This is a genomic window from bacterium (assembly GCA_035454885.1).
GTDB lineage: Bacteria > UBA10199 > UBA10199 > JACPAL01.
The window spans coordinates 1-57671 of the sequence record DATIGE010000041.1 but is presented as its reverse complement, the minus strand read 5'-3'; the positions used below and the strand labels follow the sequence as shown (position 1 = coordinate 57671).

The following is a 57671-nucleotide window of genomic DNA, read 5'->3' as shown; positions in this document are numbered from 1 at the left end:
CTGAGGCCGCCCTCCGTGGGTGCGGACGGCGGAGTCGCGACGGAGGCCGGTTTCTCGACAGGGGCCGTTTCGGCCCCTGTCGAAGCCGCCGGTGCGTACATCTCTGGATCAAGCAAAATGCCCATCATTCCCCCTACGGGGAAGAGAGCAAGAGCCCTGCCAATGCGCCCGGGCGGAGCCGGGAGCTAATCCTTTGATATCTTTTATGTTTTTACGGCCTCCCGCCGACGAGCCAGGAGGATTATGCATTTATTAACAGAATAATACGGGTCCTATGGCCCGTATAATGTATGTAATTTCAAATGCTTATACATTGTTCGCCCACTTCGAACAGATCCATACGGACAGCCCCGTTCATGACTCAGACGAATTCATGAATGATATCCATCAACAAAAAAATCCTTGCCAAGACGCCCCCCCCAGTGGAGAAATGCACTGCGTCAAAACGGAGCAAACCCATGGCAAAACGAGCGAAGATCGGATTGATCGGCGCGGGCCAAATCGGCGGGGTCCTGGCCCAACTGGCCGCCCAGAGGGAGTTGGGCGACGTCGCCCTCTTCGACGTCGTCGAAGGCGTGCCCCAGGGGAAGGCCCTCGACATCCTGGAGAGCGGCCCCGTCGACGGATTCGATTCCCGCCTCAAAGGCACGAATTCCTACGAAGACCTGAAGGGTTCCGACGTCGTCATCGTCACCGCCGGCGTGCCGCGCAAGCCCGGGATGTCGCGCGACGACCTGCTCAACACCAACGTCAACATCATGAAGGACGTGGCCGCCAACGTGAAGAAGTACTGCGAAGGCGCCTTCGTCATCGTCATCTCCAACCCGCTCGACGCGATGGTCTACACAATGCAGAAGATCACCGGCTTTCCGACCCACAAGGTCATCGGCATGGCGGGCGTCCTGGATTCCTCACGATTCCGGACCTTCGTGGCGATGGAGCTGGGCGTGTCCGTCGAGGACGTGACGGCCTTGGTCCTCGGAGGCCACGGCGATGACATGGTGCCGGTACCGCGTTATTGCACGGTGAACGGGATCCCCATCACCGACCTCCTGTCCCAGGAGATGATCGACGCCATCATCAAGCGCACGCAGATGGCCGGGGGCGAGATCGTCAATCTGCTCAAGACCGGCAGCGCCTTTTTCTCCCCCGCCGCGTCCGCCCTCGCGATGGCGGAATCCTTCTTGAGAGACAAGAAGCGGGTCCTCCCCTGCGCGGCGTACCTGAACGGCGAATACGGCGTGAAGGGGTATTATATGGGCGTGCCGACGGTGATCGGAGCGAACGGGGCGGAGAAAATCCTGGAGCTAAAGTTCAACGAGGTCGAGAAGAAGCTCTTTTTGGAAAGCCTCGATCACGTGAAAAAACTTGTCGAACAGATTAAGCTCTAATGGATTCCACTTCGTTTTACCTCAAGCGACTGATGTCCTTCACCGGCATGTTGCCGGTCGGCGGCTTCCTTCTCCAGCATCTTTACGGGAACTCCTACATCTTCCAGTCCGATGCGGCGTTCAACGAGCATTCCCATTTTCTGACCCATCTGCCGATGGTCTACCTGATCGAATTCGGGATCATCTACCTGCCGATCCTTCTGCACGCCGCCTTGGGCGTCGCCATCATTTATCGGGGGCAGAACAACTTCACCAGCTATGGGCAGTACCGGAATTGGATGTATTTTTTCCAGAGGCTGACGGGTTTTCTGGCCCTGGTGTTCATCGTCACGCATTCGTACACGACGCGCATCCAATCGGTGCTCGGAGGCTATGATTTCACGGCCGCCCTCATGCGGCAAAAGCTCGCGGTCCCCTACTGGTTCTGGTTTTACGTCGTGGGCGTTCTCGCGGCCGTCTTTCACTTTTCGAACGGGCTTTGGAGTTTTCTTGTGACCTGGGGGCTGACGGTCGGACGCAAGGCGCAGCAGGCCACGTCCGCCCTCACGATGGGGATCTTCGTGGTCATAGCCCTTTGGAGCGTCTCGATCCTGTTGAAATTCGTCTAATTTATGGCGTCACCGAAAATCATCGTTGTGGGAGGCGGGCTGGCGGGATTGGCGGCGGCGATGAAGATCGCCGAGATGGGAGTCTCCGTCGATCTCTTCTCCGTCGTCCCGGTCCGGCGTTCGCATTCCGTCTGCGCCCAGGGCGGCATCAACGCCGCCGTCAACACCAAGGGCGAGGGAGACTCCCCCGCCCAGCATTTCGACGACTCGATCTACGGAGGCGACTTCCTGGCCAATCAGACGCCGGTCAAGAACATGTGCGACGCGGCGCCGGGCATCATCTACATGCTCGACCGCATGGGCGTCATGTTCAACCGGACACCCGAGGGACTCCTCGATTTCCGCCGCTTCGGCGGCACCCTCTACAACCGGACCGCCTTCGCGGGAGCGACCACCGGACAGCAGCTCCTGTACGCCCTTGACGAGCAGGTGCGGCGGTTCGAGACGGAAGGGAAGGTCAACAAATTCGAGAGTTGGGAGTTCCTGTCGCTCGTCTTGGACAATCAGATGGTCTGCCGCGGCATCACGGCCATCAACCTCGACACGATGGAGGTCCGCGCCTTCCGGGCGGACGCGGTCATACTGGCGACCGGAGGCCCGGGACTCATCTACGGCAAGAGCACAAACTCCACCATCTGCACGGGCAGCGCCGTTTCCGCCGCCTACCAGCAGGGGGCCTTTTACGGGAACGGGGAATTCGTCCAGGTCCATCCGACCGCCGTTCCCGGCGAGGACAAGCTACGGCTCATTTCCGAGTCGGTGCGGGGCGAAGGCGGGCGGGTGTGGGTCCCGAAGGACGGAAAGCCCTGGTACTTCCTGGAGGAGTGGTATCCCAAATACGGGAATCTCGTTCCCCGCGACGTCGCCACGCGCGCCATCTTCAAGGTCGTCTACGAGCTCAAACTGGGCGTCGACGGCCGCCCGCAGGTCTACCTCGACGTCTCGCACATCGACCCCCAAAAACTTCAGGAAAAGCTGGGCGGCGTTCTGGAGATCTATGAAAAGTTCGTCGGCCAAGACCCGAAGAAGGTCCCCATGCGCGTTTTCCCCGCCGTCCATTATTCCATGGGCGGGCTCTGGATCGACTTCGATCACATGTCGAACATCGCGGGACTCTTCGCCGCAGGCGAATGCGATTACCAATATCATGGCGCGAACCGCCTGGGCGCGAACTCCCTCGTTTCCTGCATCTACGGCGGCCTGGTGGCGGGGCCGGCGGTCATCCGTTACGCCAAGAATCTTTCGAAGGGAGCCGACGCGGTCGAGTCAAGCCTGTATGACGAAGCCGTGCGCCGCGAACGGGAGATCAATGACCGTCTGCTGAAGTCGACCGGCAAGACGAATCCCCACCACATCCACGACGAGCTCGGGGACTGGATGACGGAGAACGTGACGGTCATCCGTTACAACGCCAAGCTCAAGAAGACGGACGAAAAGATCGAGGAGCTCTTGGAGCGTTACAAGGACGTCTCGCTTTCGGACACGGGGGGCTGGTCCAACCGCGAGCTCGTCTTCGCGCGGGAGCTTCAGAACATGCTCGAGCTCGCGAGGGTCATCACCCTGGGCGCTTGGCGCCGGAACGAGAGCCGCGGCGCCCACTACAAGCCCGAGTTCCCGGAGCGCGATGACGCCAATTGGCTCAAAACCACGAAGGCCAGGTTCCGGGGACCCGCGGACGAACCGGAGTTCAGCTATGAGGACGTGGACATCCAGTACATCAAGCCGCGGCCAAGAAAATATGATATGAAATGACGGTGTAGAGGCGAACCTTGTGTTCGCCCGCCATGCGAACCAATATGTCCCAAACCATTTATCTAAAAATCAGACGCAGGGATGCCCCCAACGGCGAACCGTATTGGGAGGAGTTCGAGCTCCCTTACCGGGCCTCGATGAACGTGATCTCCTGCCTCATGGAGATCCAAAAGAAACCGGTCAACGCCAAGGGCAAGGCGACGACGCCGGTCGCTTGGGACGCCGCCTGCCTGGAAGAAGTCTGCGGCTCCTGCACGATGGTCATCAACGGCCGGGTCCGGCAGGCCTGTTCAACCCTCGTGGACAACCTCTCCCAGCCGATCACGATCGAGCCGATGAGCAAGTTTTCCTGCATCCGCGACCTGCGTGTCGACCGCACGAGGATGTTCGAGGCCCTGAAGCGCGTGAAGGCGTGGGTTCCCATCGACGGGACGCACAATCTGGGTCCGGGCCCCCGCATGAGCCCCAAGGAGCAGCAGGTCGGCTACGAGCTCTCCCGCTGCATGACCTGCGGCTGTTGTCTGGAGGCTTGTCCGCAGGTCAATTCGCACTCCGACTTCATCGGCCCGGCCTCCATCTCGCAGGCCCGCCTCTTCAACAAACATCCCACGGGCGCGATGTACGCCGACGAACGCATCGACGCCTTGATGGGCAAAGGGGGGATCGGGGACTGCGGCAACGCCCAAATGTGCGTGGAGGTCTGCCCGAAGGAAATTCCCCTCACCACGTCAATCGCTGAGATGGAGTGGGAGGCGACGAAGCGGATGTTCAACAGGCTGCTTTGGAAATAATCATTCTTCGGCCGACAGACGCGCCCTTTTTCGATAAAGGTAGGGACTGACGTACTTCGAACCCAACGACCACATCCCTCTTCCCTCCGACTTGGCACGGTCCTGCAAATACCGAAGCCTGGACGTGTCGTACTTCGACGGCCCTTCGTAGACCTCCGCCAGGCCCGCGGCGACGAGACGTTCGTTGGCCATGTCCCCGTCTTCCAAACGGATCGTCACCAGAGGTCGATTGTAGCCGTCCAAGCCGTGCTGAGCGATTTCGAGCCGCTTGCCGGCGACCATCCGGTTCAAGGCGTCCTTCGCCTCTCGGGCGAAGGGCTGGCCCTCCCCTTTGCGGCGTCCCATCTCCGGGGCGTCCACGCCGATCAGCCTCACCTTGAAGGCGAATCCGGCGACCTGAACGGCGCAGGTGTCGCCGTCGCTGCACGATTGGATCGTCGCCTCCCCGGCCGCGGCGGAGGCGGCCCAGAGGGCGAAAAAAGCGAGGAAGAAGGTCTTGCGTCCCATTTTGATTCTCTGCTAGAGAGCGCTCTTCCATGAAGATTCACGAATATCAAGGCAAAGAGATTTTGAGGAAATTCGGCGTCCCGACGCCGGAGGGCCGCGTGGCATTCACCGTCGCAGAGGCGGTTCAGGCCGCGAAGGACCTAGGGGTTCCGGTCGTCGTCAAGGCGCAGATCCACGCCGGAGGGCGCGGCAAGGGGGGGGGCGTCAAGCTCGCGAAGACGATCGAGGAGGCCGAGGCGCACGCGAAGGCGATCCTGGGCATGAACCTGGTCACCCATCAAACCGGTCCCGAAGGGAAGACCGTCAAGAAGCTCCTGATCGAGAAGGGCTGTTCGATCGCCCGCGAGCTCTACCTGGGCGCGGTCCTCGACCGCGCGAACTCGCGCGTGACGATCATGGCCTCCGCCGAGGGTGGGATGGAGATCGAGGAGGTCGCCGCCAAGCATCCGGAGAAGATCCTCAAGATCTCCGTCGATCCCGCCACGGGCGTGGACGAAAAGGCCGTCTCGGCCGTCGCGGCCCAATTGAAATTCGACGCCAGTCTCTCCGCGAAATTCGTTTCGTTCGTGAAGGCATTGTACGAGGCCTACGTGAAGGGCGACTTTTCGTTGGCTGAAATCAATCCCCTCGTCGTGACGGCGGGCGGCGACCTGCTCGCCTTGGACGCCAAGATCAACTTCGACGACAACGCCCTCTTCCGCCACCCCGACTACGAGGCCCTGCGCGATCTGGACGAGGAGGACGCGGCCGAGATCGAGGCGAAGAAGCACGACCTCTCCTACATCAGCCTCGCCGGCAATATCGGCTGCATGGTGAACGGCGCCGGGCTCGCGATGGCGACGATGGACATCATCAAGCTCCACGGAGGCGAACCGGCCAATTTTCTCGACGTCGGCGGAGGGGCCACGGCGGAAAAGGTCACGGCCGCGTTCAAGTTGATCCTCGCCGACCCCAAGGTGAAGGGCATCCTGGTCAATATCTTCGGCGGGATCATGAAGTGCGACACGATCGCGATGGGCGTCGTTCAGGCCGCGAAAGAAGTGCACATCCAGGTGCCCGTGGTCGTCAGGCTCCAGGGAACCAACGTCGATCTCGGCAAGAAAATCCTGCAGGAATCGGGTCTGAACCTGATTTCGGAGGACGACTTGTCAAAGGCCGCTGATCGCATCGTCAAGGAAGCGCGATAATCTTATGTCCATCCTCGTCAATAAGAACACGAAGGTGATGACCCAAGGAATCACCGGCAACACCGGTCAGTTCCATACGCGCCAGTGCGTCGCGTACGGTACCCAGATGGTCGCCGGCGTCACGCCCGGCAAGGGCGGCCAGGAATTCGAGGGCATTCCGATCTTCAATTCCGTGAAGGAAGCGAAGGCCGGAACGGGCGCGACGGTCTCCGTCATCTATGTTCCGCCCAAGTTCGCCGCGGCGGCGATCAAGGAGGCCGTCGACGCGGACCTGGACCTGGTCGTCTGCATCACGGAGGGCATCCCCGTCGTCGACATGATCCAGGTCAAAAGGTACATGGACGGCAAAAGGACCCGGCTCGTCGGTCCCAACTGTCCTGGCGTCATCACGCCCGGCGAATGCAAGATCGGCATCATGCCGGGCCACATCCACCGCCCGGGAAAGGTGGGGGTCGTCAGCCGCTCGGGCACCCTGACATACGAGGCGGTCGATCAGGTGACGCGGATCGGGCTCGGACAATCCACCTGCGTGGGGATCGGCGGCGATCCGGTGAACGGCACGAACTTCATCGACGTCCTCAAACTCTTCAACGAGGACCCGGGCACCGAGGCGATCGTGATGATCGGCGAGATCGGCGGATCCGCGGAGGAAGAGGCGGCGGATTACATCAAGAAGAACGTGAAGAAGCCGGTCGTCGGCTTTATCGCGGGGATCTCCGCCCCTCCGGGGAAGCGTATGGGGCATGCGGGGGCCATCATCTCGGGCGGCAAGGGAACCGCGGCGGAGAAGATCAAGGCGATGGAGGCCGCGGGAATCAGGGTTTCGCGCACGATCGCCGAGATCGGAAAACATTTGAAGGAGGTCTATCGTGGCTAGGGAAAGAACGCTCTCCATCATCAAGCCGGACGGCGTCGCCAAGAACGTCATCGGCGAGTGCTTCGCCCGCTTCGAAAAGGGCGGCCTCAAGATCGTCGCGACTCGGATGATCAAGCTCTCCAAGGAACAGGCTCAGGAATTTTACGCCGTTCACAAGGCCCGGCCCTTTTACGAATCCCTCGTCCACTACATGATCTCCGGCCCGGTCGTCGTCTCGGTTCTGGAAGGCGACAACGCGATCGCCAAGAATCGCGAAATCATGGGCGCGACCGATCCGAAAAAGGCCGATCCGGGAACGATCCGCCGTGATTTTGCCGACTCGATCGACGCCAACGTCGTCCACGGCTCGGACGCGCCGGAGACCGCGAAGACCGAGATCGCTTTCTTCTTCAAGCCGAACGAAATCTTTTCCTGATCAGTTTTCCTGTCGACGTTCTGGGAAGGGATGTCTCAAAGACGATCTCGCGAGGCGCCTTGTAAGGGGCCAGATTCCGCCGCGCGAAATCCAGCACGGACTTCTTAAGGGTCCCCGTGCCCTTCCTTCCTTTTTTCAAGATGACATGGCCGCGCACGACGGTCTTTCCGGGGGCGATCTCAACCCCCACGGCGGCCGATCCCCTCACGGCCGGATGGCGGTTCAGGACGTTCTCGACCTCCATCGGTGAGATCCGGTAACCGCCGGCGGTGATCACGTCGTCCCGGCGGCCGATGAAGAAGTAGTTCCCCTGCTCATCCCGGTAAGCCAAGTCGCCCGAAAGAAACCAACCCTTTCTGAAAGCCGCTTTCCCCTCCTTTAGGCCACGGTGATACCCGGACATGAGCCCCGGGCACGAACGGTGCGAGGCGAGGATGCCGACCTCCCCAGGCCGGGTGGGGCTTAAGTCCTCCCGAAGGATCGCGACTCGATGCCCGGGGAGAGGCCGCCCGCACGAGCCCTCGACGACGCGCCGGCCCTTGGGCTGGACGAGATAGACGCTGTGCTCCGTCATCCCCAGTCCCTCCCGGATCGTGAGCCCCGTCGCGCTCCGAAATCGCGTCCGGATCTCGGCCGGGAGCTTCTCGCCGGCGGAGAGGCAGACTCGGACGGAACGGAAGAGACGCCGCGACGCGGGGCGCTTTTCGAAATATTCCGTCAGACGGCGGAACAAGCCGGGCACGCTCAGGAAGATCGTCACCCGCCTCTTGCGAACGACCTCCAGGAGCCGCTCCGGCTCGGGCCGTCCCGAGAAGACGACGGAGGTCACCCCGCGCCTTAAGACATCCGCGAGCCCGCATGTCAGCGCGTAGCTCCAGTTCAAGGCGCTCGTATTGAAGACGACGTCGTGCTTTTTCAGGTCGAGCCACAGCCGGTTGCGCGCGTCATGGGCCGGAATGCTCCGGTGCGCGTGGATGACGGCCTTGGGCCGGCCTTCCGTCCCGCTGGTGTAGAGCCAAAAGGCCGGATCGTCCCCCCGCGTTCGGGGGACGCGAACGGCCGGGCCGGGAGCGCTCATGAATTTTCGCGCCCGGGCCGGCTCGCTCAAGACGAGCCGGGCCCCGCTGTCCTTCTTGAGGAAGGCGATCTCGCCGGGCTTGAGCGTCGCCGAAACGGGAATAGGAATCGCCCCCGCCTTGATCGCCCCGAAGAAAACCGCCGGGAATTCCGGCCCGTTCGGGAGGGCGAGGACCAGACGATCGCCGCGTTTGAGACCCTTTTTCCGCAACCCCGCGGCGACGCCGTCCGACGCGCGCGCCAGGTCGCGATGGGTCCACGCGTGGGATAACCCCTCCCCTTCGAAAAAAAGGGCGGGTCGGTCTTGATACAGGCCGGCGCAATCCCGGGCCATGTTGTAGAACCGGGGCCTCAAAACGACACCCCCAGGGCGAGGCCGCCGCTCACAACGGTTGGATCGGGGGACGCGCGGCGGAGATCCGGGTCGAGGAGGACGCTCACCTGCATGTGGGGCCGCAAGTAGAGGAACGACCACGGCTCGTAGACGAACCCCAGGTCCCAATAGAGCGAGTTCAGGGCGGCCTTGTCGACGCCCCCGTTGGCTTCGTTGTATTTTGCGGTCGCCCAGGCAAGCGTGAGGGCCGCGGTCATCTTGAGCCGGCTGACAAGGCCTCTTTCAAAATCCACGCCGACGTCGCCGAAATAGGCCCCCGGGTACCGGACGACGTCGGCGACCTGGTCGGTGAAGATCCGGACCGGACCGACCGGATAGGCGAACCACACGGAGAACTCGCCTGTCGAAGGCGCATCCGTCTGATTGGGATAGAAAAAGTATTCGAACGACGGCTGGATTTCCAGGCGTCCCCACCGGATATAATAATCGAGAGAAGGGTCGACCTCGGTGAACTTGCCCTGACGGCCGTCCTCTTCCAAAACGAGATTGCTCCAAAGATTGAGAGTGAAGTCGTAAACGGACAAACTGGCCAGCGGCTGAAGGACGGGACCGTTGTTGACGACAAAACCGCGCCACAGGTAGTGGGAGGCGAAATCGGCCTCAAAGGCGAAACTGACCGGCCGGTCTTCCTTGACCTGAGCGGCCTCCTCCTCTTCCGCCGCGCAAAGAGGGACGGCAAAGAGGATCGCCGGGACGAAAATCCGAAGGAAGATCTTAGTTTCTGGAAAAAGCCGGGAGGGCCGCATTCAATTTGGCCCAAGTCTGCCCCAAGAGGGATTCACCCGCAAAGGAATTGTGCATGTAGCGGATCGTCCGGCTGATGTTCGCCACGGTCTGGACGTCCTCGATCGAGCTGAAGGCGATGAGGGAGCTGTCCAGGTGCGAGGAAACGACGCGGTTCAGCCGGTTGACGAGCCTTTCGAACTCCTGCTGCTCCTCCCGCTCGCGTTTCTGAAGGCGGCGGCGCAGAAAATCACCGCCCTCGGGACCCTCGCTCCGCGCCGTCGAGAGGGAAAACTTGATGGTCCACAACCGGTTCGCCGTCGTCTTGAGACGGGATTGAAGGTCCTTGAGCTCGTTCAGGATCGAGTCGAACTTGGTCATGGTTACTTGTTTTCCGCGGCCCGCTTTTCCTGGTATTTTTTCACGAGCTCTTCCTGGACGTTGCGGGGCACGGGGGCGTACTTGAGGAACTCCATCTGGAACTCCCCCTTGCCCTGGGTCGCGCTTCGCAGGTCCGTCGAATAACCGAACATCTCGGAGAGCGGCACCTCGGCGTCGACCTGAACGTACTTGTTCACCGTCCCCGTGCTGAGAATGGCGCCGCGGCGCTGGTTGATCTGGCCGACCACGGGTCCCTGGAACTCCTCGGGCGCCTGCGTCTGAAGCCGCATGATGGGCTCCAAGATGATCGGCTTGCACTGATTGTAGAACTCGCGAACCGCCGTCTGGGCGCAGATGCGGAACGCCATATCGGAGGAATCGACGTCATGGTAGGCGCCGTCGTTGATGATGGCGCGGAATCCCACGACCGGCGCACCGATCAACAGGCCCTTCTTCAGCTGCTCCTGAAAGCCCTTGTCGCAGGACGGAATGAACTCGCGCGGGATGCGCCCGCCCACGATCTCGTCCACGAACTCGTAGGTCTGCACCGCGTCGGCCGGCAGCGGTTCAAAGATGCCGCCGATCTTGGCGTACTGGCCGGAACCGCCGGTCTGCTTCTTGTGCTGGTACATGAAATCCGTCTTGGCGGTGATCGTCTCGCGGTAGGCGACCTGCGGCTTGCCGGAAATGACCTCGCAGCCGTACTCGCGTTTCATGCGCTCCATGTAGATCTCAAGGTGAAGCTCGCCCATGCCGGAGATGATCGTCTGCGCCGACTCTTCGTCGCGATGGACCCGGAACGTGGGGTCCTCCTTGGTGAACCGGTTCAACGCCTTCGAGAAATTCGCCGTGGCGGTCTTGTCCTTGGGCGCGATGGCCAGCGAGATGACGGCGTTTGGCACGTGCATGGAGGTCATCGTGTAGCGGATGCTGCCGTCGGTGAACGTGTCGCCGGAAGAGCATTCGACGCCGAACATGGCGACGATGTCGCCGGCCTGGGCCGATTCGATATCGTTCATCTCGTCGGCGTGCATGCGAACCAGGCGGGGAATCTTGACCTTCTTTTGGTTGACGCAGTTCATGATCCATTCGCCCTTGGCGATCCTGCCCTGGTAGATCCGCATATAGGTGAGCTGGCCGAAGCGTCCGTCCTCGAGCTTGAACGCGAGCCCCACGAACGGCTTGTCCGGCACCGACTGAAGCTCCACCTTCTCCTCTTCCTTGTCCTGGTCGTGCGCCTCGTTCTTCACCTCGTTCGGGGCCGGCAGATAGTGACCGATCGCGTCCAAGAGCATCTGGACGCCCTTGTTCTTATAGGCCGATCCCATCATGACGGGGATGAACTTGAGGCTCAGGGTCGCCTTCCGGAGGGCCTTGCGGAGCAGATCCGGGGAGACGTCCTTGTCTTCCAGATAAAGATGCGCGACGTCGTCGTCGAAGTCGCCCATGGCGGCGACAAGCTCGTGGCGCAGCTCCTTGGCCTGCGGGGCAAGGTCGGCTGGGATGTCTTCAATGCGGATGATCTCGCCGTTGTCGCCGTCGTAGTAATTGGCCTTCATCTCGACCAAGTCGATGACGCCCTTGAACTGGTCCTCGGCGCCGATCGGCACGGCGATCATGTGGGCGTTGTGCCCGAGCTTGTCGCGGAGCTGGTGCATGACCCGGACGGGATCGGCGCCCGCGCGGTCCATCTTGTTGACGAAGGCGATGCGCGGGACGTGATACCGGGTCATCTGGCGGTCGACGGTGATCGACTGGCTCTGGACGCCCGAGACCGCGCAGAGGACGAGGACGGCCCCGTCCAAGACGCGGAGCGCGCGCTCGACCTCGATGGTGAAGTCCACGTGCCCCGGCGTGTCGATCAGATTGATCTCGATATCCTTCCAACGCGCGTAGGTGGCTGCGGACTGGATGGTGATGCCCTTCTCGCGCTCCAGGTCCATGAAGTCCATGGTGGCGCCAACGCCCGTCTTGCCGCGAACCTCTTCGATCTTATGGATCTTCTTCGTATAGAAGAGAATGCGCTCGGTGAGCGTCGTCTTGCCCGAGTCGATGTGCGCGGAAATACCGATGTTTCTGACCTTTTCGATGGAACCCATGAATCATCCTCACTTCGTTATTGGTCTTGCGGAAAGCCGGACTGTTTAGCTCAAAAAGTCGGCGGAAGTCGAGGGATTTTTACGGCTTTTTCCGTCCGGCCTTCGGGTCATTTTTGACCCCGAAAGGCACGTGCGCGGCGGGCACGCCGTTCTGATGAGCGGAGCGGACGTTGCCCAGGGAGTCGTCGAAGAAGATCGTGGCCCCGGAGCGGCGGAGGTGGGGTCCCTTTTCCGCCCCGCTCAGGAAAATGGTCTGATCGAAGGGGACGGCCCATCCGCGGAGCGTCCGCTGGGCCCTCTTCTGGCCCGCGAAGCCCCGGGCGGTCACGAGGTGGAGATGGAGCGGCGATTCGGAGGCCTCCCGAAAGACCGCCCGGAGATTCCCCAGGGCGATCAGGAACCCGTATAAAGGCCCCCGGCTCAGGGGCTCATGCGCGTGCCGCATCTCCTCCTCTTCGAAGGCCATCAGCCCGCCCCGGAGGTAGACGGCCTCCGATTCGTCGCCGAAAACGACCGCGTCGCCGTCCAGGGCGACGGTCAGCCTCCCCTTTTCTCCCGAGAGCGTCCCGCCGGGCGGAACGAAAGGCTGCAAATGCGCCGCCGCAACCCCTCGCGCGAGCGCCCGCCGCACTTCCCGAAACCGGGTTGAAAGGAAAAGGTGAGGACGGTTGACCTCCAGGGCGCCCAAGGGGCTTGATCCGTTCAAGTAAACCCCCTGTTCAAACCCCTTCCCGTAATGCTTTCTCAAACCGTGGGCCTCCAACGAATTGAGAAACCGCACCGAGACCGAAGGCTCTTGCCTGGAGACGATGTGGACATGGACCGGGTTTCCCGGGATTGGAGACGCCTCGTTCAATGCCAGGAGACGGGAGACGAACGGAAACGCCGGCCCAGGCGCCATGGGCACGTCTTCATGGGCCCTTTGATGGTCGCGCCACCCCTGCACCCCTCCCTGACCGTTCCAGCCGGCCAGAAAAAGGCTCTGGGAGGAGACGGCCAAGGTCAAGATTGGAAATTGGAGTTGTTGCAAGAAGGCGCCTCTCTACCCCACACGCCACTTGATTTTCAAGGAGGTGCATGGGTGGGGAAAAGAGAAGAAAAACAGATGCACCAACTTCTAGAAAGATATTGCACTAACTTCTAGTAAGAAGTATCTTAATGTTCTAGTAAATACAAGCAGCAACTTCTAGTATTTATACTTGGTATGGCATCAGACAAAACACAGAAGGAGTCCCCTAACAAATTGCTGGCTACAGCCTTGTCAAAGGCTAAGGCCGCCAGCCAAGAAGGGGTGCTTAGGGCTTCGGATCTGGAGCGTGGGGTCAAGGAGCGCCTTTCCGCCGCCGGTTGCCTGATGGAGGTCATGAAGGGCTGGTACCTACTCACTAAGCCCGGTGCCGATGGCACCAGTACGGCTTGGTTTGGGGGATTTTGGTCGTTCCTAAAGTATTATCTCTCGGACAGATTCGGCAAAAATGGATATTGCCTCTCCGCAGAAACCTCGATTGACCTGCATTCGGGTGAAAACGCTATCTCCAACCAATTGACGATCATCACAAAGAAGAACAGCAACCAAACGATCGATTTGCCACACAACACTTCGTTGTTTCTTTATGCGGACAACAAGAATTTCCCGGCCGAGGTTGAAAATAAAAACGGCCTTAATGTCATGCCACTCGCCCTTGCCTTGTGCAGACTCGCCCCCTCTTACTATTCCAATAAACCGCTGAATGCCGAGATAGCCCTTCGATTGCTCACTTCAGTTGCCGAAGTTTCGCGTATTTTATTGGATACTCAATCGGTGAATGCGGCGAGCCGGCTGGCCGGTGCCTATGACGCTCTTGGAGAACCAAACAAAGCAAAGCAGATCGTCGGTGACATGGCGGCGGCGGGAAATGTTCTCAAGCCGGTGAATCCGTTTCAGAGTTATGAGCCGACGTTTAGCGGCCATATCAAACTAGACTCCCCCTACTCCGGCCGGATCGAAGCCCTATGGGCAAAAATGAGGCCGTACGTTCTTAAAATCTTTCCTGATGAACCTGGCTTGCCCAAAACCGCCGGTAAGACTTTAAAGGTCATACAAGAACTCTATTCGCAAGACGCCTACCACTCTCTGTCCATCGAGGGCTATCAAGTCACTGAAGAGCTGATCAATAAAATCGCGGACGGAAATTGGGACCCGGAAAGCAGTGAATACGACAAAAACCAAATGAACGCCTTGGCCGCCAAGGGCTATCACGATGCCTTTCAGACCGTCATAGATAGCGTCGATAAGGTCTTCAAACGGGGAAAGTCCGCGGGAGAGATTTTCGAAGAAGATTTACAAACTTGGTACCGACAACTCTTTTCTCCATCGGTGCAAGCAAACCTGCTCAAGGCCTCGGATCTGGCAGGTTATCGGAATGCTCCGGTGTATATTCGCAATTCCAGGCATGTGCCTCTCCCCTTCAGTGCGGTGACCGATTCCATCGAGACTTTATTCAAGGTACTCAAACAAGAAGAAAGCGCTGCCGTGCGTTCCGTGCTCGGTCATTTTATTTTTGTGTATATCCATCCTTATATGGATGGGAACGGTCGTATCGGCCGGTTTCTCATGAATTTGATGCTGGTGTCGGGAGGATACAACTGGACGGTGATCCGAGTGGAACGACGCAAAGAGTATATGGAATCCTTGGAGCAAGCTTCCGTCCATGAGGACATCGCTCCCTTTGCGAAGCTTATTCTCTCTGAAATGAAGCACTGGAAGACTTTATAAAATCCCGTTTACTTATTGATTTTCGGGCACATTCCGCTTACGAGTGAGTTCATTGCGGGAGCCCTGATCGTTCGATCAGGACAGCCCGGTCTTGGATTTTTGAAGGTGCGGGAGTAGCTCAGTTGGTAGAGCGCGAGCTTCCCAAGCTTGAGGTCGCGGGTTCGATCCCCGTCTCCCGCTCACAAAATAAAAAGGCCCTCTTCTTGAGGGCCTTTTTATTTTGTCGCCGGATACCGGGGCTTGAATCAGCCGCGTAGCCGCGGGCCAGCCCCGAAGGGGCGCGGCACCGACGCAGTCGGTGTTCGACGCGAAAAAAAAGGCCCCGGGACCGTGGGGTCCCGGGGCCTTCGAGGGATTCCAACCTTTTCCGCTTATCTCATCAGCGAGCATCCGCCCATGCCGTCCGCGCCGCCCTTGATGAAGAGCACCTCGGATCGCCGGCCCGGGAGCATGTCGCAGAGGTCCCCGATGCCGTCCCCGTCGCTGTCCTGTTGGCCGGGATTGAAGATGATCGGGCAATTGTCGCTCGCGTTCGGCACGCCGTCGCCGTCGTCGTCGCGGCCGGGCGCGTTGATGTCGGGGTCGATCGGCGTCGGGTTGGCCGGCACGTTGTCGATGACCGTCACGATGTCGCAGTCGGGAGAAACGGCCTTCGTGTTGTCGTTCTTCGCGCAGTCGTAATAATCGGAGACGTTGTCGCCGTCGGTGTCCCAGTTGTCGGGATTCGTCCCAAACGCGGATTCTCCCACGTCGTTGGTCAGTCCATCGCCGTCGCGGTCGATGTCGCAGGCGTCGCCCACGCCGTCGCCGTCGAGGTCGGCCTGGTCGGTGTTCGCGACCGCGTAGCAGTTGTCGGTGTCGTTGTTGACGGTGTCATTGTCATAGTCGTTCACACAGACATCGCCGATGTGGTCCCAGTTCGCGTCGGCCTGGTCCGCATTCGCGGTGTACGGGCAGTTGTCGTCGGCGTCCGCCACGCAGTCGGCGTCGGTGTCCGTGCCCGGCGTGCAGTGGCTTACCGGGGGAGTCCCCAGGTCACCGGGACCGGGTATCTTGGGCTGGGCCACGATCGCCTCCCGGATGGAATCCTTGAGGCTGTAAGGCGCCGCCCAGGCCGAGCCGGCCAAGAGCAACACCACCACGGTTAAAGAAAAGGAGATTTTATTCATACACGTCAACCCCTGCAGATTTATCGGTGGGGGAATGGAAAAGTTGCCCTTAAAAATCTATGGGATAAAGTCAAATAAGTTCAATGACTTGGAGCGTTCACCACCCCTCCTCCATGCCGTGGTGGCAAATGGGGAAGTCGTAGCGGACCGGGTCGGAGGGCTCGATTTCCTTGAGAAATTCGGTCACGTGCAGGGCCGACTCCCAGCGGGGGTTCTTGTAAGGCGTCAGGCGGAACCGACGGGCGAAGCGCCAGACGTGGGTGTCGAGGGGGATGACGAGCTTCGAGGCCGGGATCTCCGGCCAAAGCCCGAGGTCGATGCCGTCGGCGGGGCGGACCATCCAACGGAGGAACATGCAGAGCCGCTTGCAGGGCGAGCCGTCGGCCGGGGACGGGAAGAAATAACGAAAGCCCCGCGAAAGCCCGGGCTTATGAAGCTTGGAAAACACGTCGTCCGAAAACCGCTCGAGCATGGGCCCCACGTGCGGGTCCGTGGAATGATAGTGGGACAGAAAGGCCTCCTTCACGCCGCCGAACCGGAGCGTCAGTGACTTGAGAAGGTCAAAGAGGCGCAGCAGGTCGGCCCCCCTCACCCACCGGTGGCCGAGTCTCTTGAAGACGGCCTCCGATGCCTCCGCCTTGAACCCCCGGACGAACTCCGAGGGCGACGGACCGGCGACCTCCAAGACCCTGGCGATGGAGGCGTGGATCGATTTGACGTTCCCGAAGGACAGCAGGGCCGAGAGAAGGGCGACGACCTCGCGGTCCTTCGGGGATGTGTAGGCATGCACGTACCGAACGGGATCGGTTTCGACCGAAGATTTCCCGAATTTCTCCGAAAGGCCCCGGACCAGGGCCTTGGCCTCTTCCCTCTTGCGGTTCTGTCGGCCCGGCCGGTTTGCCACCTTCGCGCCCATGGACTTGGGCTTACTCTATGGGTCCCATGGAATCCAGCGCGGCGCCGATGTCGGAACCCAGCCGTCAAGAAAACTGAAGGGGGATCGTTTTTGATTCATAGAGTGCCCGGAGCAAGGGGATTCGATACAAGATGACGTGGAGATCCGGCATTGCGAAGAGCGCCGCCCCTAAAATGTAATCAATCATCGCCGCCTGCGTCACCTGCATCTTGCGCCAATGGGAGGGATCGAACTGATGAAGATTGGCCGGGAAACCACGACTCTGCAGCCAGGATAATTGATTGATTTTCCAAGAGCCGTGCACGTAGGCGTTGCGCAGGAACTTGATGGCCAGGAAGTCATCCAGGACCTCCTGATCCGGCGTCACACCGGCCCCCTGTAAGGCACGACCGAAATCCTTCATCTTGACCTGGTTCGATAGGCCTCCCTGGTTGAGGAAAGGATGGAAGAGGGCGGCACCCGACAAGAGAGTGACGGAATGAAGGGCGTGCTCCACCGAAGCGACGGTCAGGTTCAACATTCCACGACATAAAGATTGGATCGGAAGGAAGAACTCGTTCGAGAGCGCCTCCTTGGCCAAGACGTCTATGTCCTCTCTGTAAGCGATACGGAACTCGTCGGACAGAAACTTACGAAAAAGATCGTTCCGCTTCTGGTCCTCGGCATCGTCATAGGACGTCGTGAACGCCCAATCGTTCCTGTCGGACAAATCCCTTAAGGGCATCCCAGGGAACCCCCCTGACTTGGGCTGACCGGCAAAATAGGAATCCGCAAAGGACCCTGCCTGGGCGATTTCATTGCCGAGCCTGTCCATGAATCCAGCGAGCGCCGTTTGAGACTCCTCGAATCTCGATTCAGCCAGGGCGCGCGTGGTCACGATGGCAACCGTCTGAAAACCGGGATTGATCATAACGATCCTTGGCCTGTTTATCGGAAGGCGGGAACAAGAGTTGCCGTTCAGTTGTCATGCGACGCTTGAGACGACCAGCCGACTTCCATCGTCCCGTCGATTTGACACCCTCGCACCCAGGGACTTAGATTTAATGTATGGCTCCGATTGAATCCAGCGCCGCGCCGAAGATCGACCCCCGAGGGGACCTCGTCGACGAGATCCTGCGCCTCAAGAAGGAGCGGAACGCCGTGATCCTCGCCCACTTCTACCAGGAATCCGAGATCCAGGACCTGGCGGACTACGTCGAGGACAGCCTGGGGCTCGCCCGCCGGGCCCAAAAGACGACTGCGGACGTCATCGCCTTCGCCGGGGTCCATTTCATGGCGGAGACGGCAAAGATCCTCAACCCTGCCAAGACGGTCGTGATTCCCGACTTGGAAGCGGGCTGTTCCTTGGCCGACAGTTGCCCGCCGAAGGAATTTTCCGAATTCAAAAGGCGGCACCCCGGCCACGTCGTCATCTCGTACATCAACTGCTCGGCGGCGATCAAAGCGATGAGCGACGTGATCTGCACTTCTTCAAACGCCGAAAAGATCGTCTCGCAGATCCCGAAAGACCAGCCCATCATCTTCGCCCCGGACCGGAACCTGGGCGCCTATCTGATCAGGAAGACCGGCCGCGACATGGTCCTCTGGAACGGGACCTGCATCGTCCATGAGATCTTCAGCGAGAAGAAGCTGGTCCAGCTCAAGATGCGTCATCCGAAGGCGCTGGCGATCGCCCACCCCGAGTGCGAACCGCCGGTGCTCAAGCACGCCGACTTCATCGGCTCCACCTCGAAACTCCTGCAGTTCGTGCAGGAGAGCCCGGCGAAGGAATTCATCGTCGTCACCGAGGCCGGCATCCTCCACCAGATGGAGAAGAAGGCCCCGGACAAGGTCCTGATCCCCGCCCCGCCCGACAACGCCTGCGCGTGCAACGAGTGCCCCTACATGAAAAAAAACACCCTGGAGAAGCTCTACCTCTGCCTCCGGGACCTAACGCCCGAGATCACGATCCCGCCCGAGATCCTTCCGGGAGCCCTGAAATCATTGCAGAAAATGTTCGAATTGACGGACAAGTAACCGCCGGACCCGGCGCCCGCCCCAAAGACCCACAACTTTTACCTTTTCAGGCCGATAACCCGCGCGAGGGGGATCATGACTTTTACCGTTCCGCCACAATCACTGGGACTTCTGCAGGGTGCGTTGAACACGGCCATTGGGGGAGTCTCGACCGTGACGACCGATGCGGCTCTATCCAGCATCCGCCGGATCGAGGGCTTCGGCGGGCTGTCGGACCTGAGGGAATTGACCCGTCCCGACAATCTGGCGCGCCTGGCGGGCAGTCCCGCGCTTTTCCAGAGCGTCGCCCGGGTCCTGAACCTCCCGGAGCACGTGGAACGCGAGGTCTTTCAAGGCGGCATGGCCGGGACGGCCGAACCCAAGACGAGTTACGCGCCGACCTCCTGCGCCATGGACATGGTTGGTGCGGATTTCTCGCACGCGGCCGAGCTGCCCGAGGTCGACCTCAGCCAGCGCCTTTCGACCGGGGAGATCGCCCACCGGATCTTCACCGACATCCGCGAACTTCAGGGACGAGTGCGCATTCATCCCATGGAGCAAAGACTCCAGGCCTACGCCGAGCAATTGTCGCTCAGCGAAGGCGTGCAGATTTACCGGAGGACGCCGACCGCCATCACCAGGAAGCTCTTTCAAATGCTCGACCTGGCCGTCCAGGTCTCGAAGATCATGGACGACGACGCCCAGGGCTATTTCCGGGAGACGATGCACGAGAACCATTCGCGCGCCGTCATCGTGCAGTACTTGACCCAGGCCCGCGCGGAGGGACCGGAAAAGGCGATCCCCCTCCTCGAAAGATGCCTGGAGCTCTATGACGACGTCTACCGGGGCGGCGTCGACCTCGGCATCCTGGAATCCTCCATCAGCCGCGCCTTGAAGGACGAACTCCATTGGCCCAAGCAGGTCACCTTGGACGCCTTGGGTTCTTTCGCGGTTTCGCTCCGCCGGACGTTCGAGGCACACGGCGCGGAGATCGACACCCAGCAGCGCTATTATCTCATGCGCCTGGCCATCGGGCTCGACGCCACGGCCTTCGGCCTCGGCGCCTTCAACCCCGAGGAAACCGGCACGGCGGAGCAGGCCCTGAAGATGGCGACCTTGATCGAGGTCCTCCATGGAACCGGCTTCGGAGACGAGCGCTGGCTGGCCGTGGCCGAACGTCTCCGCCAAGTCCACGGCAACTGGCCGGCGTTGGGCCCCGACCGCGGGGCCGAGGAACTCCGCCGCTACGGCGTCTTGGCCGCCCACATGCTGGAGGAGGTCAAGACGTCCTACCACTCCCTCTTCGACGACCTGGTCCGAACCCACGGCAAGAAATGGGGCTTGAGCGAATCCGACATCCGCAGCTTCACGCGAAGCCTCTACCGCACCAGCGCCCTCTTTCCCCTGGGCCAGCACCTGGCCGCCCTGCACGCCGGCAACGGAAATCACAACCGCTCCGAGCAGGTCCTGAATTCCCTCTTCCACAAACAAAAGGCCGCGCCTCGCCCTTATGCCCCCATCTTTCTGGGCGAGGGCCGGGAGGACGATCTTTACCAGCTGGGGAACAAGGGCAAGGGACTGAACGAACTCATTCGCATGGGTGAGCCCGTTCCCGCCGGCTTCGCGCTTCCCCCGGTTCTCCTGTCCGAAGACGCGGGCTTGAACGCCGATCAACTGGCCCAGATCGACCGGGCCCTGAAGGAACTGGAGAGCCGGACCGGCAAGGGCTTTGCCGACGGCGGCCTCCGGGTTTCCATCCGCTCGGGCGCCGCGGTCAGCATGCCCGGGACCCTTTTGACGGTCATCAAGGTGGGCAGCCGCGACGAGGCCGTTGCCGCCGTCGCAAAGGTTTACGGAAGCTGGAACGATCCTTCCGCGCAACTCTACCGGCGCATCAACGGCGTTCCGGAAGACATGGGGACGTCGGTCATCGTGCAAGAGTGGATCGAGACCAACGATGACCCGGCCAGCGGTTTCGGACTCGCTTCCTCCACGGGCGAAGGCGCCCCCCTCACGCGTTACGGCCGCCAGGTCCACGGCATCGACTTGGTCTCCGGGAATCATCCCGGCCAGGATACGATGGACGCCCCGGTCGCGGAGGAACTGGCGGCGCGCATCCGGCGCTACGAGGACCACTTTCATTACCCGGTCGAGGTGGAATACGCCGTCGAGCGCGGCCGCATTTGGCTGCTCCAGGTCCGGCGCGCCCAGCTTCGCTACGAGGACGAGGTCCGCTGGGCCGTTCAAATGATCCGCGAGGGACGGATGCCCCGCGAGTCCGGCATCGCCTTCCTGGGAGGGCGCGAAAGACTCGCCGGGGCCTTGAGCGCCGTGCGGCTGAATCTTCAGGGCGGCGAAACCGTCCTGGCCTCGGAGGCGAAGGGTGGAGGGCGGCCCTGGATCGGCGCCATCGCCCTGGATGAAACCGGCATCACAGCCCTGCAGGCGGCCGGCCTCCAGGCCATTTTCGTCACCGACAACGCCGACGCGGGAAAAAGCGCGGCCTATGCCTTCGAGGCCGGCGCCGCCATCTTCAACGAGGGCAACGGCGTTTCCCACCTGGAGGGCGACTTGCGCGCCAGCAACCGGCCCCACGTGGGCGGCATCCCCGTCACCGTCGACCGCGAGGGCCGCACCGCCACCATTGGCGGGATCACTTTGAAGGAAGGCGACGTCGTCACCCTGGACCCCGTCAACGGCAGCATCTACCGGGGGGAGGTCCCCATCCAGCAGGGCGACAGCCCCGTCGCCTCCCTCATCCGCTGGCTGATCGATTAGTATTTAGCAACTCTTCGGATCACTCGCCGACCTCTCCTCGCTCGCAAGGAGAGTTCCAGCGGCATGAGTTCCATCGCGACCCTCCCCTCTCTCGTCGTTCTGCAGGCGTCCTTCGCAAGTCGTCTTGCGGGGATTTCTCCCGAATTGTCCAGCCTCGCCCTCGCTGGGCTCCGCCAAGTACGCGCTTTTTCTGGACTTTCCGGCTTAAGCGACCTGATCTCTCAAGACAACCTGGCCCGTTTGATCTTCAAGCCCTCGCTCTTTCAGGAAGCGGCCGTCCGGCTCAACGCCTTCCATGACCTGGACGACCTCCGGGCGATCATGGGTCTCGCCTCCATCAAGGAGAGACTCGGCGCCTGTGCCCAAGCCATCGATCTGCGTCACGGCGTGCAGATATATGGGGCCATGATGGTCTTCAACGACGAACTCGACGCCCTTGAGTCGTTGGGAAAGACCATGAGCCGCGCCTTGAAGGACGAGTTGAACTGGCCTCACACGCTGACCTTGGAGACCCTGGGAGGCTTCGCCGCGTCCGTCCGACGGACCTTCGACATGCGCAGCGACCACCTCACGGCCGAGCAGCGCCACGATCTCATGCAGACCGCCGCCCGCCTGAACGAGGCGTCGGCAAACCTCTGCGCCTTTGATCCCGCCGAAGCGATCTCGCCGATCCAGGCGCGCAAGATCGGAACGTTGATTGAGGTCCTTTACGGGTGCGGTTTCGGGGATGACCGCTGGCAGGGCATCGCGGACGCCCTCCACCGCCTGACCCGGAATTGGGGAAAGTTCGACGTGACGACGCGCACGGAAGAATTGCAGCGCTCGGCGCGTCTCGCGGGAGACATGCTCGAAGAGGTCAAGACGTCCTACCGCAATCTGTTCGACCCCATCGGCGGAACGCCTGACTTGAAACTCGCGGGCGCGACGGCGCCCCTGGGGCGGCATTTGGATTCTTTAAATCATTCGACCTGAGGCAGACGAAGCTGCCTCGGAAGCCGGCGCTCCGCCTCCGCGATCAGGGCCTTAAGCTCCGCCTTGAGGATCGCTTTTCTCTCGACCAGTCTCCGGGCCATCCATTCGATCCGGTCGCGCCCGAAGTCGCCTAAAATGCCGGCGGCGCGCCGCCTCTGTTCCACGTAGATCTTCAGAATGTCCTCTTCCTGCTCGCGGAGCGTCCGGTCGCTGATGGCCGGACTGTCCATCCCCGCCTGGATCCGGAATCCGGCGATCCCCGAGTAGGATAACCCCGGGGCCGTCAAACCCAGGCCGAATTCATGCACGTACCGGCTCAAGCTGTGCGCCGCCTGGCGGCGATCGTCCGTGGATCCGAGGTCCGGCGGAAAACCGAAAATCCTCTCGGCCTCCTGCCCTCCGAAATCGCTGGCGACGGAGGCCATGAGCATCTCCATGGAGGCGAACGGCTTGTGGTGATTCCGAAAGGTCTTTCCGCTGGCGCCGGGCGTGGGGATGATCGTCGTCAAGTGGACATCCAAGCCCAGAAGGGTCGCCACGAGGGCGTGGCCGATTTCGTGCACGGCGTCCCGGAACTCCCGGACGGCGTCGCGGGAGAAGTCATCCCTCTGGCCCAGAAGATATTCGATGAAGGCCCGGCTGAGGTTCTCATTGGTCAGGAGAACGGGGGCTCCCGTGATCTCATTCTCAATCTGGCAGAGGCGATAGGCCTCGGCGACGATGTCCGCGATGTCCGGGGCGACGGCGTCCCCTTTCAGAAGCCCCGCCAGGCCCTCGTCGTCGATGTCGTCCGCGTGCGGCAGTTTTCCGACGAAGTCCCGGAGAAGCGCCCTTTTCCCCTCGAAATTCGGGGACTGGAATTCCAGGTGGAGCCCCAGGCGCCCCTTCCGTTGAAGCGCGGGGTCAACGACGCCGAAGTTGTTCGTGGCGCCGATCACGAGGACGCCCGGCGGCAGTTCGGTCGTGCCCTGGATGCGCGAGGTCAGCTCGGTCACGGCCTCCTTCTTCTCATCGGAAAGACCGGCGGTATTGCGGTTGACGGCGATCGTATCGAACTCGTCCCAAAAAAGGACGATGGGCCGGCCCCTCTGTTCCACGTATTGCTGGGCCAGGGCGAAAAGCTCCTTCACGTCGTCCTTGCGGAAAAAACCCTTCACGCCCGGGAAATCGCGGACGTTCACGAAACGGGCGCCGGTGGCGGAGGCGACAAAGCAGGCGGTCATCGATTTCCCGGCGCCCGGCTTGCCGTGAAAAATGATCCCGCGGGGGATACGGAATGGGGTCCCGCGGAGCCTTTGAAAATTCTTGAGATAGTGAAGGATGGATTCGAGCTTGCGGAGGATCGGGTCGATCCCCTTGATATCTTCCCTGCGGACGGGTCTGAACTTCTCGTCGCCCTTGCCCTCGAAAATGAAGTCCCGGCGCTCCGGCGCAATCCCGGCAGAAGAAGAGGATCGGTCTTCGAAGACCCGTTCGACCCCTCGGGAGGGTTTTGGGTATTCCACCCGCAGGCCATGCCAGGGGCCGTCTCCGACGGGACCCTGGGAAAGGGTCGCCAAGCCGAGGCCGACGGGATAAGCGGTCAATGGCAGCGTAACCGCGATGCCGGCCGCAATGGCGTTCATGAGGGCTTCCTTCGCCGGCATCATCGCCCCCCCGCCGGGTATGTTGTGGAGAATCTAGAGACCGACCAGCTTCTTCCAATTCGTCTCGGAAAGGATCGCGACCTTGCCCCCTTTGGTCTGCAGCTTCTTCGCCTTGTCGAGCTTGGACCCCGCCCCGCCGCCGTCGCCGACGACGAGGTAGTCGAGGTCCTGCGTCACGCCCGAGGCGATCTCGCCGCCCTTCGCCTCGACGAGTTTTTCGGCCTCGCCGCGTTCCATGGCGATCAGAGAACCCGTAAACAGGAATTTCTTGCCGGATAATGGGCCCGTTTTTTGTAGGGGCGCGATTGATCGCAGCCCTACACGGACATGCTTCAATAACTTATTTATCAGTGGTTTCTTCTTCTTCAATCCCTCCACCACCTCCTTGGCGATGATGGGGCCGATCGTATGGATGGCGGACAACTCCTCTTCCGAGACCTCCTGTAGCTTCTCCAAGGTTCCGTAGTTCCGCGCGAGGAGCTTGGAGGCGTGCTTGGCCAACTCGCGGATTCCCAGGGATCTCAAAAAGACGTCGAGCGTCAGCTCGCGCTTGTCCTGGACGTTCCCGATGAGCTTGGTCGCCAGCACCTCGCCCATGCGCTCGAGCTCGAGGAGGTCCTCTTTCTTCAAGGTGTAGAAGTCCGCTGGATCGAGGACGAAGCCGTTGTCGTAGAGTTTTTCGATCAACTTTTCGCCGAAGCCGTCCACCTCGATCACCTTGATGAAATGCTCCAGCTCCTGCATCTTCGCGGCCCGGCAGCCGTGCTTGTTCGTGCAATACAGGAAGTCGTCCCTCACCTCCGTCGGCTCCCCGCAGGACGGGCATTTCTCCGGGGCCTTGAAGAGCCGCCCATGGCCCGCCTCCGCCACCGCCTCCAGCTTGGGGATCACGCCCCCGCTGCGGATGAGGACGACCTTCGAGCCGTGCCGGAGCCCCAGCTTCATCATCAGGCCGTAGTTGTGGAGGGTGACGTGCGTCACCGTCGCCCCGGAGAGATCCACGGGCTCGACGATCCCCACCGGCGTGATGACGCCCGTGCGCGCCACGCTCCACTCCACGTCTTTCAGCGTCGTCGTCCCGGAATCCCCCTGAAACTTGTAGGCGATGGCGAAGCGCGGGTGGTGGGCGGTCACGCCCAGGCGCTCCTGCTCGGCGAGGGAATCGACGCGAAAAACGACGCCGTCGGTCTCGTAGTCGTGCCTGTCCCGCTTTTTCAGAAAATACTCGTAGGCCTCCTTGAGCGCCTCGAGGTCCCTCTTCACCTTCTTGTATTCGACCGTGGGGATTCCGAACGACTCGATCATCCGGAACTTGTCGTGCTCGGTCCTCACGTCCACGCCCCGGAGGTCGTAGCCGAAGAACGAAAGTCGGTACTCATGGGTCTTGCGGGGGTCCTTCTGTTTGACCGCGCCGGCGGCCAGATTGCGCGGGTTGGCGAACTCATCCTTGTATTTCTTGAAGACGGAGAGCGGCATGTAGATCTCGCCGCGGATTTCGACGGGGCCCTTCGGCACCTTGTGCGGAACGTCCGCGATCATCCTCACATTCGCCGTGATGTCGTCGCCGACCACTCCGTCGCCGCGCGTGGCCCCCAAGACGAGATGGCCTTTTTCGTCGTAGCGCAGCTCGGTCGCCAGGCCGTCGATCTTCGGCATGACGATCACGTCGCTATCAAATTTTTCCATCCAAGACTGGAAGTCTTCATCGTTGTAGCACTTGTCGAGCGAGAGCATTTCCAAGGTGTGCCGGACCTTTTTGAACTCCTTCACCGGCCCTTCCGGGGGGATTTCCGTCAGGACGGGCGAGTCGGGCCTGAGCTTCTTCAAACGCTCGACCAGGCGGTCGAACTCGTAGTCGGAGATTTCCGGGGCATGCTTTTCGAAATAGAGCTCGTTGTGGTGACGGATCTGCCGCTCGAGCTCGGCGATTTCTTCCTTTTTGCCGCTCATTTGTTTTTCTTCCGCGCTTTCCGAATCGGGGCGGCCTTCACGTTGGGGCTCAGCAGGTCGACCAAACCGAACAGCTTGTGCGGGGCCGCAAGCGCGTTGACCGCCATGACCCGCGCGCGGTCCTTGTAGAACCACAACAGGGAGATGGACGCGTTGTCGATCCGGAACTTGAGGAGATGGTCGTAGTCCATGCCCAGGTAATGGACGAGCACGGTCTTGATGACGTCCGCGTGGCTGACGACGGCGATCCGCCCCGCCTTGTGGCGACGCCGGATCGTTTCGATGAACCGGATCGTCCTCCGGTAAACGTCCCTCATGCGCTCCCCGCCGGGCGCCTGAGCCTTGCGGGGCGTCTTGTGATAGACGCGGAAGGCCTTCTCCGGGATCACCTCCTCGAACGTCTTGCCGATCCACCGGCCGTAATCGATTTCGGCCATTTCTTGGGCGTGTCGGATCGCTGTCTTGCGCCCGTCCCGCAGATGTTCCGCGGTCTCGACCGCCCGCAGCACGGGACTCGTGTAAAGCGCGTCGATCTTCACGCCCTTGAGCGCCTTGGCCAGCGCCCGCGCCTCCGCCCGTCCGGCCTTGTTCAGCGGCACGGGTTTGCGCCCCATGATGCGCCGGTCGCGGTTCCAGTCGGTTTGGCCGTGGCGGATGAGGAGGATCTCGAGCATCGGGGGAAATGTGATTTTAAACTTCTTTGAAATCAAGGACGAATACTTTATTCTGACCGGCCTATGCACAAACCCTTCAAGACCTCCCTCTCCAACGGGCTCCGCGTTCTCCTGCTCGAAAGCCACACGGCCCCGGTCGTGTCTTGGAACCTTTGGTCGAACGTCGGCAGCGTCAACGAGACCGACGACGAAGCGGGGCTGTGCCACTTGATCGAACATATGATTTTCAAGGGGACCGGGCGGCGCCCGGTCGGGCAGATCGCCAAGGAGGTCGAGGCCTCGGGCGGTGACATCAACGCCTACACGAGCTTCGACGAGACCGTCTTTTACATCAACATGTCCTCACGCAAGATGGAGGTGGGGCTGGACATCCTGGCGGACGCGGCCATCGACCCCACCTTTGACGAGACGGAGCTGACGCGTGAGAAGGAGGTCGTCGTCGAGGAGATCTCCCGATCCGAGGACAACCCCTCGCAGATGGTGAGCCAGGACCTTTTCACGTCCGCCTACTCCCTCCACCCCTACCGGCGGCCGATCGCGGGGAACCGCGAGACGGTGCGGGGCGTGTCGCGCCAGCACCTCATGGACTTCTACAAGCGCTGGTACGTGGGGTCGAATTTGATCCTCATCGGAGTCGGCGATTTTCAGATCAAGGACGTCCTGCCCAAGGTCGAGACCCTATTTTCGAAGATTCCGTCCGGGACCGCCCCCGTCCAGAAAATCCCGGCCGAGCCGCCCCAGCTCGGGCGCCGCATCACCGCCCGCGGCATGGAGGTGGAGGGGCGCTACTTCGACCTCTCTTTTCCCGTTCCGGGTCTGACCCACGAGGACATCCCGGCCTTGGACCTCCTTTCGCACGTGCTGGGGAGCGGCGGAAGCAGCCGCCTGGAGCAGTCCATCAAGGAAAAGAAAAACCTCGTCACGGCGATCGCCAGTTACGCCTACACGCCGCGGCACCCGGGCCTCTTCATCGTCGGCGGCGTCCTCAAGGAGAAGGCCCTGCGCGAGACCCTGCGCGGCGTCTGGGAGGAGATCGAGAAGCTCAAGCACGAGCCGCCCTCGACGGTCGAATTTGCGCGCGCCCGCGAGTCGCTCCGGAGCGCCCGGATCTACGAGAGGCAGACGGTGGAGTCGCAGGCCCGGAAGATCGGCTATTTCGAGGGCATCGCGGGCGACGTGGACTTCGAAGACGTCTATTACCGCCGCCTGGCGGAGGTGACGCCGGAAGACGTCCAGCGCATGGCCCAGAACTACTTCATCCCGGAGAGGATCTCCTTCGCGCTCTGCCATCCGAAACGCGAGACCTGGGGCCGGGACCGCCTCTCCGGCTGGCTGACGGAGGCCGTCGAGAACGGCAAAAAACCCAGGCAGGTCCGCAAGAAAGAAGGCTCCATCGAGTCCTTCCGGCTCCCCTCCGGCGTGCGGGTCGTGGTCCGGGAGAACCGGAACCTCCCGCTCGTCTCCATCCGGAGCGCGTCTTTGGGGGGGCTGCGTTCGGAGACCCGCAGGAACAACGGCTCCTCGCACCTCATCCAATCGCTCCTGACCAAGGGCACGGCGCACCGGACGGCGCGGGAACTCGCCGAGGAATCGGAAAGCCTTTCGGGGCACATCGACGGCTACCTGGGCCGGAATCTCCTGGGCGTCTCGGGCACCTTCCTGTCCGACAAGATCGTCGAGGGTCTGGACCTTTTCTTCGACGTCCTCCTGCATCCGGGTTTTCCGGAGGACGAGGTCGCGAAGGAGAAAGGCCACACGCTGACCGCCATCCGGAACGAGGAGGATTCCCTTTCCAGCCTCGCGATGAAGCGTTTCATGGCCGCCCTCTACCCCACGCACCCCTACGGTCTTCCCACGATGGGGACCGCGGAGACGGTCCGAAGGCTCCGCCGGGCGGACCTCATGCGGCACTATTTCGACACCGTCCGTCCGGACAATCTCGTGCTTTCGGTCGTCGGAGACGTCTCGCCGGGCGACGTCAGGGAACGATTGACCGACAAACTCGCGGCCTGGAAGGCGAAGCGCGGCCGGTTTTCAAAAATCCCCCTCCCCAAGCCGCCCTCGAAGCCGGTTGAGGTGATCACGCGCAAGAACAAGCTGCAGGCCCACATCGTCTACGGCTTTCTCGGCACGACGGTGAGGCACCCGGACCGCTTCGCGCTGGAGGTCATGAACTACGTCCTGGCCGGCCAGGGCGGGCGCCTCTTCATCGAGCTCCGCGACAAGCGCGGGCTCGCCTACGCCGTTTCCAGCTCGACGCAGGAAGGGATCGAGCCGGGCTCCATCACCGTCTACATGGGGACCGACACCTCGAAGCTGGACGACTCGCTGGCCGGCATCCGGGAGGAATTGGACCGGATCCGCAAGGAACCGGCCTCCGAAGACGAGATCGAGCGGGCCAAGCGGTTCATCATCGGCAACTACGAGCTCGACCTGCAAAAGAACAGCTCGGTGGCGGCCCTGATGGCCTACCACGCCTGCTACGGCATGCCGATCGACGAGATCTTCCGCTACCCGGAGCGGATCGAGCGCGTGACGCGGCAGGACATCCTGCGCGTCGCCAGGAAATACCTTAAGCCCGAGGCCTCGGTTTTGTCGGTGATCAAGAACTAGAAGTTTGCTATTCTTGAGGCGTGAACTGGCGCGTCCATGCGATCTCCTTCGCCCTCCTGCTCTTCGCCGTGGGCGCCCTCAAGCTCGTCTGGGACAATCCCAAGATCATCCTTTTCGTCATCCTGGGCGTGATCGCCGTCCTGGCCTACGGGGCCATTTACATCATTGTGAAGGCCAAGATGGAGCACAAGGACGATCAGCGGGGCAAATAGGGTTTCCACGGGCAACGGTCGCAATCGGGGTTCCGGGGACGGCACCAGTTCTTCCCCACATTCACGATCAGGGCGTGGAATTCGTTGAATGTCCGCGTCTCCGTGGACAAGTGGCGCGCAAAGTGGTCTTGAATCTCGTGGTAGTCCGCCTCATCGCTTAAGACCTCGTGCCGCGTGAAGATCCTCTTGGTGTAGGCGTCGACCACGAAGACCGGTTTCTCCAGGGCGTATAAAAGGATGGAATCCGCCGTCTCCGGCCCGATGCCGCGGACGGACAGGAGCTTCTCCCGAAGACTTTCCGCCCGCTCCAACTTCATCCGCTCCAGATCTCCTTCGTATTCCTCGATGAGGAACTTGAGAAAGCTCTTCAGGCGTTTCGTCTTGATGTTGAAGTAACCGGCCGGCCGGACGAGTTGGGCCAATTCCGCCGGAGGCAGGGCGTTCATCCGGTGAGGATCCAGCAATCCGCGCGCCTTGAGGTTCCCGATCGCCTTCTCGACGTTCGTCCACGCCGTGTTCTGCGTGAGGATGGCCCCCACGCACACCTCGAAGGGCGTCTCCCCGGGCCACCAATGCTGGGGGCCGAGGTCTTTCAAGGCCTTTTCGAAATAGTCACGGAGCGGGGCTGGCATGTTCCTCGGCGATCTTGGCGCTCAATAGATTGACGATCCATGACCGCTCGCCGCAGGTGACGCGGACGTCCCCGAGGGCCCGGGACGCCATCTCGGCGCGGCACATGGCCGGGTCGGAGACGTCCGGCACCCGGGCAAGAATGGCCTCCAGGGCCCTCTTTTCGTCCGAGCGGTCAAAACGTTTTTGCATGTAGCTCACGCCGGCGATGCCCAGAAAAACGAGAAAGGCGCCGGCGACAATGCGAGGTACGAGGCGAAACACGGAAAATCAGCGGGATTCCTTTTTCAGGACGTCCTCGAGCTCGCGGCGCTCGTCGTCGTCCAGGTGCTCCATGGGCGGGGCGGACTCGCCTTCGGACTCGTTCGGCGGCGAGATGTCCTTGCGGAGGTAGGAGAGGATCGAGTCCTTGCCTTGACGGATGGCCTCCTGGACGATGGCGGACCGGTAAACGTCCACCACGTAGTCCTTGGCCGGCCGGCCGCCGATTTGGAAATGGAGGGCGAAAAAGACGAGGGCAATTGCGATGCCAAGTCCAAAGATCTTCTTAAAAAGCCAAATCATACGACCTTCGTACCACCGTTCATTCCGAAAGGAAACCCCCTCTTCCACACTTATGGCGCGGGGAGTCAAAGATGTCTCATTCCGGCGCATTCCTGCATGGACAATCTTTTGACCGGTTTGTAGAATGACCGCGCATGCACAGTTCCGTGGAAAACATGACCGGTCTGGATTCTGCCGCCCTCCGCTTCGGACGGAACCCGCGCCTGTTGGTCGTCGACGACAATAAGACGAACATCGAGTTGATCAAGAAACAGCTGCACGGCCAATCCTACCTCTTTGAAGAGGCGACCAACGGCCACGAAGCCCTGGAAAAAATCAGAAGCTGGAGGCCCGATCTGATCCTCCTCGATCTGATGATGCCCGGAATGAGCGGCTATGAGGTCTGCAAGACGGTCAAGGGCGACAAGGACCTGCGCTTCATCCCCGTCATCGTCATCACCGCCTTGAGCGAACTGGAAGACAAGCTCAAGGCGATCGACATGGGCGCGGACGATTTTCTCATCAAGCCGTTCAACAAGCTGGAACTCGCCACGCGCATCCGCTCCCTTTTGCGCCTCAAGGCCCTCTATGACGACCTCGACACGAGCGAAAACATCCTTTTTTCGCTCGCGCGCGCCTTGGAGGCCAAGGACCGCTACACCCGCGGCCACTCCGAGCGCGTGGCGCGTTTTTCGCGGCTCCTGGCTAAGACGATCGGCCTCCCCGAGCACGAGCAGGAACACATCTGGCGCGGCGGACTCCTCCATGACATCGGAAAGATCGGCATCGCCGAGGCGGTCCTTCACAAGGCGGGACCTCTCACACCGGAGGAAATGGACCACATCCGGACGCATCCCCAAAAAGGTTATGAAATCTGCTCCCCGCTCAAGTCGCTGACCCCCTCCCTCACGGTCATCAAGAACCACCACGAGCGCTTCGACGGCTGCGGGCACCCCGACCGGCTGGAGTGCGAGAACATCCCCCTCATGGCCCGCATCACGTCGATCGCGGACACCTTCGACGCGATGACCACCGACCGACCCTACCGCAAGGGGATGAAGATCGGGGATGCGATCCAGATCTTCGAGCGCGAGAGGGATTCCGGCCAGTGGGATCCCAAGCTCGTCGTGGAATTCGTGCAATTGGTCAAACGGGGATTCGAGTAGTCATTTCTTCTTCATAAACATCTCGACCAAGTCGATCGGCACGGGGAAGATCGTCGTCGAGTTCTTTTCCGCGGCTACCTCCACAAGCGTCTGTAAGTACCGCAGCTGAAGGCTCATCGGATGGTCCTGCATCATCGTCGCAGCGTCGACCAGCTTCTCGGCCGACTGGTACTCGCCCTCCGCGCGGATGACCTTCGCACGTCTCTCGCGCTCTGCCTCGGCCTGTTTCGCCATCGCCCGCTGCATCTCCTGCGGGAGATCGATGTGTTTCACTTCCACGTTGGCAACCTTGATGCCCCAGGGTTCCGTCTGACGGTCGATGATATCCTGAAGGACGTGATTAATCTTCTCGCGCTCGGAGAGGAGGCCGTCCAGTTCCGTCTGTCCCAGGACGGACCGGAGCGTCGTCTGGGCCATCTGCGACGTCGCAAACAGAAAATCCTCGACGGCGACGACCGCCTTGTTGGCGTCCACGACCCGGAAGTAGACGACGGCGCTGACCTTCACGGAGACGTTATCCTTGGTGATGACGTCCTGGGGCGGGACGTCGAAGACGATCACCCGGAGCGAGATCCTCACGATCCGGTCAATGGGGAAGAAGACGAAGATGATCCCCGGCCCCTTGGGCTTGCCGAGCATCCTTCCCAACCGGAAAATGACGCCCCGCTCGTACTCGCGCAGAATTTTCACGGAGGTCAAGAGATACAGGCCGACGAACAGGATCAGGATCGTGGTCGTGGATATCATGGTGCCCCCTTTTAAGGAAGGGCGAACGCAAGGTTCGCCCCTACAGTTTTTCAACCTTTAAAGTCATTCCCTCGACGGCGACGATGCGGACCTTCTCCCCTTTGAGGACCGGCATGCCGGAGACGGCGTTCCAGATCTCTCCATCGATGGTGACCTTGCCTTTCGGCAGATCGACCGAAACTTCCCCCACCATTCCGACCAGGGCCTCGACACCGGAGGCCTTCGGCCTCCTTTGCGCCCGAACGGCGAGGCTGATCAGGAAGACGAAGATCGCCGCGGTCGACAGCACGGCGGGGGCGACCACACGAAGCGACACCCGCAGGAAATCGGCGGTCGTATCGAAGAGCAGCAAGGATCCCAAGAACATGCAGGTGAGACCCGCCAGCGTCAAAAAACCGTAACTGACCACCTTAACCTCGGCAATGAACAAGACGAGGGCGAGCGTGATCAGCGCCAGGCCCGCATAGTTCGTGGGCAACGTTTGAAAGGCATAGAAGGCGAGGATCAGGCAGATCAGGCCGGCGATACCGGGGAACCAGGAACCCGGATGGGTGATCTCGAAGAGGAGGCCGTAAAAGCCCAAGATCAGTAGAATGTAGGCGATGTTGGGATTGATGAGGACGTTGAGGATCCGCTGGCGGAGGGACATCGCCATTCGGATCTGCGGCACCCCGGCCAGGTGAAGAGTCGTCTCCCGTTCGGCCAGCCGCACCTTTTTGCCGTCCATCTTGACGATGAGGTCTTCTAAGTCCTTCGCCACGACATCGATGACGCCCAGGCGCAAGGCCTCGTCCTCGCCGGCGGAAACGCTCTCTCGGACGGCACGCTGGGCCCAGTCGACGTTCCGCCCCCTCTCCTTGGCGATCGTCGCCACCCAAGCGAGCGTGTCATTCAGGATTTTCTCAGACATCGGGTCCGCGGGTTCCTTAACCTTCTTTTTCTCCTCCTCGGCCTTCTGTCCCTTCTCTTTCTTGAGCCCTTCTAAGATGTCCTTTAAGGAGTCCCGGTTGTTGCCGGGGCTTTCCCCCATTTCGACCGGGTGAGCGGCTCCGATGTTTGTCGACGGAGCCATGGCCGCCACATGCGCGGCGAGCGTGATGAAGACCCCCGCCGAACCCGCGCGAGAACCGGAAGGGGCGACATAGACAATTACCGGCACCTTGGCGTTCATGATCTTCTTGACGATCATACGGGTGGACGTTAGGAGGCCACCTGGCGTGTCGAGCTCGATCACAAGCGCGGAGGACTGTTCGCTCTCCGCCCGGTCGATCGCATCCATGATGTATTCCGCGGTGACGGGATTGATGATGGAATCGTCGATTGTGAGGATGGGAATGGCCGGCGCCGGATCGGCGTCGGGGGCGAGTGCCGCGCCGAACACCGTCAGGACGCACGGAAGAAGGACAAACCCGCGATTGAACCGGCGGCTCACGCGCCACAGATAACACAGGCGGAAATCCTTGGAAACTCTGTTCACCACGGTCCTCCACCGCCCCTACGTCTTCCTCTTTCTTCTCTCCTTTCTCGTGATCGGGATCCTGAACCGCGGCCCCGGCCGCACCCTTCTCTTTCTGACGCTCGGATTCTCCATCGCCTTTCTCTCGGAGGTCTCCTCCATCCGGAACGGTTTTCCTTACGGGATGTACCATTACGTCTACGAAAACCTTCGGGGCGAGCTGATGCTCTGGGGCGTCCCCCTGTGGGACTCTCTGTCCTATTCGTTCTTGGCGTACGCGGCGTATGAGTATGGGGATTTTTTTTGGCGGGTACGAGGGGGCGATTCCCGTATCGCCACGACATTCATCGCCGCCCTCCTCATGGTCGCCATCGACGTCGTCGTCGACCCCCTGGCCGTCCAAGGCGAGCGCTGGTTCCTGGGGCGCATCTTCTATTACCCGGACGGAGGCGAGTATTTCGGCGTGCCGCTGACGAACTTCGGCGGGTGGCTGCTGGTCGCCCTCGCCATCCTCTCCGGCTACGGGCTTTTCGAACGGCTTGTCTTTAGGGATCCCCCGCCCCGCCGCGCGCCTTGGCTGGGCCCGGCGTTCTACTGGGGCATACTCGCCTTCAATTTCGCGATCACGTTTTGGATCGGGGAATGGAAGCTGGGGCTGATCGGCCTGGGACTTCACCTGGCCGTCCTGGCCGCCCTGGTCAGACGACTCTCTGCTCCTTCTTCTCCTCCCCGTCGAAGGATAGAACTTTAGGCGTCCCGTCAACGACGGTCTCGATGTGGACCGGGCGTTTCCAGAGGCGCTGGAGGTTCTTCAGGACCTCCCAGGCCCAGTCCATCCGCAGGTCCGTGCCGTCGTGCTGGTGCTTGAGCGTCAATTCCCCCCGGTTGAAGGCGTTGCCTTCGACCACGTCGATGCGCGGCTGTCCCATGTTGGTGAGCCGCTGCAGGAGTTTCGCCTTCACCTTCCTGAAATCCCTGTCAACGATCTCGTAGCTCTTGGAGGCCGAATTGTAGCCGTACATGAAGAGTTTCTGCTGGTGGCAGAACTCCTCGTCCAGAAAGGCGTCCAGAAACGTGACGTCGTTGTAGAGCCTGCGAATCTCAAAAATCTTTTCCCGGCCGCGCCCGAGCTTCTTGTCCCAGGCGAGTTTTTCCTTCAAATTCTCGCAGCGCTCGTAGTCGGCGCCGAACTTGCCCTTGTTCCAACGGTCCTCGATCGACCGGAAAAGCTCCATGCCGATCTTGTAGGGATTGAGCCGTCCGGGCCCGGGCGAGACGGTTCCCGAATGGTGATCGGCGTAGTCGATGATCTCGGAATCGTTCAGGACCTTCGTCGTCATGATCTGCGAGTGGTGGTAGGCGGCCCAGCCCTCGTTCATGATCTTGGTCAGCCCTTGCGGGGCGAAGTAATAGGCCTCCTCGCGGATCATCCAGAGAACGTCCCGCTCCCAGCGCTCCAGGGGGGCGTGCTCCCCCAAGAACAGCAGAACGTCCCGCTCCGGCTGCTCCGGGAATTTTTTCAGCTTCTTCTGTTTTTCGGCCTTGTCGCGCTGGGCGTCCAGAAACGCCTTGGGATTGACGTACTTGTCCATGTAGTCCTTGCTCGGAAACTTGCGGATCTCGATCTCTTCCTCTTCGTCCTCCTCCTCATGGGGCTGCTCGGGGCGGGGAATCGCGAGTCCCACCTGCCGGAGGTCGATCAGGTTCTCGAGGGTCAGGCAGGCGTCGATGAAGTTCTCCACCGTTTCCAGGCCGTATTTGTTGATCATCCGCATGACCTTGGAACGGTGGTTTCCCATCTCGTCGATCATCTTGCGGTTGGTGCCCGCGTAGTAGACGTTGTTCTTGAAAAAATCCGAATGGCCGTAGACGTGCGCCATGACCATCTTCTGGTCCACCATGCCGTTGGAGTGCAGCAGGTAGGCGTAGGACGGGTCGTTGTTGATGACCATCTCGTAGATCTTCGTCAGGCCGTAGGCGTAGCTCTTGCTGATGTGCTCGTACTCCATCCCGAACCGCCAGTGCGGGTAGCGGCTGGGGAAACCCCCGTAGGAGGCCACGACGTTCATCTGGTGCCAGTCGAGGACTTCGAAGAGGACTTCAAAGAAATCCAGGCCCGCGGCCCGGGCATGTTCCCGGATCTCGTCGCGGGCTTTCGCTAGTTCGGGTGTCAGTGACATAAATGTACGGGCGGGGTTACCCCGCCCCTACCTACCTTTCCCCAAGAATTCCTTGATCGACGCGTAGATCGCGTCCCGGGACGAAATCTTGGACGTGATCACCTTCTCGTCGGACGGAAATTTCTCCAAAAGGTCATTGAGAAACTGGCCGCTCCCGTACTCGCTCTCCACCTGGCCGTAGCAAAAGACGTTGGCCCGCGGCAAAATCTCCTCGTTCAGTATTTTCAAGCATTCCTGGGTGTCGCTCCCGGACCAGTTGTCGCCGTCCGAAAAGTGAAAGGGGTAAACGTTCCAGTCGGCCGCGTCGTAGTCGCTCTTCAGCATCTCCAGGCAGAGCTTGTAGGCCGAGGAGATGATCGTTCCGCCCGACTCCCGGGTGCGGTAGAAGGTGTCGCGGTCGACCTCCCGCGCGACGGCGTCGTGGACGATGTAGCGGGTGGCCAGCGCCTTGTAATGGGACCGGATCCACGCGTCGATCCAGAAGGTCTCGATCCGGACGATCTCCTTCTGCTCGGCGCCCATCGAGCCCGAAACGTCCATCATGTAGACGATGACCGCCTTGCTCTGCGGCCGTGGCGTCACCTTGCGGACGCGGTAGCGGCGGTCCTCACGGGCGGGAATGATTCGGGGATGGGCCGAGTCGTAGGTCCCCGCCGCGATCTGCCGCTTCAAGGCCTGCCGGTAGGTGCGCTTGAAATGACGGAGTGATTCGGGCCCGGCGTTGGAGATCCCGGCATAGCGCGCCCGCTCGGTCTCCAGTTCCGAGTCGCCCTTCGGCTGGATTTTGGGAAGCTCCAGCTCCTCGCCCAGGAGCTGGGCCAGGTCGTCGAAGGAGACGTCGACTTCCAAAATATGGTCGGCCGGATCGCTGCCGGCCTTTTTGCCGTGCCCCTCTTCGTCGTCGACGCCGATGGTCTGTCCGGGCTCGCCGTCCCCCTGCCCCACCCCGCCCATTTGGCGGGGATCATGGGCCAGGTGCGGAATCTCGATCTGCGGAAGCGGGATGCTGACCAGGTCCTTTCCCTCGCGGCCGATCAGTTCGCCCCGGGTGATGAATTTCTTCAGCTCCTGTTTGATCTTGCCGCGGATGATTTGCTTGAAACGGGCGTGGTCGGTGTCAATCTTAACAAACATTAAATTCCCTTCCCCAGGGGAGGCAGCCCGGAACCGGCTTTGCTGGGCCGGGCGTCGGAAGGGGGCGGAGCCCCCTCCGAGGTTTTATGCGTGCCCTTTCACGTCTCCCCGCGCGAAGATGCTCGCCACGAAGTTCAGCACGTCGGTCGCGCACACCTCGCAGTAGGCGTTGTTTTTGATCAACCGGCTCTTGACGATATCGATCTTCTCCTGCGTCTGCCGGTCGACGACGTTGGTCACCAGGCTCGTCAGCTTGATCGTGTCCTTCTGATCCTCGAACAGCTTCAATTCGAGCGCCTTGTGCAGCCGCTCGTTCGTCTTGTAGTTGAAGGTCTTTCCCTCGAGCGATAGGGCGCCGATGTAGTTCATGATCTCGCGCCGGAAATCGTCCTTCCGGCTGTCCGGGATGTCGATCTTCTCCTCGATGGACCGCATGAGCCTCTCGTCCGGCTCCTCGTACTGGCCCGTGTACTTGTTCCGCACCTTCTCGCGCTGCGTGTAGGCCTTCACGTTGTCGATGTAGTTGCCGCAAAGCCGGCTGATGGCCTCCTCGTCCGCGGAGATCGCCCTCTGGACCTCGTTCTTGACGATGTCCTCGTACTCGTCCTTGACGATGGTCAGGAGCTCCCGGAAGCGCTTCCGCTGGTCCTCGTTCTTGATGAGCGAATGGTGCCTGAGCCCGCTTTCCAGCTCGTTCAAGACCATGAAGGGATTGACGCAACCGCCGGACCGGTCGGAGACGAGCGCGTTCGAGATCTTGTCCTGGATGTAGCGCGGGCTGATGCCGTCCAAGCCTTCGTGCGTCGCCTCCTTGCGGAGCTCCTTGACGTTGTCCTCCGTGAATCCGGTCAGCGTCTTGCCGTCGTAAAGTTTGAGCTTCTGCAGGAGCGTGAGGTTCGCCTTTTTGGGTTCCTCGAGGCGCGTCAGGATGGCCCACATGGAGGCCATCTCGATCGTATGCGGTGCGATGTGCTTGCCCCGGATCCTCTGGGGGTTGAAGTCGCGCTCGTAGATCCTTTTTTCCTGGGAGAGCTTGGTGATGTACGGGATGTCGATCTTCATCGTCCGGTCGCGCAGGGCCTCCATGTACTCGTTGTTCTGAAGCTTGCGGTATTCGGCCTCGTTGGTGTGGCCCAGGATCACCTCGTCGATGTCCGTCTGAGCGAACTTTTTTGGCTTGATCTTGTGCTCCTGCGACGCGCCCAGGAGGTCGTAGAGAAAGGCGACGTCCAGTTTGAGGATCTCGATGAACTCGATGATGCCCCGGTTGGCGATGTTGAACTCGCCGTCGAAGTTGAACGCGCGCGGGTCCGAGTCCGAGCCGTACTCCGCGATCTTCCGGTAGTTGATGTCGCCGGTCAGCTCGGTCGAGTCCTGATTCTTCTCGTCTTTGGGTTGGAAGGTGCCGATGCCCACGCGGTCCTTCTCCGAGAGCACGAGCCTTTTCACGCGGATGTGCTTCATCATCTGGGCCCAGTCGCCCTGATAGAAGGCCATGAGCTCCCGGAACATGAACCGGCACGGAGGGCAGAGGTCGCCCTCGATGTGGATGCGCCGGTCCTCGGCCAGCTTCTCGTTGACCTTCTGGAGGATCTTGACGCGCATCTCGGTGGGAATGAGACGAAGCGGCTCCTCGTGCATGGGACAGGGGATCTCCTCCGCGCTCCCGAAAAGATGGCCGCTCTCGAGTCCGCTTCTCTTCCACACAAAGGTGTAGAGGGCCCCCTCGGGCGTGCGGGAATAGGCCTCCATGCCTTTCTTAAGGAGACGCGCGATGGTGCTTTTGGCGCTCCCGACGGGGCCGTGAAGGATCAAAACCCGCTTCTCGGGCCCGTAGCCCTTCGCGGCGGCCTTGAACATGTTGACGAGCTTCATGAGGGGGATGTCGAGACCGAAGACGGCGTCCTTTCCGTTCTCGAAGGGGTCCTGAAAGAAGTGGTAGCGTATGATTTTCTTCTTGTGCTCGGTGTATTCCTCGGAGCCGTGGGAGAGGATCATGTCGTAGATCCTCTGAAATGCGGTCCGCGCCGTGTCCGGACTCTTCTGCACGAGGGAGAGGTAGTCCTCGAAAGTCCCTTCCCAGGCGAGCTCCTGATACCCCTTGATATCGTGAAGCTCCTGGACGAGGCGCATGATGTCGGTCTGCTCCATAATAAGATTCTCCTTCAAAGTTCTCTTCGACGAACTTTTGAATCATTCTGATTGTGCGTGAAGATTGAGAAAGAGCGGCGGCGGCGAAAGTCGTGCTCTATGGTGAAAGTATAACAACAAGCGCGGGGTGTGTCTATTCCCTCGAACGTTCTCTTATGACGCGGAAGGCTACGGGGCCTTGGGGTCGGCGACTTTTTCGAGCTCGAGGTCGCGCACGCGGCTCCGGATGATGTGCGTCAGGATTTTGTTACGTTCCACGCGCGCAAAGAGGCGGCGGATGTCATAGTAAAGGCTCGGATCCTGCAGGAACGCCCCGACGGTCCCTTCCCCGCGATTCACCTTTTGCACGATCTGGCGGAGTTCTTTTGACGCACCCTTCAACTCCTTGGCCATCTCGGCGAAATCACGGCCGACGGGCCTCGTCTCCGATTCGTAGACCAGGGTGTGGAGAAGTCCCTGCCCGCCCTTGACCTCGTCCAGGACGTCGGTCAGCGTTTTGGCCGCCTTGTCGATGTTTTCGATGAACACCCCGCTCTTCTCCACGATTTGGGCGAACGACGGCCTCTCCTGCGAAGGAAGAAAGTCGCCGTCCTGGAGGATCTCGTGGGGCGGTGTACCCAGGCTCAAGGAGATGTACTTGTCGCCCAGGAGCCCCTGCGTGCTGATCTCGGCGATCGAGTCCTTGCGGATACGGTCCTGGAACTCCCTGTTGATGTTGAGGCGCACGCGGACCTTCTTGTCGCCGAGCTCATCCGCGAATTCGACCTTCTCGACCATGCCGACGTTCATCCCCGCGAGCTGGACTTGGGCCCCGATCCGCAGCCCGCTGATGTCGGTGAAGTTGGTGACGAGGCCGTATTGTCTCTTGAACAGCTGCTTTTCGCTGCCCAAAAGGAAGATGATGCCCATCGCGAGAAAAACCCCCGCAAAGACGAAGATGCCCACCTTGACCGGCGCCGATTCACGCTTTTGCATGGTTTCTCACCTTTGAAGACGTTGGCTTACGGATCTTCGAAATCACCTGAGGCGTCTCCACGTCCCCCATGTCGCCCTTGATGAAACCCTGGACGACGGGGTCGTCCGAGTTCTTGACCTCGGCCTTGGAACCGACGAACCGGATCTTACCATCGTAGAGCAGGGCCAGTCGATCGCTGATGTAGAAGGCGGACTGGATGTCGTGCGTGACGACGATCGACGTGACGCCCAGTTTTTTTTGAAGATTGATGATCACGTTGTCGATCCGGCGCGTATTGGTCGGATCGAGTCCCGTGGTCGGCTCGTCGTAGAGGATGACCTCCGGGCTCGTCGCGATCGCGCGGGCGAGCGAGACGCGCTTTTTCATGCCGCCCGAGAGGTCCGAGGGCGCCATTTCCTCGATGCCCGGAAGACCGACGAGCTCGAGCTTTTCGGCCACGATGCGGGCGATCTCCTCCTCCGTATGTTGAAAATGCTCCCGCAGCGGATAGGCCACGTTCTCCTTCACGGAGAGCGAATCGAAAAGAGCCCCGCCCTGAAAGAGCATGCCCACCCGGCGGCGGACGCCCAAGATCTCCTCGTCGGTCATGTCCACGACGTCCTTGCCGTCGAAGAGAATCTTGCCGGCGTCTGGAAACATGAGTCCCAACAGCATCTTGAGCATGACGGTCTTGCCCGAGCCGCTGCCTCCCAGGACCGTGATGGTCTCGCCCTTCTCGATCTTGAGGTTGACGCCCTTGTAGATCTTCTTCTCCCCGAAGGATTTTTCGAGACCGATGAATTGGATAAAGCTCATAAAAGGATCAACAGTTTGGTCAGGAAAAAATCCGCGATGAAAACCATCAAGGAGGAGATGACGACGGCGTAGGTCGTCGACTTGCCGACCCCTTCGGTTCCTCCGGTCGTCTTCAGACCCTGATAACAGGCGATGAGCCCGATGAAGAAACCGAAAAAGAGCGTCTTCACAAGGCCCGAAAAGTAGTCCTCCATTTCGACGGTCTTCCGGACCTGGTCGAAGTAGAACCGTGCGGTCACGCCCGCCTCCATGATGGTGATCCACATCCCTCCGATGACGCCGATGATCGAGCCGATGGTGGAAAGAATCGGCGCCGCGAGGGTCAGCGCCAAGACGCGCGGGAGCACGAGCTTGTGGACGGGATTCGCCCCCAGGGCCTGAATCGCCAGCACCTGTTCGGTCACGACCATGGATCCCAGTTCCGCCGCGATTCCCGCGCCCACGCGCGCCGCGAGCATGAGACACACCAGGACGGGCCCGAGTTCGCGGGCGATGGCGAGCCCGATCACCTGGCCGATGTAGATCTTGAGACCGAAGCGGCCCAGACCGACCGCGAATTGAAGGGCGAAGACCATGCCCGTGAAGACGGAGATGAGGCTGATCAGGCTCATGGATTTGACGCCGACGAACTGGCACTGCTCGATGAAGGCGCGAAGGGGGAATGGGTAGCGAAAGAGGCAATAGAGGGTCTGGACCGCGAGCATCCAGAGCCCTCCCAGGTAATCGAAGAATTGAAGGGTGTTGGTTCCGACCTTGCCGAAGAAGTCCAGCCACGTCCGTTCGAGGGCCTCATGCGAGGACTCGATGATCTCCTCGTGGATCTTCTTGTTACCGCGTTTTGAAACCACGGAGATAGCCCTCAAAGTCGTTCACCCCCCGGCCGAACGTCTCCGGCGGGGCGAAGTAGGAAAAATCGTAGAGGCAAAAATTCTTTTTCATGACGGCGACGGACATCTTGAGGGGCACGCCGTCCACGTCCCCGCTCCCGTCGACCCGGAGGGCGCTCCGTCCGTCCAGGGTCATCGCCCTCTCGGACGCGATCTTGGGGCGCTGAAACCGTTGAAAAAGTTCGCGCGCCAGCCGGTTCAGGGGGGCGTCGTCGTACTTGGGGCCGCAGAGGGCGTCGACGACGATCGTGGCCCGGATCGGGTCGTTCTCATAGACGAGCTGTTTGAGAAGGCGTTTCGGAGATTTCCAAGGCGCCGGAAGCCGGGGCGCGTCAAAACTCCCCCCGCCCGTATAGGCCGTTCCGTTATTGTACTTCGTGATCCCTCCACGCCGGTCGATCCCAAAACAGGCCGGTCCTATCAGGAGCAAGATCAGTATCCCCCACCGCCAACGAGTCATTAAAGCAAAAGTATCTGAAATCATTGATTGTTTCAATCTCCATGATAAAAGACCCTGTAACCCCATGATTTCGAAGAACCTCCTCGAGGTCCGGAACCGAATCGCGGCGGCGGTACGACGTGCCGGACGGAAGGCCTCGGACATCACGCTGGTCGCCGTTTCCAAAGGCCAACCGGTTGAAAAGATCCTCGAGGCGATCGCCGCGGGACAGCGGGATTTCGGCGAAAATTACGCTCAGGAATTATTGGACCACCTTCCGGTCGGCGATGTGCGCTGGCATTTTATCGGTCACTTGCAACGCAACAAGGTGAAGCAAATCATCGGCCGCACGGCCCTCATCCACACCGTCGACTCCCCGGAACTCGCCCTGGAGATCGACAAACGCGCCGCCGCCATGGGCAAGATCCAGCCGGTCCTGATCGAACTCAACCTGCACGGCGAGGCCTCCAAGACCGGTCTCGCCCCGGACCGCGCCGAGATGCTTGTCTCCGAGATGAACCGTCTGCCGCACGTCGAATTGAGAGGGCTCATGACGATCCCGCCCGCGACGGAAGACGCCGAGGAGGCGCGCCCCTCCTTCCGGCTCCTTCGCGAGATTCGTGATGCATTGAACCGGAAAAACGTCTATAAACGCCCGCTCGCCGACCTCTCGATGGGGATGACGCAGGACTTTGAGGTCGCCATTGAGGAAGGCGCGACCTTCGTCCGGGTCGGCACGGGGATTTTCGGTGAACGGCAAAAAATTTAGAATCTCATTCATCGGCGGCGGGAACATGGCGGAGGCCCTCATTTCCGGGCTCCTCGCCCGCAAGGTCTTCAAACCCGGCGAGATCGGCGTCCACGAGCCGGACGCCGCGCGCCTCAAGAAGCTCAAGTCCAGGCACAAGATCGTCTCCCTCCCCTCCAACGCGGAGCTGACGCGCGTCTCCGGCACGATCCTGCTCGCCGTCAAACCCCAACAGATGGGCGCGGTGCTGGACGAAATCCGCGGCTTACTGACGTCCAAACACCTGGTGCTCTCCATCGCGGCCGGCCTGGACACCGGGTATTTCCGGTCGCGGATTCCCGAAAACGTTCGGCTCATCCGGATCATGCCGAATCTCTGCTCCATGATCGGCGAGGGCGCCGCAGCCCTCTATGCGGCGCCAGGAACGACGTCCGGAGACAGGGCCGTGGCGAAAAGGATCTTTTCGGCCTCCGGCAAGGCCGTCTTTGTCGATCGCGAGGATCTCCTGGACGTCGTCACCGCCGTCTCCGGCAGCGGACCGGCGTTCGCCTTCCTCTTTTTGGACGCGATGATCGAGGCGGGCGCCGCGCGCGGGCTGCCGGCGGCCCTGGGGAGGGAGTTGGCGGCGCAGACCTTGATCGGCGCGGCCAAGATGACGGCTTTGGCGAAGGACACCCTCCCGGAGATGATCGCCCGCGTGGCATCCAAGGGCGGGACGACGGAGGCGGGACTCAAGGTCTTGGAATCCGTGAATTTCCGGCGAATCGTCGACGAAACCATCGGGGCGGCGACGGAACGGGCGAGGGAGCTCCGATGCACGTCCTAGGCCTCCTACTGCTCGCCATCGCCCGCATCCTCCGTCTCCTCATCAACCTCTACACCTTTGTGGTGGCGGCGGCTGTGATCGTGAGCTGGGTGAACCCCGACCCCACCAACCCGATCGTCCATTTTCTCCGTCAGGTCACGGAGCCTGTCTTCTCCCGGGTGCGTCGCTTTTTGCCCCGGGCGGCGTTCCAATGGCGGATCGATGTCTCGCCCATCCTCGTCTTCGTCCTGCTCATGGCCGTGGATACCATCGTGGTAGGGCTCTTATTCGACTTTGCGGCGCGATTTCGTTGATGCATCCGCCTGAATACGGTGATTCTTGCATGAGGAAATAAATGGTGACAAAAGTCCCATATAGGTGGGAGAATAGTCTCCACAGGAGTCTCACGTGGTCGATCGATTGGTAAAAATCGATTCGGGCTTGAACCGGGTTCTGGAAACCCGCGACGACCAAGGACGCGGCGGCGGACAGCAGCAGGAAGACGACGAGAAGGACAAGAAAAAGAAGGACAAATTCGACAAGGGAAAACCGTTTTGGAAGCGCCTGATCCCGGACGCGGAAGGACAGCCCGGACGATCCGCCCGGGCGAGGCTGGCCTCGGGTGAAAAGCCGAACCCCCTCCAGCTCCGGCAGGACGCCCTGCTGGGGAAATCCTCGGACGAGGACGTGACGGACGAGGAGGAAATGAGCATCACCTTGAGCCGACGCATCTTGGTGCTCTGGGGCGTGGTCGACCTCGACGGCAAGCCTCGCATTCAAGTGATCATCACTTACGCGGTCGTCGCGGCCGTCATCGCCGTCTCGATGATCCTGATTTTCGGGATCCTGTTCCGAGGGACATAAGAAATGACCGTCAAGGAGCAAACATCCTCGTTCGAGCCGAAACCCTTCGGGCGGTATGTCCTGTTGGAGAAGCTCGCTGTCGGCGGCATGGCCGAGATCTACAAGGCCAAGACCTACGGCGTGGACGGGTTCGAAAAGCAACTCGCCATCAAACGCATCCTCCCCCACTGCGCGGCGGACGGCGAGTTCATCAAGATGCTCGTGGACGAGGCGAAGCTCACCGTCCTCCTCTCCCACGCCAACATCGTGCAGGTCTACGACCTGGGCAAGGTGGGAGACGACTACTTCATCTCCATGGAGTTCATCCACGGCACGAATCTCCGGGAGGTCATGACGCGCCAGCGTGAACAGGATGAAAGGCTCTCCGAGGAGGTCGCCGTCTACATCATGAGCGAGATCTGCAAAGGTCTCGATTACGCCCACCGCAAGACCGACAGCCAGGGCAACCCCTTGAACATCGTCCACCGGGACATCAGCCCGCAGAACATCCTGATCTCGTTCGAGGGCGAGGTAAAGATCGTCGACTTCGGCATCGCCAAGGCCGCGATGAACGTCAGCCACACGATGGCAGGGATCCTCAAGGGCAAGGTCGCCTACATGTCGCCCGAGCAGGCCCTCGGAAAACCGATCGACCATCGCACCGACATCTTTTCCGCGGGCGTGCTCCTGTATGAGATGCTCACCGGCGACAAGCTCTTCTCCGGCGAGACGCAATTCGAGGTCTTGAACCAGATCCGCACGACCCGCATCAACACGCTCATGCTTCCGGACCACATCCCGGGGCCGCTCAAGGCCGTGCTCGCCAAGGCGCTGGCCTACAACGCCAAGGACCGCTACCAGAGCGCGGGGGATTTCCAGCTCGACCTGACGAAATACCTCTATTCCTCCTACATCGATTTCTCCCCGCGGCAACTGGCCGGTCTCCTCACGCGCCTCTTCGAAAGCGAGATGAAGAGGAAGGAGCAGCCGGTCCAGCTGGACGAAAAGACCCGCTCCGTCATGATCAAGCAGGCGGAGACGGAGAACATCGTCGTCCACAACCCCGTGCCGGCAGCCAAACCCGCCGAAACCCGCGTGGCGGAGTCGACCGGGAAGGTCCCACAGGACACGGCCGTCTCGGGCCTCTACGCCGTCCCCACCGAGCGTCAAAAAAAGAGGCCCTGGGCCTTGATCGCGGGCGCGCCGGTCCTGATCCTGCTCGTCGCCTACCTGGGCTACACGTTCCTATTCAAGAAAGCCGGGCCGAGACCGGCCCCGACGACCGTCACGACGCCGAGCACGCCCGAGGAGGAAACCGCCATCGACGTGGGTTCCATGGAGATCGAATCCGACCCCGCAGGCGCGAAGGTACTCGTGAACGGGAACGATACGGGTTTGGTGACGCCGGCCAAGCTCGCAAAACTCACATTGGGCGAGGAGTACCAGATCAAGATCGAGAAAGAGAACTACAAGGAGGTGAGCCGCGCCGTGGCGGTCACCTCCGAGGAACCCATCAAGATCCGTGAAACGCTGGCGGCGCTCCCCAAGGGCGTGATCGAAATCACGTCCAATCCGCCGGGGGCGAGAATCCTCTTCAACGACCAGGACACGGGGCTCGTCACGCCCCAGAGGCTGGAAAATCTGGAGATCGCCAAGACCTACAACATCAAGCTCACGGCGCCCAACCACTACGACTGGTCGGGAACCGCGGAGGTGAAGGGTTTCGACCCCGTCGCCGTCACGGCCGCCCTGACGCCGGTGCCGCCGCCGGTCCCGGAGACACCTGCCCTCCCGACCACTCCGGAAGTCCCGGCCACGCCGACGACGCCGGAGGTCACGACGCCCCAAACCCCGACGGAGCCGGCGGCGCCGGTGACAACGACCCCGGTGATGCCGACGGAGCCCCCTGTCACGACGACGACTCCGACGACGCCGCCGGTCACGCCGACAACACCGCCTGCCGTCGCGACCGGAAGGCTCAGCGTGACCTCCGACCCCTCCGGGGCCAAGGTCTTCTTGAACGGAGAAAATACGGGGCGCACGACGCCCACGACGCTCGAAGAGCTTATGCCGGGCAAGAGGGTCAACGTGGCCCTGATCCAAAAGGGTTATGAGGATTGGAGACGGACGGTCACGGTCGAGGGGGACCGGACCGTCCCCGTGTACGCCGCCCTCAAGAAGGAGCCGTCGGCAACCCCGGCCCCGCCGCCCACGCCGCCACCGGCCCCTCCAAAGGAAACCAAGCCCAAGGAAACCAAACCACAGGAAACCAAGAGGGAAGAAATCGTCAAGAAGCCGGCAGAAAAGCCCTACACGCCGCCGCCACCACCACCTCCCACGCGCACGCCGGTCGAGGAAAAGCCGGTCGCGACCGCCGGCAAACCCGGATCCCTCGCGGTGACATCGGACCCCTCGGGCGCGGACGTTTACGTCAATTCCGAGTACAAGGGGAAAACCCCGCTCCGGGTGAACGACGTCTCCCCCGGAACGGTCAAGGTCGCCGTCAGCAAGGACGGTTACATGCGGCAGACGCAGATCGTGAAGATCGGCCCCGGCGAGAACAAGTCGACCGGCACGATCAAACTGGGCGGCATGTTCGGCGAAATCTACGTCAATTCGTCGCCGCCGCGGGCGACCGTCATCTTCGACGGATCGATCACCAGCAAGACGCCCGTCACCATCCGGAAGGTCCCACGCGACCAGAAACATACGATCCGCATCAAGCTGGACGGCTACCGCGAATGGGAGACCTCCGTGAGTTTGAGCGACAAGGATTCCAAGAGATTCGACGTGCAACTCGAGAAGAACTAACAAGGAGAACCGATCCATGTCCGACGACACCAAACAGGCCGCAACCGAAGCCGCCCCCGTCGATTTTGACACTCAGTTGTTGAACGTCGAAGGCGCCGACAAGGATGTCGTTTTTCAAAGAAAATGCCAACTCGTCGTCTTGAGTTCCTCCGCAAAAGGCAAAAAGCTCGACCTGAACCGTCCCGTCACCCGGATCGGCAAGAAGGAGGACAACGACCTCGTCCTCGATGAAAAGACCGTCTCCCGCAATCACGTCGAGATCGTCCAGACCGAGGACAGCTACCTCCTCAAGGACCTGGGGAGCACCAACGGCACCTACATCAACGACATCCGCGTCAAGGAGGCCTACCTCTCGCCCGGGGACATCATCCGTTTGGGCACGGTACGCGCGGAGTTCGTGGCCTTCGACGAAAAGGTCCAGATCGAACCGTCCACCAAGACGGAGTTCGGCCCCCTGCTCGGCCGCTCGCGTCGGATGCGCCAGATTTTCAGTCTTCTGGAGAAAATTTCCCCCACGAACGCGACGGTCCTGATCGAGGGTGAAACCGGCACCGGCAAGGACCTGGTCGCCCGCGCCATCCATCAGAACAGCCCGCGCAAGAACAAGCCCTTCGTCGTCTTTGACTGTTCCGCGGTGGCCCAGAATCTGATCGAGAGCGAGCTCTTCGGCCACGTGAAGGGCTCCTTTACCGGCGCCGTCGGCACCCGCAAGGGCGCCTTTGAGGAGGCCCACGGCGGCACGATCTTTCTGGACGAAATCGGTGAGCTTGCCATCGACCTGCAGCCCAAACTCCTGCGCGCCTTGGAGCAGCGCGAAATCAAAAAAGTCGGTTCGAACGAATCGAATCCCATTGACGTCCGGGTGGTGTGCGCGACCAACCGGAATCTAAAAAAGGAGGTCTCGGAGAACCGCTTCCGGCAGGACCTCTACTACCGGCTCTCCGTCGTGAAGATCAACCTGCCGCCGCTCCGCGAGCGCCCGGACGACATTCCCTTCCTGATCGAAAAACTCTTGGCCAGCGGCCGCTTCAACGTCGACTCCGAGGGCAAGTTGAAAGTCACCCGCGTCGAGGACGACGCCCTCAAGATGCTCACGCGCTACCAGTGGCCGGGGAACGTCCGGGAGATGGTGAACATCCTGGAGCGCATCGTGCCCATGGTGGACGGCAACGTCATCACCGGCAAGGACGTTTCGTACATCTTCGAGGAGATGGAAAAGGACGAAGAGGCGACCGAACGGATGAGCGTGGACATGGGCCTGCCGTTCAAGGAGGCCAAGCAGAAGATCGTTGAGTCGTTCGAAAAGGACTACCTGGCCGCCCTGCTCCGGCGGAACAACTACAACATTTCCAAGACGGCCCGCGAGGCGGGCATCGACCGCAAGCACATCCGCAACCTGCTCAAGAAGTACGGAATCATCGGCGAGGACGTGCCGGAAACCGAGGACGAATGATCAGCGCGGCGACCGCGTCCCGCGGAACGCTCCTGTGGGGCGCGCCGGAGAGGCCGGGCGGGTCTGAGCCGTGGGACGGGCCGTGGGTCTCGCGGCCTGGGCCGCTTGAGCGGCCTGCATCTGGGCCACGCGCTTTTTCAAATCCATGTTGCGCTTGAGGGCGATGACGAGCGACCGGGCCCGGTTGGCCCACAGGTTCCGGCCGTTGGGATCGAGGAGAATCGCGCTCCTGAAATCGTCGGCGGCCTTCTTGTAGTTCTTGTGGCGGAGATAAATCTCGCCCCGGTTCACGTGGCAGCAGAGCTCCTTGGGATTGATCCGGAGCGCCCGCGTGTAGGAGACGACCGAGTCCACGTACTTGCCCATCTTCTGGTAAACGCCCCCCAGGGCCGTGTGGTAGTAGGCGTTGACGCTGTCCAAGATCGAGAGGGTCTGGAAGATCTGCTGGGCCTCCTGATACCGCCCGTACTTGTACTTGACGTAGCCGATCTCCGCGAGCCGCCCGAATTTCTTCTTGGGGAGCCCCACCAGGTCCGCAACCGAGATCTTGTGGTTCAGAAATTTGTAAAAGACTTCGGTCAGGTAACGGCGGCGTTCGGGGTTGGGGTCGAGGACTTTTCCTTTTTCTTCGTCCGAAAAGGCATGTCGCGTCTCGTCGCGGGGCATAGATTACGACGCCTTGAAATTGGCGATGGTTCCGCGGAGGGACTCGTTCAGGGACTTGCCGAGCGAGTTCGCGCTCGTCATCACCGTCTCGTACCGGTTCATCTCCTTCTGCATGATCTGGAAGAGATTCATCACGTCCGCCTGAGTGCGCGAGAACTCCATGTTCGTCTTCATCATGTCGACCTGGGTCAGGCCGTCCTTCTTGAAGCCTTTGAGATCGAGGTCCGCTTGAAGCTTGTCCAGGATCCCCGTCTGCTCCTTGTAGACGGTCAGCATCTGACCGATCTTGTTCATCGAACTTTGGGCGTTCTTGTAGGTCATGGCGAGAAGGACGCTCTCCGGATCGCCGCCCCGGCTCGCCAGCATCAGGAGTTCCTGGTACTTCTTCTTCTGCTCGTTGTTCATCTGAACCATCTGCCCGGTCATGTACTGGTCGATCACGTCCACCGTGCCCGACTTGCCGTTCCCGAACAGGTCGGGGTTGTTCTTGACCGCTTCGTCGATGTAGCTCTGGACCTCTTTTTCCAAACTTTCGAGATTCCCGTCGTCCGACTGCGTCTGGATCAGGGCCGAACGCTCCCGGCGCCATTCGGACAGGGCGGACTGCTCGTCGCTGCTCAACGCGGTCACAACGGGCGCGTTGTCGTAGTGGACGTATTCGGGGATCTCGGCCGCCGCGGTCTTGATCTCGGGGCGGCTCGTTATCTCCAGGAGACGGGCGCTCTGGTTCGCCAAAAAGGAGATGACGCTCTCGCGGCTCAGGGACGCCACCTCAGGGATCTGCAGTTGCTGGATCAGCCCGTCGGTCGTGACGATCTGATCCGCCGGCAGGGGAACGACCTGGGGCCGGACCGTATCGCGTAACGTCGTGTTGGGTTGTTCAACGGCCATAAATTACTTCTTCTTCTGTTGTTTCATCAGGCGGATCTGTTCGCGCAACATGCGCGCCCGATTCGCCCATTTGTCCTCGCCCTTCGTGTCCAACGCGATCGCCTTGTCGAAATCCGCGATCGCCAGCTCAAAGACGCCGAGCTTGAAGTAAACCTCGCCGCGGTTCGTGAACGAGACCACGTCCGAGGGGTTCAGGTCCGCCGCCACCGAGTACTCGACGATCGCCTCAGCGTACTTCTCCTTGCGCTGGAAGGTCGCCCCCAGCATCTGGTGGAAGTAGTAGTTGTCGGGGTCGATCACCGTCAGCCCCTTGAAAAGCCTCTCCGCGCTGTCGTACTGCCCGACCCGGAACTGGTTGAAACCCAGCTCCGCGATCTGCATCAGCCTCTCCGGCGTGTATTGCGAGAGATCCGCCCAGGAGAGGTCGCCCGAAAGCATCTTGTCGACTTCCTTCTTGGCCTTCTCCAGATGCTCCGCGGGAACCTGCTTGAGGGCCTGCTCGACCTTGGGGACCCACGCCGCAATCACGTCCTCGATCATCTTCGGAACGCCTTCCTCGGGGGCCGCATCGACTTTGACGGCCTTGGTCGCCTGCGAAGGCGGCGGCGTCTTGGGTTCAGGGGTCTTCTTTTTTAGGGCCACTTGGCGCACCTCAATTCCCCCATTAAATACCACGCCCGGGCCAAAATGACAATCTTTTCGCCGTCTTACTCTACCAGCGCGACATCGCCGAGCCGATCTGTCCGTCCTTGCTGATGAATCCCTTGGTCGTGTTGCCGATCTCCTCCCGGGAGGTCAGCGTCTGTTGCAGGAAGTTCGCGATGGCCTGCCGGTTCATGCTGTAGATGTTCATCTGGCTGTTCACCTGGGCGAGCTTGGCGTTGTAGGACGGATCGTTCGTCTTGAGCGTGTCCAGGCTCTTGGAGAGGGCTCCCATCTGCTTCTCGTAGTTCTGCATGGCCTTGATCGTGGCGCTGCCCATGCCGATGACGATCTGGCTCGCCCGCTTGTCCAGCATGATGAGGGCCGTCTTGATGGCCTCGTAGTTGCCGCTCGCCGCCGCGCGGAGGAGCTTCTTGATGGCCTCGTCCGTCCGGCGCGCGTCGCTCCGGAGGGCGTTGCTCGTGGAGGCGATGGCGAGCGTCGTCCCCGAAAAATCGTTCATCGCGCTCGTGTGCAGGACGTTCGTGTTCCCGGTCACCGGGGCGCCCGCGTCCTCGGCCGAGGCCGTGCCCAGCGTCACACCGCCGTCCGCGCCTTGGGGGCCCTGGGTATAGGACGAGCCGCCCGCTGAGGCCGTATTCAATGTGACACCGCCGCCGGCGCCCGCCCCTGGAGCCGAGGCCGTCTTCGCGCTGCGCGTCGTGACCGGACCGCTCGGGGCCGGGGCCTCCTTCTTGGCGGATGACGTCTGAACCGTCGCGGATTTCGTCTCTACTTTCTTGTTGTTGTCGTACTCAACTCCCAGCTCCTTGGCAGCCTGGAAATGCATGATGGCATCGTTGATCTTAAGATAGGAAACCTGCAGATCCGCCTTCTGGACCAGGATCGCCTTGAGGTCGGCCGCGGCCGTCTTGATTTCGGCCTCGATCCGCTTCTTGTCGGCGGGCGAGGCCGCCGTCTTGAGCTGTTCCTGAAGCCCATCAAGGCGGGCCTTGAGTTCGGTTTCCTTCACCTTGACCGCCTCCAACTTCTTTGAAAACAGGGCGGTCGCCTGATTCTTGACGAGATCGACGTCGTTCTTGCCTTTCACGTCCAGGCCGATGGTCTTGAATTCCTTGTCCAGGTCGTTCCACAGGGCCGCGATCTCCTCGGGTCTCGCCTCCGGCGCCGCGCCATCGGTTCCCGCCGACTCGTTCGCCGACTGGACGCCAACTGTTTCCGCCGCCACCTCGGACTGAACGGCCTCCAAGGCCCCCAAATTCTCGATGATGTGATCACGCTGACGCTCGAACTGGGCCAACTCGCCTTCCTTGCCGCCCTTTTCCAGGAGGGAGGTAATCTTGGCGTCCAGGGTGTCCAGGGTCGCCTGCGCCTTCTCCACGAGGCTGTCGTTCGGCTTCACGTCCACTCCGGCCTGCTTAAGGGCGGTCTCCAAGCGCTTGCTGGCCGCCTTGAGGCGATGATGCCCCGACTGGTTCGTCGGGGCCTTGCCCTCGGCGGCCGTCGCGACGGTCGCGTTCTGGGGGAGCTTGACGTCGATGCTGTCGCCGGGGACGTCAAAAGCGGTCTGGGCCCGGTTCTTCTGGGCGTCCTTGTCCTGTTTCTCTATATCCTTCTGCGTGAGCGTCTGGATGCTGACGTTGACCGGATTGACCTGGTTGGTTGACATCTTACATTCCCCTTCAAATCGACCCCGCGTGCCGGGGCGAACACGAGGTTCGCCCCTACAACGGCAGCGTCGTTGTTACGACCACCGCGACTGCGTGGTCTTGATCCGGGCCATTGTGTCGCGCGCGCCCTTCTCCGTGTTGCCGATCTCTTCCATCATCGTCATGAGGTCCTTCAGATTGTTCGCGATCATCTGCCGCCCGCTGCTCAGTTGGTTCGCCTGCAGGTTCATCTGCGCCAGCTGCGGGGCCATGCTCTGAGTATTCCCCTGGCCGGCCAGGGCGCCCATCTGGTCCGAGAGCTGCTGCATCTGCCGGTCGTAGAGCTGCATCGCGCGCACGGTCTTCACCGCCGCGCCCGCGAGCGTCATCTTCGCCTTCTGGTTGCAGAGCGTGAGGGCCGTCTCCAAGACGTCCAGGTTGCCGGCCATGAGGGCCGCGAGGAGCTGGTTGATCATGGCGTCGATGGCGTGGCTCTTGCTGCGCGAGTCGCCGCCCATGGCGCCGATCGCGAAGCCGGTGCCCGTCAGGTCGCCCATGCCGCCGAACGAGGAAATGCCAAGTCCACCCCCGAATCCACCCCCGAACCCACCGCCGGCACCGCCTGCGCCGAAGCCTCCGGCTGCGTACTGTCCGGCGTAGCCGACATTGCCCCACGCAGCTGTCGTGTTGGCAAGTGATTGACCAAGAGCACCGAATTGATTCACCGCATTCGCCGCCGCTAGGAGCGGAGGAGGCTGATTGGGATCGGGAGGAGGTGGAGGCAGAGGAGTGCCGTCAGGACCTCTTCCAGGGACAGGCGTCGACAGTGTATGGGTGTTGATATCTCTCAGGACGCCATCAGCCCGACCCGCAATCGTATCCGCATCCCCTCTTGTTGCGGGGTGTGTCGAACGCGTTCCGTCCATGGCCGCCTTGGCGTCGATGTAGTGCTGCTGATCGCCCGCCAAATTCGCGATGTCTCCATCGAGGCTTGTAGGCCAAGGGTTGGCTCCGCCGGGGGCGTATCGTGGATTTGACCGAACTTCTCCCCAAAAAGCCGACAACCGCTCGGGATGGGCTCTGAAGTCCGACGCGGAAGGATATCCTTCCGTGACTCCGTGATCGTTGAAGACACGAACCACCCCCGCGTATCTCCGATCCAAAGTACCCTGGGCCTGAGTGAAAGAATCCGTAGGAGTCACGACGAGGCTGCTGGGAGTACCAGCAGCCCCACCCGTACCCGTCACGGCGGGACTGCCTGAAACACCAGCGCCTACGCTGGGAGGAGGCGGCGGTGGTGGCGGTGGAGCAGCCGCAGGACCCGCAGGCGGCACGGCGGCGGGCGGGTCGTGAAAAAGGCCGAACGCATCCCCCGGCAATTCGCCCCGACTCTCAAATCCCCAGAAGTCCATAAGAATCCTCCAAAAAGAAGACACCTGTTCCTGAAGTATATCATCGGGTTGCCAACCCCATCCAGTTGTGTTTGAGGCGAAATAGCTCCTTAAAGACCCGCCGAAAGCGGGGAGATGAGTCACCACCCTCCCGATTCTAGGCAAAGAACGGGCTGTATTCCTGAGGGCCCCTGAATTCCTGGGGCACAAAGTGGAGCAAGATCGAGGCGGAGCGATGCCCCTCCGGTAGCGGACCCCGGCGGGAGTGCGGGATCTCGTGCGCATTGTAGAAAACGGCGTCTCCGACCTTCTGCGTCATTTCAATGCCGCCATCCGCCCCCAAGAGTAGCGGCCAGGGAGCCGCACCCTGAGGCATGGGCTGATAGTCGAGGAGGAGACTGATGCCGAACTCATGCTCGATCGGATCGACGTGCGGTCTCAGGATCGCTCCAGGCAGATACGAAATGAAGTGATTGTGGGACGCCTTGAGCGGCCGGCCGGCGATCCGGCTCGCGAGGCCGGCCAACTGGTGATGAAAGAAAAAGAGGAGCTCGTCGTTGTGCGCGTTGTAGCGGAGCGGCGAATCATGATCCCCCAGACGGACACGGCCCGATTCCATCATTTCACAAAAATACACGCGAAGAGCCGCCAGGTGCGGCGGGGGAATCAGAGAATCCAGGGCGGCATGACGCTGCAGGGCAAATTCCCTCCAGGCGTCACGCCATTGAGCAAGCCGCGAAGCCCGCCGATGCGCGAGCTCTTCCCGGCACACGAATACGCGCGCTTCTCGGAAAAGCCGCGGGGCGCCGCCGGGCAAGGCCGGTACGGGCTCTCCGGGTTTGAGAGCGGCGGCGAAATGGCGAAGGGTCCCGGGAATCCAATAGGGAAAAATGATACCGTCTTCAGGCTCTTCCACCCAGCCGATGGAATAGCCCCGCAGAAAACGCTCGGAAAACCGCACGCGGTGGCGAAGGGTCTCGGGCAATTCTTCGTCGGGCCGGTAATGGAAACCCGGGTTGACGATCAGATCTCCCGGGACATCATCCGCATCGGCGGCCGGGTCCCCCTCCAAGACGCATCCATACAGAACCTTGGGCGCGACTTCCTCCGCCCGTATAAAAACTCCCATCGTCTCAAGCCGTATTTTGACGGGTTCCGGAAGAGCATTAAATGCCCCTGAGGTCTCTTCATAAGGCATCCGATGGATCGCAAAAAGTAGATCAAAAAATTCAGGATCATCCTGCCTCCTAACCTTCGCAATCTGCAGCCCCCTCCCCTTCACCGGCGCCTCGACGATAACCGAGACCAATTCATGGCCGATCGGCTTGGACGTCAGGATCAGTTCGGGATTCTTGATCAGCACCGGCATAGGATTATTACGTTACTACAAAAATCGTCCGTGCTGGTCTTGATTTCCGGACCCGACCGGTCCAAGATTTCTTTTCTCGTGCACTGGCTCCGCGATCTCTTAGGCCTCCGGCGCATGGCGCCCATCTCGCGACTGCTCCGTTACGACGCCAAGTACTTCGAGGGCCGGGTGCCGCCGGAGTCGCAATTCCTAAAATCCTTCGATTCGGACTCTCCCGTCTTCATGAAGGAAGGATTGATCCCACCCGAGGCCTGCGACCGGATCGTCGCCAATCTCCGCGCGGCCGGACCGTTGGGCCTGGCCCCCATGAGCGTCCCGGACGGCGCGGAGAACACGGCCCTCCATGACAAGAGTTCCCGGCACACGGAATTCCTGGTCCCCACGCTGGAAGACCTCAAGACCTATGTCGGCGCCTTCGAGTCGATCCGGAGAGACATCGAGGGTTTCTTCAAGGTCCGGCTGGGGCGGAGCGACGGCATGCAGGCGCTCGGTTACCCGCCGGGGGGCCGCTACGAGCTCCACGCCGACAATTGCGCCCCTGTCTACGACGATCGCGGCCGCGAGACCGGCTGGACCTGCAACATGCCCCACCGGGTGATCTCGACCGTCCTGTTTCTCACCCCGACCGTCCCCCGGCCCCATGAGATCAACGAGTGCTCGGGCGGGGAGCTCACGTTCGCCTTTCTGTTGGACCGCCGGAACAAACCCTTCACGATCACGCCCAAGAAGGGCCTCTTCGTGGCGTTTCCGAGCACGCCCTACTTCGCGCACCGGGTGCATCCGGTCAAAGAGGGGTATCGCGTGACGCTGGTGGATTGGTATGCGGGAAAGGTTCTTTAACCGCGCTTCACGATCGACGTCGCAATGTTGGGGCTCGCCGGATTGATGTCCAAGGCGCGGTCGCGCGGAATAATCACGAGATCCATATCTTCCATGGGGATCGCTCCGAGAAGGACCTGGTCGCCCAGGACCAAGGCACCGGCGAAACCGACCCGGTTTTTGAAGCGCACTTCGATCGGTCCCACGTACGGGACAAGCCTTTTCTGACCGTCCGCCAATGTCACTTCCTTCCGGTCGATCTCCTCGAGCCGCAGCTGCAACCGCACGTGCTCGGGAATGCACAGGTGGACGGCGCCGGAATCGGCCAAGGCATCGACCTCCACCGGCGCCAACGAGGACTCGCGAGGGTTCTTGAGAAGAATCTTGGTCATGACCAAACCCATTTTTAACCCCTTCGTAGCCTTCATGCAAGACATGCCAGGAATCGTTCCAGGGGGCGGGCTGGAGCAAGAGTTTGATTTTCCGGAGACGGTCGACCGGAAAAGAGGACGGCCCATCGTCGGGGCACGCGCGGTGATGCAAGGAGATCTTGTGGAGGATTACCGGACGCCGGCCA

54 protein-coding genes, 1 tRNA gene and 1 pseudogene (1 of these 56 running past the window's edge) are annotated in these 57671 nt (G+C 61.1%); 24 read left to right on the top strand and 32 right to left on the bottom strand.

All coding sequences use genetic code 11. From position 1 onward, the window contains the following. Positions 1-125, bottom strand: partial view of a hypothetical protein gene (locus VLJ37_07795; GenBank protein HSA59571.1) — the start only. The gene continues 2344 nt to the left of window position 1, outside the view; 125 of the gene's 2469 nt are visible here — the first part of the coding sequence; its start codon is at positions 123-125; its stop codon lies beyond the left edge, outside the window. Positions 126-458: 333 nt separating this feature from the next. Between VLJ37_07795 and mdh the strand changes: the two genes are divergently transcribed. From mdh to sdhB, 4 genes are read left to right on the top strand one after another with little or no spacing between them, the layout of a single operon-like run. Further along, positions 459-1391, top strand: coding sequence for a malate dehydrogenase (gene mdh, locus VLJ37_07790; GenBank protein HSA59570.1), 933 nt, complete (start codon positions 459-461; stop codon positions 1389-1391). Continuing rightward, the gene (locus tag VLJ37_07785; protein ID HSA59569.1) at positions 1391-1999 is read left to right on the top strand and encodes a succinate dehydrogenase; all 609 of its coding nucleotides are present in this window, start codon (positions 1391-1393) and stop codon (positions 1997-1999) included. The genes mdh and VLJ37_07785 overlap by 1 nt, the downstream gene beginning before the upstream one ends. 3 nt (positions 2000-2002) lie before the next feature. Continuing rightward, positions 2003-3751: a succinate dehydrogenase flavoprotein subunit gene (gene sdhA, locus VLJ37_07780; protein HSA59568.1), complete on the top strand. Its 1749-nt coding sequence runs from the start codon at positions 2003-2005 to the stop codon at positions 3749-3751. A 44-nt stretch (positions 3752-3795) separates the two neighbouring features. Continuing rightward, complete coding sequence (sdhB, locus tag VLJ37_07775; GenBank protein HSA59567.1) at positions 3796-4542, top strand: succinate dehydrogenase iron-sulfur subunit; 747 nt, start codon at positions 3796-3798, stop codon at positions 4540-4542. On the opposite strand, the gene VLJ37_07770 is transcribed toward sdhB, so the two are convergent. Next, positions 4543-5049 (bottom strand): thermonuclease family protein, encoded by a 507-nt coding sequence (locus VLJ37_07770; protein HSA59566.1) that lies wholly within the window; start codon positions 5047-5049, stop codon positions 4543-4545. 26 nt (positions 5050-5075) lie between these two features. On the opposite strand from VLJ37_07770, the pseudogene sucC reads away from it, so the two are divergent. The 3 genes and pseudogenes from sucC to ndk all read left to right on the top strand — a co-directional run bounded on the left by sucC (position 5076) and on the right by ndk (position 7528). Continuing rightward, positions 5076-6236: pseudogene (gene sucC / locus VLJ37_07765) on the top strand (ADP-forming succinate--CoA ligase subunit beta). Positions 6237-6240: 4 nt separating this feature from the next. Then, positions 6241-7113: a succinate--CoA ligase subunit alpha gene (sucD, locus tag VLJ37_07760; protein ID HSA59565.1), complete on the top strand. Its 873-nt coding sequence runs from the start codon at positions 6241-6243 to the stop codon at positions 7111-7113. After that, on the top strand, positions 7106-7528 hold the full coding sequence (gene ndk, locus VLJ37_07755; protein ID HSA59564.1) for a nucleoside-diphosphate kinase: 423 nt from the start codon (positions 7106-7108) through the stop codon (positions 7526-7528). Before sucD ends, ndk begins: the two co-directional genes overlap by 8 nt. Here ndk and VLJ37_07750 read toward each other — a convergent pair. From VLJ37_07750 to VLJ37_07730, 5 genes are all read right to left on the bottom strand, one after another. Further along, complete coding sequence (locus tag VLJ37_07750) at positions 7503-8960, bottom strand: AMP-binding protein (GenBank protein ID HSA59563.1); 1458 nt, start codon at positions 8958-8960, stop codon at positions 7503-7505. The genes ndk and VLJ37_07750 overlap by 26 nt on opposite strands. Continuing rightward, positions 8957-9745, bottom strand: coding sequence for a hypothetical protein (locus VLJ37_07745; GenBank protein HSA59562.1), 789 nt, complete (start codon positions 9743-9745; stop codon positions 8957-8959). The genes VLJ37_07750 and VLJ37_07745 overlap by 4 nt, the downstream gene beginning before the upstream one ends. Further along, positions 9714-10103: a hypothetical protein gene (locus tag VLJ37_07740; GenBank protein HSA59561.1), complete on the bottom strand. Its 390-nt coding sequence runs from the start codon at positions 10101-10103 to the stop codon at positions 9714-9716. The genes VLJ37_07745 and VLJ37_07740 overlap by 32 nt, the downstream gene beginning before the upstream one ends. A gap of 2 nt (positions 10104-10105) precedes the next feature. Continuing rightward, the gene (gene fusA, locus VLJ37_07735) at positions 10106-12202 is read right to left on the bottom strand and encodes an elongation factor G (GenBank protein ID HSA59560.1); all 2097 of its coding nucleotides are present in this window, start codon (positions 12200-12202) and stop codon (positions 10106-10108) included. A 79-nt stretch (positions 12203-12281) separates the two neighbouring features. After that, positions 12282-13208, bottom strand: coding sequence for a 5'-nucleotidase (locus tag VLJ37_07730; GenBank protein ID HSA59559.1), 927 nt, complete (start codon positions 13206-13208; stop codon positions 12282-12284). A 198-nt stretch (positions 13209-13406) separates the two neighbouring features. Between VLJ37_07730 and VLJ37_07725 the strand changes: the two genes are divergently transcribed. Further along, positions 13407-14957, top strand: coding sequence for a Fic family protein (locus VLJ37_07725; protein HSA59558.1), 1551 nt, complete (start codon positions 13407-13409; stop codon positions 14955-14957). Between the two features lie 107 nt (positions 14958-15064). Beyond that, positions 15065-15137, top strand: a tRNA-Gly gene (locus tag VLJ37_07720). A 191-nt stretch (positions 15138-15328) separates the two neighbouring features. On the opposite strand, the gene VLJ37_07715 is transcribed toward VLJ37_07720, so the two are convergent. From VLJ37_07715 to VLJ37_07705, 3 genes are all read right to left on the bottom strand, one after another. After that, entirely contained in the window at positions 15329-16126 is a 798-nt protein-coding gene (locus tag VLJ37_07715; protein HSA59557.1) for a thrombospondin type 3 repeat-containing protein, read from the bottom strand. 97 nt (positions 16127-16223) lie between these two features. Beyond that, on the bottom strand, positions 16224-17042 hold the full coding sequence (locus VLJ37_07710) for a TIGR02757 family protein (protein ID HSA59556.1): 819 nt from the start codon (positions 17040-17042) through the stop codon (positions 16224-16226). A 64-nt stretch (positions 17043-17106) separates the two neighbouring features. After that, positions 17107-17952: a hypothetical protein gene (locus VLJ37_07705; GenBank protein HSA59555.1), complete on the bottom strand. Its 846-nt coding sequence runs from the start codon at positions 17950-17952 to the stop codon at positions 17107-17109. A 137-nt stretch (positions 17953-18089) separates the two neighbouring features. Here VLJ37_07705 and nadA point away from each other — a divergent pair, with 137 nt between their 5' ends. The 3 genes from nadA (at position 18090) to VLJ37_07690 (ending at position 22787) form a co-directional block, all read left to right on the top strand. Further along, complete coding sequence (gene nadA, locus VLJ37_07700) at positions 18090-19058, top strand: quinolinate synthase NadA (GenBank protein HSA59554.1); 969 nt, start codon at positions 18090-18092, stop codon at positions 19056-19058. 75 nt (positions 19059-19133) lie between these two features. After that, on the top strand, positions 19134-21815 hold the full coding sequence (locus VLJ37_07695; protein ID HSA59553.1) for a PEP/pyruvate-binding domain-containing protein: 2682 nt from the start codon (positions 19134-19136) through the stop codon (positions 21813-21815). Positions 21816-21878: 63 nt separating this feature from the next. Next, positions 21879-22787 carry a hypothetical protein gene (locus VLJ37_07690; GenBank protein ID HSA59552.1) on the top strand — a complete coding sequence of 303 codons (909 nt, stop codon included), beginning with the start codon at positions 21879-21881 and terminating at the stop codon, positions 22785-22787. Here the strand turns inward: VLJ37_07690 and VLJ37_07685 are convergent. From VLJ37_07685 to VLJ37_07675, 3 genes are read right to left on the bottom strand one after another with little or no spacing between them, the layout of a single operon-like run. Then, positions 22775-24433: an AAA family ATPase gene (locus VLJ37_07685; GenBank protein HSA59551.1), complete on the bottom strand. Its 1659-nt coding sequence runs from the start codon at positions 24431-24433 to the stop codon at positions 22775-22777. The two genes, VLJ37_07690 and VLJ37_07685, sit on opposite strands and share 13 nt — an antisense overlap. Positions 24434-24466: 33 nt before the next feature. Then, entirely contained in the window at positions 24467-26383 is a 1917-nt protein-coding gene (ligA, locus tag VLJ37_07680; protein ID HSA59550.1) for an NAD-dependent DNA ligase LigA, read from the bottom strand. Next, positions 26380-27057, bottom strand: coding sequence for a histidine phosphatase family protein (locus VLJ37_07675; protein ID HSA59549.1), 678 nt, complete (start codon positions 27055-27057; stop codon positions 26380-26382). The genes ligA and VLJ37_07675 overlap by 4 nt, the downstream gene beginning before the upstream one ends. Before the next feature lie 63 nt (positions 27058-27120). Between VLJ37_07675 and VLJ37_07670 the strand changes: the two genes are divergently transcribed. Then, complete coding sequence (locus tag VLJ37_07670; protein ID HSA59548.1) at positions 27121-29670, top strand: pitrilysin family protein; 2550 nt, start codon at positions 27121-27123, stop codon at positions 29668-29670. 20 nt (positions 29671-29690) lie between these two features. Further along, the gene (locus tag VLJ37_07665) at positions 29691-29882 is read left to right on the top strand and encodes a hypothetical protein (GenBank protein HSA59547.1); all 192 of its coding nucleotides are present in this window, start codon (positions 29691-29693) and stop codon (positions 29880-29882) included. Here the strand turns inward: VLJ37_07665 and VLJ37_07660 are convergent. Genes VLJ37_07660 through VLJ37_07650 form a run of 3 tightly spaced genes read right to left on the bottom strand, consistent with a single transcriptional unit; the run spans position 29867 to position 31076 of the window. Then, positions 29867-30514, bottom strand: a complete 648-nt coding sequence (locus VLJ37_07660; GenBank protein HSA59546.1) for an endonuclease III domain-containing protein — start codon at positions 30512-30514, stop codon at positions 29867-29869. The two genes, VLJ37_07665 and VLJ37_07660, sit on opposite strands and share 16 nt — an antisense overlap. Next, positions 30495-30776, bottom strand: a complete 282-nt coding sequence (locus tag VLJ37_07655) for a hypothetical protein (GenBank protein HSA59545.1) — start codon at positions 30774-30776, stop codon at positions 30495-30497. The genes VLJ37_07660 and VLJ37_07655 overlap by 20 nt, the downstream gene beginning before the upstream one ends. A gap of 6 nt (positions 30777-30782) precedes the next feature. After that, positions 30783-31076 (bottom strand): hypothetical protein, encoded by a 294-nt coding sequence (locus VLJ37_07650; GenBank protein HSA59544.1) that lies wholly within the window; start codon positions 31074-31076, stop codon positions 30783-30785. Between the two features lie 134 nt (positions 31077-31210). Here VLJ37_07650 and VLJ37_07645 point away from each other — a divergent pair, with 134 nt between their 5' ends. After that, positions 31211-32221 (top strand): HD domain-containing phosphohydrolase, encoded by a 1011-nt coding sequence (locus VLJ37_07645; GenBank protein ID HSA59543.1) that lies wholly within the window; start codon positions 31211-31213, stop codon positions 32219-32221. On the opposite strand, the gene VLJ37_07640 is transcribed toward VLJ37_07645, so the two are convergent. Together VLJ37_07640 and VLJ37_07635 are read right to left on the bottom strand one after the other, a co-directional pair. Next, positions 32222-32968, bottom strand: a complete 747-nt coding sequence (locus VLJ37_07640) for a slipin family protein (GenBank protein HSA59542.1) — start codon at positions 32966-32968, stop codon at positions 32222-32224. Positions 32969-33008: 40 nt separating this feature from the next. Further along, entirely contained in the window at positions 33009-34445 is a 1437-nt protein-coding gene (locus VLJ37_07635) for a nodulation protein NfeD (protein HSA59541.1), read from the bottom strand. Between VLJ37_07635 and VLJ37_07630 the strand changes: the two genes are divergently transcribed. Then, a complete protein-coding gene (locus tag VLJ37_07630; protein ID HSA59540.1) occupies positions 34429-35175 on the top strand; it encodes a carotenoid biosynthesis protein in 747 nt (248 codons plus the stop codon). The genes VLJ37_07635 and VLJ37_07630 overlap by 17 nt on opposite strands. Here VLJ37_07630 and VLJ37_07625 read toward each other — a convergent pair. From VLJ37_07625 to VLJ37_07595, 7 genes are all read right to left on the bottom strand, one after another. Further along, on the bottom strand, positions 35123-36604 hold the full coding sequence (locus tag VLJ37_07625; GenBank protein HSA59539.1) for a SpoVR family protein: 1482 nt from the start codon (positions 36602-36604) through the stop codon (positions 35123-35125). The two genes, VLJ37_07630 and VLJ37_07625, sit on opposite strands and share 53 nt — an antisense overlap. 27 nt (positions 36605-36631) lie before the next feature. Continuing rightward, a complete protein-coding gene (locus VLJ37_07620) occupies positions 36632-37738 on the bottom strand; it encodes a DUF444 family protein (GenBank protein HSA59538.1) in 1107 nt (368 codons plus the stop codon). 84 nt (positions 37739-37822) lie between these two features. Then, positions 37823-39889 (bottom strand): serine protein kinase, encoded by a 2067-nt coding sequence (locus VLJ37_07615; GenBank protein ID HSA59537.1) that lies wholly within the window; start codon positions 39887-39889, stop codon positions 37823-37825. Positions 39890-40057: 168 nt separating this feature from the next. Next, a complete protein-coding gene (locus tag VLJ37_07610) occupies positions 40058-40864 on the bottom strand; it encodes an MlaD family protein (protein HSA59536.1) in 807 nt (268 codons plus the stop codon). Further along, complete coding sequence (locus tag VLJ37_07605; protein HSA59535.1) at positions 40851-41660, bottom strand: ABC transporter ATP-binding protein; 810 nt, start codon at positions 41658-41660, stop codon at positions 40851-40853. Before VLJ37_07605 ends, VLJ37_07610 begins: the two co-directional genes overlap by 14 nt. Beyond that, positions 41657-42508 carry an ABC transporter permease gene (locus VLJ37_07600; protein HSA59534.1) on the bottom strand — a complete coding sequence of 284 codons (852 nt, stop codon included), beginning with the start codon at positions 42506-42508 and terminating at the stop codon, positions 41657-41659. The genes VLJ37_07605 and VLJ37_07600 overlap by 4 nt, the downstream gene beginning before the upstream one ends. Next, positions 42489-42977: a hypothetical protein gene (locus VLJ37_07595; GenBank protein ID HSA59533.1), complete on the bottom strand. Its 489-nt coding sequence runs from the start codon at positions 42975-42977 to the stop codon at positions 42489-42491. Before VLJ37_07595 ends, VLJ37_07600 begins: the two co-directional genes overlap by 20 nt. Positions 42978-43071: 94 nt before the next feature. Here VLJ37_07595 and VLJ37_07590 point away from each other — a divergent pair, with 94 nt between their 5' ends. From VLJ37_07590 to VLJ37_07565, 6 genes are all read left to right on the top strand, one after another. After that, positions 43072-43755, top strand: a complete 684-nt coding sequence (locus tag VLJ37_07590) for a YggS family pyridoxal phosphate-dependent enzyme (GenBank protein HSA59532.1) — start codon at positions 43072-43074, stop codon at positions 43753-43755. Beyond that, positions 43736-44560, top strand: coding sequence for a pyrroline-5-carboxylate reductase (gene proC / locus VLJ37_07585; protein HSA59531.1), 825 nt, complete (start codon positions 43736-43738; stop codon positions 44558-44560). The genes VLJ37_07590 and proC overlap by 20 nt, the downstream gene beginning before the upstream one ends. Continuing rightward, on the top strand, positions 44548-44853 hold the full coding sequence (locus tag VLJ37_07580) for a YggT family protein (GenBank protein ID HSA59530.1): 306 nt from the start codon (positions 44548-44550) through the stop codon (positions 44851-44853). The genes proC and VLJ37_07580 overlap by 13 nt, the downstream gene beginning before the upstream one ends. A 94-nt stretch (positions 44854-44947) precedes the next feature. Beyond that, entirely contained in the window at positions 44948-45403 is a 456-nt protein-coding gene (locus VLJ37_07575; protein ID HSA59529.1) for a hypothetical protein, read from the top strand. A gap of 3 nt (positions 45404-45406) precedes the next feature. Next, positions 45407-48193, top strand: a complete 2787-nt coding sequence (locus tag VLJ37_07570) for a serine/threonine-protein kinase (protein HSA59528.1) — start codon at positions 45407-45409, stop codon at positions 48191-48193. A 16-nt stretch (positions 48194-48209) separates the two neighbouring features. Further along, positions 48210-49646, top strand: a complete 1437-nt coding sequence (locus tag VLJ37_07565; GenBank protein ID HSA59527.1) for a sigma 54-interacting transcriptional regulator — start codon at positions 48210-48212, stop codon at positions 49644-49646. On the opposite strand, the gene VLJ37_07560 is transcribed toward VLJ37_07565, so the two are convergent. From VLJ37_07560 to VLJ37_07535, 6 genes are all read right to left on the bottom strand, one after another. Then, positions 49647-50312, bottom strand: a complete 666-nt coding sequence (locus VLJ37_07560; protein ID HSA59526.1) for a tetratricopeptide repeat protein — start codon at positions 50310-50312, stop codon at positions 49647-49649. Positions 50313-50315: 3 nt separating this feature from the next. Further along, positions 50316-51203: a hypothetical protein gene (locus VLJ37_07555; GenBank protein HSA59525.1), complete on the bottom strand. Its 888-nt coding sequence runs from the start codon at positions 51201-51203 to the stop codon at positions 50316-50318. Between the two features lie 3 nt (positions 51204-51206). Continuing rightward, a complete protein-coding gene (locus tag VLJ37_07550; protein HSA59524.1) occupies positions 51207-51845 on the bottom strand; it encodes a tetratricopeptide repeat protein in 639 nt (212 codons plus the stop codon). A gap of 70 nt (positions 51846-51915) precedes the next feature. Beyond that, a complete protein-coding gene (locus VLJ37_07545; protein HSA59523.1) occupies positions 51916-53535 on the bottom strand; it encodes a hypothetical protein in 1620 nt (539 codons plus the stop codon). Between the two features lie 75 nt (positions 53536-53610). Then, positions 53611-54240 (bottom strand): hypothetical protein, encoded by a 630-nt coding sequence (locus VLJ37_07540; GenBank protein HSA59522.1) that lies wholly within the window; start codon positions 54238-54240, stop codon positions 53611-53613. A gap of 823 nt (positions 54241-55063) precedes the next feature. Then, positions 55064-56275 carry a hypothetical protein gene (locus VLJ37_07535; protein ID HSA59521.1) on the bottom strand — a complete coding sequence of 404 codons (1212 nt, stop codon included), beginning with the start codon at positions 56273-56275 and terminating at the stop codon, positions 55064-55066. A 30-nt stretch (positions 56276-56305) separates the two neighbouring features. On the opposite strand from VLJ37_07535, the gene VLJ37_07530 reads away from it, so the two are divergent. Further along, positions 56306-57115 carry a 2OG-Fe(II) oxygenase gene (locus VLJ37_07530; GenBank protein HSA59520.1) on the top strand — a complete coding sequence of 270 codons (810 nt, stop codon included), beginning with the start codon at positions 56306-56308 and terminating at the stop codon, positions 57113-57115. Here VLJ37_07530 and VLJ37_07525 read toward each other — a convergent pair. Then, positions 57112-57498 carry a clan AA aspartic protease gene (locus VLJ37_07525; protein HSA59519.1) on the bottom strand — a complete coding sequence of 129 codons (387 nt, stop codon included), beginning with the start codon at positions 57496-57498 and terminating at the stop codon, positions 57112-57114. The two genes, VLJ37_07530 and VLJ37_07525, sit on opposite strands and share 4 nt — an antisense overlap. On the opposite strand from VLJ37_07525, the gene VLJ37_07520 reads away from it, so the two are divergent. Next, positions 57485-57671 (top strand): hypothetical protein (locus VLJ37_07520; protein ID HSA59518.1); only part of this gene is annotated, 187 nt, incomplete at its 3' end. The genes VLJ37_07525 and VLJ37_07520 overlap by 14 nt on opposite strands.

Bases quoted from the DNA above. Each gene is read 5' to 3' on its own strand.
- mdh (HSA59570.1), top strand. From the start codon at position 459: ATGGCAAAACGAGCGAAGATCGGATTGATCGGCGCGGGCCAAATCGGC.
- VLJ37_07785 (HSA59569.1), top strand. From the start codon at position 1,391: ATGGATTCCACTTCGTTTTACCTCAAGCGACTGATGTCCTTCACCGGC.
- sdhA (HSA59568.1), top strand. From the start codon at position 2,003: ATGGCGTCACCGAAAATCATCGTTGTGGGAGGCGGGCTGGCGGGATTG.
- sdhB (HSA59567.1), top strand. From the start codon at position 3,796: ATGTCCCAAACCATTTATCTAAAAATCAGACGCAGGGATGCCCCCAAC.
- VLJ37_07770 (HSA59566.1), bottom strand. From the start codon at position 5,049: ATGGGACGCAAGACCTTCTTCCTCGCTTTTTTCGCCCTCTGGGCCGCC.
- sucD (HSA59565.1), top strand. From the start codon at position 6,241: ATGTCCATCCTCGTCAATAAGAACACGAAGGTGATGACCCAAGGAATC.
- VLJ37_07745 (HSA59562.1), bottom strand. From the start codon at position 9,745: ATGCGGCCCTCCCGGCTTTTTCCAGAAACTAAGATCTTCCTTCGGATT.
- VLJ37_07740 (HSA59561.1), bottom strand. From the start codon at position 10,103: ATGACCAAGTTCGACTCGATCCTGAACGAGCTCAAGGACCTTCAATCC.
- fusA (HSA59560.1), bottom strand. From the start codon at position 12,202: ATGGGTTCCATCGAAAAGGTCAGAAACATCGGTATTTCCGCGCACATC.
- VLJ37_07725 (HSA59558.1), top strand. From the start codon at position 13,407: ATGGCATCAGACAAAACACAGAAGGAGTCCCCTAACAAATTGCTGGCT.
- VLJ37_07715 (HSA59557.1), bottom strand. From the start codon at position 16,126: ATGAATAAAATCTCCTTTTCTTTAACCGTGGTGGTGTTGCTCTTGGCC.
- VLJ37_07710 (HSA59556.1), bottom strand. From the start codon at position 17,042: ATGGGCGCGAAGGTGGCAAACCGGCCGGGCCGACAGAACCGCAAGAGG.
- VLJ37_07705 (HSA59555.1), bottom strand. From the start codon at position 17,952: ATGATCAATCCCGGTTTTCAGACGGTTGCCATCGTGACCACGCGCGCC.
- nadA (HSA59554.1), top strand. From the start codon at position 18,090: ATGGCTCCGATTGAATCCAGCGCCGCGCCGAAGATCGACCCCCGAGGG.
- VLJ37_07695 (HSA59553.1), top strand. From the start codon at position 19,134: ATGACTTTTACCGTTCCGCCACAATCACTGGGACTTCTGCAGGGTGCG.
- VLJ37_07690 (HSA59552.1), top strand. From the start codon at position 21,879: ATGAGTTCCATCGCGACCCTCCCCTCTCTCGTCGTTCTGCAGGCGTCC.
- VLJ37_07685 (HSA59551.1), bottom strand. From the start codon at position 24,433: ATGCCGGCGAAGGAAGCCCTCATGAACGCCATTGCGGCCGGCATCGCG.
- ligA (HSA59550.1), bottom strand. From the start codon at position 26,383: ATGAGCGGCAAAAAGGAAGAAATCGCCGAGCTCGAGCGGCAGATCCGT.
- VLJ37_07675 (HSA59549.1), bottom strand. From the start codon at position 27,057: ATGCTCGAGATCCTCCTCATCCGCCACGGCCAAACCGACTGGAACCGC.
- VLJ37_07670 (HSA59548.1), top strand. From the start codon at position 27,121: ATGCACAAACCCTTCAAGACCTCCCTCTCCAACGGGCTCCGCGTTCTC.
- VLJ37_07660 (HSA59546.1), bottom strand. From the start codon at position 30,514: ATGCCAGCCCCGCTCCGTGACTATTTCGAAAAGGCCTTGAAAGACCTC.
- VLJ37_07650 (HSA59544.1), bottom strand. From the start codon at position 31,076: ATGATTTGGCTTTTTAAGAAGATCTTTGGACTTGGCATCGCAATTGCC.
- VLJ37_07645 (HSA59543.1), top strand. From the start codon at position 31,211: ATGCACAGTTCCGTGGAAAACATGACCGGTCTGGATTCTGCCGCCCTC.
- VLJ37_07640 (HSA59542.1), bottom strand. From the start codon at position 32,968: ATGATATCCACGACCACGATCCTGATCCTGTTCGTCGGCCTGTATCTC.
- VLJ37_07625 (HSA59539.1), bottom strand. From the start codon at position 36,604: ATGTCACTGACACCCGAACTAGCGAAAGCCCGCGACGAGATCCGGGAA.
- VLJ37_07620 (HSA59538.1), bottom strand. From the start codon at position 37,738: ATGTTTGTTAAGATTGACACCGACCACGCCCGTTTCAAGCAAATCATC.
- VLJ37_07615 (HSA59537.1), bottom strand. From the start codon at position 39,889: ATGGAGCAGACCGACATCATGCGCCTCGTCCAGGAGCTTCACGATATC.
- VLJ37_07610 (HSA59536.1), bottom strand. From the start codon at position 40,864: ATGCAAAAGCGTGAATCGGCGCCGGTCAAGGTGGGCATCTTCGTCTTT.
- VLJ37_07605 (HSA59535.1), bottom strand. From the start codon at position 41,660: ATGAGCTTTATCCAATTCATCGGTCTCGAAAAATCCTTCGGGGAGAAG.
- VLJ37_07590 (HSA59532.1), top strand. From the start codon at position 43,072: ATGATTTCGAAGAACCTCCTCGAGGTCCGGAACCGAATCGCGGCGGCG.
- VLJ37_07580 (HSA59530.1), top strand. From the start codon at position 44,548: ATGCACGTCCTAGGCCTCCTACTGCTCGCCATCGCCCGCATCCTCCGT.
- VLJ37_07570 (HSA59528.1), top strand. From the start codon at position 45,407: ATGACCGTCAAGGAGCAAACATCCTCGTTCGAGCCGAAACCCTTCGGG.
- VLJ37_07565 (HSA59527.1), top strand. From the start codon at position 48,210: ATGTCCGACGACACCAAACAGGCCGCAACCGAAGCCGCCCCCGTCGAT.
- VLJ37_07560 (HSA59526.1), bottom strand. From the start codon at position 50,312: ATGCCCCGCGACGAGACGCGACATGCCTTTTCGGACGAAGAAAAAGGA.
- VLJ37_07555 (HSA59525.1), bottom strand. From the start codon at position 51,203: ATGGCCGTTGAACAACCCAACACGACGTTACGCGATACGGTCCGGCCC.
- VLJ37_07545 (HSA59523.1), bottom strand. From the start codon at position 53,535: ATGTCAACCAACCAGGTCAATCCGGTCAACGTCAGCATCCAGACGCTC.
- VLJ37_07535 (HSA59521.1), bottom strand. From the start codon at position 56,275: ATGCCGGTGCTGATCAAGAATCCCGAACTGATCCTGACGTCCAAGCCG.
- VLJ37_07525 (HSA59519.1), bottom strand. From the start codon at position 57,498: ATGGGTTTGGTCATGACCAAGATTCTTCTCAAGAACCCTCGCGAGTCC.